The 56,046-nt window shown below is 61.6% G+C and carries 53 protein-coding genes, 5 tRNA genes and 1 pseudogene (1 of these 59 cut by a window edge); 25 read left to right on the plus strand and 34 right to left on the minus strand.

Annotated elements, in window-relative coordinates:
• Positions 1-56 precede the first annotated feature (56 nt).
• Positions 57-1,601: an arylsulfatase gene (locus Q3Y64_RS06480; RefSeq protein ID WP_303560532.1), complete on the minus strand. Its 1,545-nt coding sequence runs from the start codon at positions 1,599-1,601 to the stop codon at positions 57-59.
• Between the two features lie 590 nt (positions 1,602-2,191).
• Between Q3Y64_RS06480 and Q3Y64_RS06485 the strand changes: the two genes are divergently transcribed.
• Positions 2,192-3,304 carry a branched-chain amino acid ABC transporter substrate-binding protein gene (locus Q3Y64_RS06485; protein ID WP_101941682.1) on the plus strand — a complete coding sequence of 371 codons (1,113 nt, stop codon included), beginning with the start codon at positions 2,192-2,194 and terminating at the stop codon, positions 3,302-3,304.
• Between the two features lie 66 nt (positions 3,305-3,370).
• On the opposite strand, the gene Q3Y64_RS06490 is transcribed toward Q3Y64_RS06485, so the two are convergent.
• Complete coding sequence (locus tag Q3Y64_RS06490) at positions 3,371-3,574, minus strand: hypothetical protein (protein ID WP_101941445.1); 204 nt, start codon at positions 3,572-3,574, stop codon at positions 3,371-3,373.
• Between the two features lie 159 nt (positions 3,575-3,733).
• On the opposite strand from Q3Y64_RS06490, the gene Q3Y64_RS06495 reads away from it, so the two are divergent.
• Positions 3,734-4,906, plus strand: coding sequence for a radical SAM protein (locus Q3Y64_RS06495; RefSeq protein ID WP_303560533.1), 1,173 nt, complete (start codon positions 3,734-3,736; stop codon positions 4,904-4,906).
• 56 nt (positions 4,907-4,962) lie between these two features.
• Here the strand turns inward: Q3Y64_RS06495 and Q3Y64_RS06500 are convergent, their stop codons facing one another.
• The 8 genes from Q3Y64_RS06500 to Q3Y64_RS06535 form a co-directional block, all read right to left on the minus strand.
• Positions 4,963-5,748: a 3-hydroxybutyrate dehydrogenase gene (locus Q3Y64_RS06500; RefSeq protein WP_303560534.1), complete on the minus strand. Its 786-nt coding sequence runs from the start codon at positions 5,746-5,748 to the stop codon at positions 4,963-4,965.
• Between the two features lie 180 nt (positions 5,749-5,928).
• Positions 5,929-7,554 carry an NAD(P)-binding protein gene (locus Q3Y64_RS06505; protein WP_303560535.1) on the minus strand — a complete coding sequence of 542 codons (1,626 nt, stop codon included), beginning with the start codon at positions 7,552-7,554 and terminating at the stop codon, positions 5,929-5,931.
• A gap of 21 nt (positions 7,555-7,575) precedes the next feature.
• Positions 7,576-8,625 carry a thiamine pyrophosphate-dependent enzyme gene (locus Q3Y64_RS06510; protein WP_170020618.1) on the minus strand — a complete coding sequence of 350 codons (1,050 nt, stop codon included), beginning with the start codon at positions 8,623-8,625 and terminating at the stop codon, positions 7,576-7,578.
• Positions 8,626-8,636: 11 nt separating this feature from the next.
• Positions 8,637-9,890, minus strand: a complete 1,254-nt coding sequence (locus Q3Y64_RS06515) for a transketolase C-terminal domain-containing protein (protein WP_101941449.1) — start codon at positions 9,888-9,890, stop codon at positions 8,637-8,639.
• Positions 9,883-10,461: a 2-oxoacid:acceptor oxidoreductase family protein gene (locus Q3Y64_RS06520; protein WP_101941450.1), complete on the minus strand. Its 579-nt coding sequence runs from the start codon at positions 10,459-10,461 to the stop codon at positions 9,883-9,885. Before Q3Y64_RS06520 ends, Q3Y64_RS06515 begins: the two co-directional genes overlap by 8 nt.
• A gap of 331 nt (positions 10,462-10,792) precedes the next feature.
• A complete protein-coding gene (gene bamC, locus Q3Y64_RS06525) occupies positions 10,793-11,950 on the minus strand; it encodes an outer membrane protein assembly factor BamC (protein ID WP_303560536.1) in 1,158 nt (385 codons plus the stop codon).
• 14 nt (positions 11,951-11,964) lie between these two features.
• Positions 11,965-12,843: a 4-hydroxy-tetrahydrodipicolinate synthase gene (gene dapA, locus Q3Y64_RS06530; protein WP_303560537.1), complete on the minus strand. Its 879-nt coding sequence runs from the start codon at positions 12,841-12,843 to the stop codon at positions 11,965-11,967.
• A gap of 110 nt (positions 12,844-12,953) precedes the next feature.
• A complete protein-coding gene (locus Q3Y64_RS06535) occupies positions 12,954-13,883 on the minus strand; it encodes a histone deacetylase family protein (RefSeq protein ID WP_101941453.1) in 930 nt (309 codons plus the stop codon).
• 147 nt (positions 13,884-14,030) lie between these two features.
• Between Q3Y64_RS06535 and Q3Y64_RS06540 the strand changes: the two genes are divergently transcribed.
• The 4 genes from Q3Y64_RS06540 to mltB are packed head-to-tail and all read left to right on the plus strand — an operon-like array spanning position 14,031 to position 18,953.
• The gene (locus Q3Y64_RS06540) at positions 14,031-14,957 is read left to right on the plus strand and encodes a MoxR family ATPase (protein ID WP_303560538.1); all 927 of its coding nucleotides are present in this window, start codon (positions 14,031-14,033) and stop codon (positions 14,955-14,957) included.
• A complete protein-coding gene (locus Q3Y64_RS06545) occupies positions 14,954-15,925 on the plus strand; it encodes a DUF58 domain-containing protein (protein WP_303560539.1) in 972 nt (323 codons plus the stop codon). The genes Q3Y64_RS06540 and Q3Y64_RS06545 overlap by 4 nt, the downstream gene beginning before the upstream one ends.
• The gene (locus tag Q3Y64_RS06550; RefSeq protein ID WP_303560540.1) at positions 15,922-17,865 is read left to right on the plus strand and encodes a DUF3488 and transglutaminase-like domain-containing protein; all 1,944 of its coding nucleotides are present in this window, start codon (positions 15,922-15,924) and stop codon (positions 17,863-17,865) included. Before Q3Y64_RS06545 ends, Q3Y64_RS06550 begins: the two co-directional genes overlap by 4 nt.
• Entirely contained in the window at positions 17,862-18,953 is a 1,092-nt protein-coding gene (gene mltB, locus Q3Y64_RS06555; RefSeq protein WP_303560541.1) for a lytic murein transglycosylase B, read from the plus strand. The genes Q3Y64_RS06550 and mltB overlap by 4 nt, the downstream gene beginning before the upstream one ends.
• Here the strand turns inward: mltB and rpoS are convergent.
• The 10 genes and pseudogenes from rpoS to Q3Y64_RS19500 all read right to left on the minus strand — a co-directional run.
• Positions 18,916-19,860 (minus strand): RNA polymerase sigma factor RpoS, encoded by a 945-nt coding sequence (rpoS, locus tag Q3Y64_RS06560; RefSeq protein ID WP_101941458.1) that lies wholly within the window; start codon positions 19,858-19,860, stop codon positions 18,916-18,918. The two genes, mltB and rpoS, sit on opposite strands and share 38 nt — an antisense overlap.
• 10 nt (positions 19,861-19,870) lie before the next feature.
• Positions 19,871-20,869 carry a peptidoglycan DD-metalloendopeptidase family protein gene (locus tag Q3Y64_RS06565; RefSeq protein WP_254048196.1) on the minus strand — a complete coding sequence of 333 codons (999 nt, stop codon included), beginning with the start codon at positions 20,867-20,869 and terminating at the stop codon, positions 19,871-19,873.
• Positions 20,829-21,488, minus strand: a complete 660-nt coding sequence (locus Q3Y64_RS06570; protein ID WP_101941685.1) for a protein-L-isoaspartate(D-aspartate) O-methyltransferase — start codon at positions 21,486-21,488, stop codon at positions 20,829-20,831. The genes Q3Y64_RS06565 and Q3Y64_RS06570 overlap by 41 nt, the downstream gene beginning before the upstream one ends.
• A gap of 5 nt (positions 21,489-21,493) precedes the next feature.
• Positions 21,494-22,237 carry a 5'/3'-nucleotidase SurE gene (gene surE / locus Q3Y64_RS06575; protein ID WP_101941459.1) on the minus strand — a complete coding sequence of 248 codons (744 nt, stop codon included), beginning with the start codon at positions 22,235-22,237 and terminating at the stop codon, positions 21,494-21,496.
• 59 nt (positions 22,238-22,296) lie between these two features.
• Positions 22,297-23,358 carry an HD domain-containing phosphohydrolase gene (locus Q3Y64_RS06580; RefSeq protein WP_158239157.1) on the minus strand — a complete coding sequence of 354 codons (1,062 nt, stop codon included), beginning with the start codon at positions 23,356-23,358 and terminating at the stop codon, positions 22,297-22,299.
• 184 nt (positions 23,359-23,542) lie between these two features.
• The gene (locus Q3Y64_RS06585) at positions 23,543-24,118 is read right to left on the minus strand and encodes a hypothetical protein (RefSeq protein WP_303560542.1); all 576 of its coding nucleotides are present in this window, start codon (positions 24,116-24,118) and stop codon (positions 23,543-23,545) included.
• Positions 24,119-24,139: 21 nt separating this feature from the next.
• Positions 24,140-24,215: transfer RNA gene (locus tag Q3Y64_RS06590), tRNA-His, on the minus strand.
• A gap of 30 nt (positions 24,216-24,245) precedes the next feature.
• Positions 24,246-24,322: transfer RNA gene (locus Q3Y64_RS06595), tRNA-Arg, on the minus strand.
• Between the two features lie 56 nt (positions 24,323-24,378).
• A tRNA-Pro gene (locus Q3Y64_RS06600) sits at positions 24,379-24,455 on the minus strand.
• A gap of 141 nt (positions 24,456-24,596) precedes the next feature.
• A pseudogene (locus Q3Y64_RS19500) lies at positions 24,597-24,806 on the minus strand (DUF2892 domain-containing protein); the annotation flags it as partial.
• 210 nt (positions 24,807-25,016) lie between these two features.
• Between Q3Y64_RS19500 and Q3Y64_RS06605 the strand changes: the two are divergent.
• Positions 25,017-25,370, plus strand: a complete 354-nt coding sequence (locus Q3Y64_RS06605) for a helix-turn-helix transcriptional regulator (RefSeq protein WP_101941467.1) — start codon at positions 25,017-25,019, stop codon at positions 25,368-25,370.
• On the opposite strand, the gene Q3Y64_RS06610 is transcribed toward Q3Y64_RS06605, so the two are convergent.
• From Q3Y64_RS06610 to uvrB, 3 genes are all read right to left on the minus strand, one after another.
• Entirely contained in the window at positions 25,367-26,659 is a 1,293-nt protein-coding gene (locus Q3Y64_RS06610) for a DUF4010 domain-containing protein (protein ID WP_303560543.1), read from the minus strand. The two genes, Q3Y64_RS06605 and Q3Y64_RS06610, sit on opposite strands and share 4 nt — an antisense overlap.
• Before the next feature lie 89 nt (positions 26,660-26,748).
• Positions 26,749-27,210: a low molecular weight protein-tyrosine-phosphatase gene (locus tag Q3Y64_RS06615; RefSeq protein ID WP_303560544.1), complete on the minus strand. Its 462-nt coding sequence runs from the start codon at positions 27,208-27,210 to the stop codon at positions 26,749-26,751.
• A gap of 54 nt (positions 27,211-27,264) precedes the next feature.
• Complete coding sequence (gene uvrB, locus Q3Y64_RS06620) at positions 27,265-29,319, minus strand: excinuclease ABC subunit UvrB (protein ID WP_101941469.1); 2,055 nt, start codon at positions 29,317-29,319, stop codon at positions 27,265-27,267.
• Between the two features lie 124 nt (positions 29,320-29,443).
• On the opposite strand from uvrB, the gene Q3Y64_RS06625 reads away from it, so the two are divergent.
• Positions 29,444-30,649 carry an amino acid aminotransferase gene (locus tag Q3Y64_RS06625; RefSeq protein ID WP_101941470.1) on the plus strand — a complete coding sequence of 402 codons (1,206 nt, stop codon included), beginning with the start codon at positions 29,444-29,446 and terminating at the stop codon, positions 30,647-30,649.
• A 62-nt stretch (positions 30,650-30,711) separates the two neighbouring features.
• On the opposite strand, the gene Q3Y64_RS06630 is transcribed toward Q3Y64_RS06625, so the two are convergent.
• Entirely contained in the window at positions 30,712-31,059 is a 348-nt protein-coding gene (locus Q3Y64_RS06630; protein ID WP_303560545.1) for a thioredoxin family protein, read from the minus strand.
• Positions 31,060-31,157: 98 nt separating this feature from the next.
• Positions 31,158-32,357 carry a hypothetical protein gene (locus Q3Y64_RS06635; protein WP_101941472.1) on the minus strand — a complete coding sequence of 400 codons (1,200 nt, stop codon included), beginning with the start codon at positions 32,355-32,357 and terminating at the stop codon, positions 31,158-31,160.
• Positions 32,358-32,487: 130 nt separating this feature from the next.
• Between Q3Y64_RS06635 and Q3Y64_RS06640 the strand changes: the two genes are divergently transcribed.
• Positions 32,488-32,563, plus strand: a tRNA-Asn gene (locus Q3Y64_RS06640).
• A gap of 123 nt (positions 32,564-32,686) precedes the next feature.
• Here Q3Y64_RS06640 and guaD read toward each other — a convergent pair.
• Genes guaD through Q3Y64_RS06660 form a run of 4 tightly spaced genes read right to left on the minus strand, consistent with a single transcriptional unit; the run spans position 32,687 to position 37,576 of the window.
• Positions 32,687-34,039, minus strand: coding sequence for a guanine deaminase (guaD, locus tag Q3Y64_RS06645; RefSeq protein WP_303560546.1), 1,353 nt, complete (start codon positions 34,037-34,039; stop codon positions 32,687-32,689).
• A 22-nt stretch (positions 34,040-34,061) separates the two neighbouring features.
• A complete protein-coding gene (locus Q3Y64_RS06650) occupies positions 34,062-34,979 on the minus strand; it encodes an ABC transporter permease (RefSeq protein WP_101941474.1) in 918 nt (305 codons plus the stop codon).
• A complete protein-coding gene (locus Q3Y64_RS06655; protein ID WP_101941475.1) occupies positions 34,976-36,043 on the minus strand; it encodes an ABC transporter permease in 1,068 nt (355 codons plus the stop codon). The genes Q3Y64_RS06650 and Q3Y64_RS06655 overlap by 4 nt, the downstream gene beginning before the upstream one ends.
• A 3-nt stretch (positions 36,044-36,046) precedes the next feature.
• Positions 36,047-37,576, minus strand: coding sequence for an ABC transporter ATP-binding protein (locus Q3Y64_RS06660; protein WP_303560547.1), 1,530 nt, complete (start codon positions 37,574-37,576; stop codon positions 36,047-36,049).
• A gap of 181 nt (positions 37,577-37,757) precedes the next feature.
• Here Q3Y64_RS06660 and Q3Y64_RS06665 point away from each other — a divergent pair, with 181 nt between their 5' ends.
• Positions 37,758-38,840: a BMP family ABC transporter substrate-binding protein gene (locus tag Q3Y64_RS06665; protein ID WP_101941477.1), complete on the plus strand. Its 1,083-nt coding sequence runs from the start codon at positions 37,758-37,760 to the stop codon at positions 38,838-38,840.
• Between the two features lie 72 nt (positions 38,841-38,912).
• On the opposite strand, the gene Q3Y64_RS06670 is transcribed toward Q3Y64_RS06665, so the two are convergent.
• Entirely contained in the window at positions 38,913-39,440 is a 528-nt protein-coding gene (locus tag Q3Y64_RS06670; protein ID WP_143707361.1) for a hypothetical protein, read from the minus strand.
• A gap of 622 nt (positions 39,441-40,062) precedes the next feature.
• On the opposite strand from Q3Y64_RS06670, the gene moaA reads away from it, so the two are divergent.
• From moaA to Q3Y64_RS06685, 3 genes are all read left to right on the plus strand, one after another.
• Positions 40,063-41,133, plus strand: a complete 1,071-nt coding sequence (gene moaA, locus Q3Y64_RS06675; protein WP_303560612.1) for a GTP 3',8-cyclase MoaA — start codon at positions 40,063-40,065, stop codon at positions 41,131-41,133.
• On the plus strand, positions 41,130-41,732 hold the full coding sequence (gene mobA / locus Q3Y64_RS06680) for a molybdenum cofactor guanylyltransferase MobA (protein WP_303560549.1): 603 nt from the start codon (positions 41,130-41,132) through the stop codon (positions 41,730-41,732). Before moaA ends, mobA begins: the two co-directional genes overlap by 4 nt.
• 69 nt (positions 41,733-41,801) lie before the next feature.
• Positions 41,802-43,421: a mechanosensitive ion channel family protein gene (locus Q3Y64_RS06685; RefSeq protein ID WP_303560550.1), complete on the plus strand. Its 1,620-nt coding sequence runs from the start codon at positions 41,802-41,804 to the stop codon at positions 43,419-43,421.
• A 7-nt stretch (positions 43,422-43,428) separates the two neighbouring features.
• Here the strand turns inward: Q3Y64_RS06685 and Q3Y64_RS06690 are convergent, their stop codons facing one another.
• Positions 43,429-44,652, minus strand: a complete 1,224-nt coding sequence (locus Q3Y64_RS06690) for an MFS transporter (protein ID WP_303560551.1) — start codon at positions 44,650-44,652, stop codon at positions 43,429-43,431.
• Positions 44,653-44,817: 165 nt separating this feature from the next.
• Between Q3Y64_RS06690 and Q3Y64_RS06695 the strand changes: the two genes are divergently transcribed.
• Genes Q3Y64_RS06695 through xerD form a run of 4 tightly spaced genes read left to right on the plus strand, consistent with a single transcriptional unit; the run spans position 44,818 to position 48,036 of the window.
• Positions 44,818-46,095: a glutamate-5-semialdehyde dehydrogenase gene (locus tag Q3Y64_RS06695; RefSeq protein ID WP_303560552.1), complete on the plus strand. Its 1,278-nt coding sequence runs from the start codon at positions 44,818-44,820 to the stop codon at positions 46,093-46,095.
• On the plus strand, positions 46,092-46,667 hold the full coding sequence (locus Q3Y64_RS06700) for a chalcone isomerase family protein (protein WP_303560553.1): 576 nt from the start codon (positions 46,092-46,094) through the stop codon (positions 46,665-46,667). Before Q3Y64_RS06695 ends, Q3Y64_RS06700 begins: the two co-directional genes overlap by 4 nt.
• Position 46,668: 1 nt before the next feature.
• Positions 46,669-47,139, plus strand: coding sequence for a methylated-DNA--[protein]-cysteine S-methyltransferase (locus tag Q3Y64_RS06705; protein ID WP_303560554.1), 471 nt, complete (start codon positions 46,669-46,671; stop codon positions 47,137-47,139).
• Positions 47,140-48,036 (plus strand): site-specific tyrosine recombinase XerD, encoded by an 897-nt coding sequence (gene xerD, locus Q3Y64_RS06710; RefSeq protein ID WP_303560555.1) that lies wholly within the window; start codon positions 47,140-47,142, stop codon positions 48,034-48,036. It abuts the gene before it with no gap.
• Here the strand turns inward: xerD and Q3Y64_RS06715 are convergent.
• Positions 48,021-48,242, minus strand: coding sequence for a hypothetical protein (locus Q3Y64_RS06715; protein WP_303560556.1), 222 nt, complete (start codon positions 48,240-48,242; stop codon positions 48,021-48,023). The two genes, xerD and Q3Y64_RS06715, sit on opposite strands and share 16 nt — an antisense overlap.
• Positions 48,243-48,246: 4 nt before the next feature.
• Here Q3Y64_RS06715 and Q3Y64_RS06720 point away from each other — a divergent pair, with 4 nt between their 5' ends.
• Positions 48,247-48,621 (plus strand): H-NS family nucleoid-associated regulatory protein, encoded by a 375-nt coding sequence (locus tag Q3Y64_RS06720; RefSeq protein WP_101941487.1) that lies wholly within the window; start codon positions 48,247-48,249, stop codon positions 48,619-48,621.
• Between the two features lie 66 nt (positions 48,622-48,687).
• On the opposite strand, the gene Q3Y64_RS06725 is transcribed toward Q3Y64_RS06720, so the two are convergent.
• Positions 48,688-49,092: a dihydroneopterin aldolase gene (locus Q3Y64_RS06725; protein ID WP_101941488.1), complete on the minus strand. Its 405-nt coding sequence runs from the start codon at positions 49,090-49,092 to the stop codon at positions 48,688-48,690.
• Between the two features lie 36 nt (positions 49,093-49,128).
• Between Q3Y64_RS06725 and plsY the strand changes: the two genes are divergently transcribed.
• Positions 49,129-49,746 carry a glycerol-3-phosphate 1-O-acyltransferase PlsY gene (gene plsY / locus Q3Y64_RS06730; protein WP_216821687.1) on the plus strand — a complete coding sequence of 206 codons (618 nt, stop codon included), beginning with the start codon at positions 49,129-49,131 and terminating at the stop codon, positions 49,744-49,746.
• On the opposite strand, the gene tsaD is transcribed toward plsY, so the two are convergent.
• Complete coding sequence (gene tsaD / locus Q3Y64_RS06735; protein WP_303560557.1) at positions 49,739-50,767, minus strand: tRNA (adenosine(37)-N6)-threonylcarbamoyltransferase complex transferase subunit TsaD; 1,029 nt, start codon at positions 50,765-50,767, stop codon at positions 49,739-49,741. The two genes, plsY and tsaD, sit on opposite strands and share 8 nt — an antisense overlap.
• Before the next feature lie 115 nt (positions 50,768-50,882).
• Between tsaD and rpsU the strand changes: the two genes are divergently transcribed.
• The 6 genes from rpsU to Q3Y64_RS06765 form a co-directional block, all read left to right on the plus strand.
• A complete protein-coding gene (rpsU, locus tag Q3Y64_RS06740; protein WP_018607882.1) occupies positions 50,883-51,095 on the plus strand; it encodes a 30S ribosomal protein S21 in 213 nt (70 codons plus the stop codon).
• A 114-nt stretch (positions 51,096-51,209) separates the two neighbouring features.
• Complete coding sequence (locus tag Q3Y64_RS06745) at positions 51,210-51,656, plus strand: GatB/YqeY domain-containing protein (protein ID WP_101941490.1); 447 nt, start codon at positions 51,210-51,212, stop codon at positions 51,654-51,656.
• Between the two features lie 56 nt (positions 51,657-51,712).
• The gene (gene dnaG, locus Q3Y64_RS06750) at positions 51,713-53,506 is read left to right on the plus strand and encodes a DNA primase (RefSeq protein WP_303560558.1); all 1,794 of its coding nucleotides are present in this window, start codon (positions 51,713-51,715) and stop codon (positions 53,504-53,506) included.
• Positions 53,507-53,560: 54 nt separating this feature from the next.
• Positions 53,561-55,528 carry an RNA polymerase sigma factor RpoD gene (gene rpoD / locus Q3Y64_RS06755; RefSeq protein ID WP_303560559.1) on the plus strand — a complete coding sequence of 656 codons (1,968 nt, stop codon included), beginning with the start codon at positions 53,561-53,563 and terminating at the stop codon, positions 55,526-55,528.
• 55 nt (positions 55,529-55,583) lie between these two features.
• Positions 55,584-55,662: transfer RNA gene (locus Q3Y64_RS06760), tRNA-Ile, on the plus strand.
• 207 nt (positions 55,663-55,869) lie between these two features.
• A protein-coding gene (locus tag Q3Y64_RS06765; RefSeq protein WP_303560560.1) for a polysaccharide lyase family 1 protein crosses the window boundary here: on the plus strand, positions 55,870-56,046 show its beginning. Its footprint extends 1,464 nt past the window's final position; 177 of the gene's 1,641 nt are visible here — the first part of the coding sequence; the start codon lies at positions 55,870-55,872; its stop codon lies beyond the right edge, outside the window.

The following is a 56,046-nucleotide window of genomic DNA, read 5'->3' on the forward strand; positions in this document are numbered from 1 at the left end:
ATAGACGTAAAAAAGGGTGCTGTCTTTGCAGACAGCACCCCGGACACGCGACTTGATTACCTGCCGGAGGAAGTCATGCTATTGATCTGACGTTCCAGCGACTCCAGGCTCCAGTCACCCGGCTTCTGGCTGGGCGGATAGTCCTTCAGCGTCACCAGGAACTGACTGGCGACAGTCTGCAGCGGGATGAGCACGAAGGCACGGTCAATCATCCAGTCGTGGTAGGTGTTCGAGTTGTGCTGGGACTTCTCGAACGGATCGCGGCGCAGGTTGAACAGAAGCGGCAGACGCAGGTGGACCTGGGGCTCGCGCCACACGTTCAGCTGTTCAGCGCGGTTCTCTTGATAGACCGCCTTCCAGTCACCCACACGAATGGCCATCACAGCACCATCATCACCGACATAGATGAACTGATTGCGCGGAGACTCCGTGACCTTGCCGCTCAGGTAGTCGACGAGGTTGTAGCCATCGATATGGTTTTTGTAGCTACGGCCATTGATTGACGTGCCCTTGAGCAGCTTTTCCTTGATGTCCGGTGCGCCAGCGATCGCTGCAAAGGTCGGCAGCCAGTCTTCGTGCGACACGATGCCGTTGAGCGTGACACCGGCAGGGAAGTGGCCGGGCCAGCGAACAAAAGCAGGTACGCGGAAGGCGCCTTCCCAGTTGGAGTTCTTCTCGCCACGGAAAGGCGTGGTGCCGGCATCGGGCCAGGTGTTGTAGTGCGGGCCGTTATCGGTTGAGTACTGAACGATGGTGTCGTTGGCAATACCCAGGTCGTCAACCAACTTGAGCAGTTCGCCCACCATCCGGTCATGTTCGACCATACCGTCGCTGTATTCGTCCTGGCCAGAGATACCACGGTTGGCTTCTTTCACATGCGTGCGGAAGTGCATGCGGGTGGCGTTCCACCAGGTGAAGAAGGGCTTGCCGGCCTTGACCTGACGGGTAATGAACTCCTTGGCGGCCTCCAGCGATTCTTCATCGATGGTTTCCATGCGCTTCTTGGTCAGCGGACCAAGGTTTTCGATGGTTTGACCACCCTTGCCGTCCGCCTTCGACTTGATCACGCCGCGCGGGCCGAACTGCTGCAGGAAAGTCTTGCCGTTGGGGAGCTTCATGTCCCGCGGGTAATCGCGGTTCTCCGGCTCTTCTTCAGCGTTCAGGTGGTAGAGGCTACCCATGAACTCATCAAAACCGTGCATCGTCGGCAGGTGTTCGTCACGATCGCCCTGGTGGTTCTTGCCGAACTGGCCCGTGGCATAACCCTGGCTTTTCAGGATGGTCGCCATCGTCACGTCGGTCTTCTGCCAGCCTTCGGCGGCACCAGGCATCCCGACCTTGGTCATGCCCGAGCGTACCGGCACCGAGCCGCTGATGAAGGCCGCGCGGCCTGCAGTACAGCTTTGCTGCGCGTAGTAATCAGTGAAGGCCACGCCTTCCTTGGCGACGCGGTCGATGTTGGGCGTCTTGTAACCCATCATGCCGCGGTTGTTGTGGCTGATGTTCCATGTGCCGATGTCATCACCCCAGATGACCAGGATGTTTGGCTTCTTTTCCGCAGCCTGAACCCCCCCTATAGCGAAACTCAGGAGACATGTCACCAGAGTCCATCGATACGCGGCACTTCTGCCGCTAGCACCCGTTAAAACGGCCCGTCGATTCATGGCGAAACTCCTTGTATTTTGTCTCTGTAGGTCTGCAGGGGCTGAAACGTAAACAAGCCAAAGTCAAGATTTAGGCAGGCGCATTTACGTCGACGGATCTTACCCATTCCAGATACCGTCAAAACTATGATTTTGTGTTTTACGTAACCAACTGCCCTTTTGAACAACTCAGACACAAACAAAGCCTTGCAAGAGCTTTTTGCACAAAAGGCCGGACAGCCATCGCGTAGCCGATAGACTTGCAGGATGAGCGAGCCCCTAAAGCCGAAGTGCCGAGCCTCCAACTGCTCTGCCTAAAACAAACCCATGCGTCAGCGTGGTTCGCTGATGCTCTGGATCGACAAGGGCTTGAAAACGCGCCCGGACTGATTTCGCAACAAAGCCGCGACAGACCCTAAGCTTGGTCAACAAGCCTGCAGGCGAGTGAAAACACGGATGGCACAGCGCTACGCCGGAGTTCATAATTGTGGTCTTTCCGTACCAAGGGGTACGGACCAGAACCGCAAGCACCGGAGAACATCTTGAACCTGCAACGCACCGCTATTGCCCTCGCACTTCTGGCGCTGGCTGGCACTGCCAGCGCCGATATCACCGTCAAGCTCGGCGCCGCCGGCCCGCTCACCGGCCCGATCTCGCACATCGGCAAGGATGGCGAAAACGGCATCCGCCTCGCCATCGAAGACGCCAACGCCAAGGGCATCACCATCGGCGGCCAAAAGGCCAAGTTCGAGCTGGTCAGCGAAGATGACCAGGCCGACCCGCGCACCGCCACCACGGTTGCCCAACGCCTGGCAGATGCCGGCGTGAAGGGCGTGATCGGCCACGTCACCTCTGGTGCCTCTATCCCCGCCTCGCGTGTCTATGAACAGGCTGGCATCCCGGTGATCACTCCGTCTTCCACTAGCCCGGCACTGACCAATCAGGGTTTCAAGGTGACCTACCGCGTGATCGCCAACGATCTGCAGCAGGCGGATGCAATGGCCAACTATGCGGTGAAGAAACTCGGCGTGAAGCGCATTGCCGTGATCGACGACCGTACCGCCTACGGCCAGGGCCTGGCTGACGCGCTGGTCGCCAGCATGAAGAAGCTCGGCGTACAGGTGGTGGGCCGTGAATTCACCAACGACAAGGCCACGGACTTCATGTCCATCCTCACCAAGATCAAGGGCCAGAATCCGGACGCGATCTTCTACGGCGGCATGGATGCCCAGGGCAGCCCGCTGCTGCGCCAGGTGCGCCAGCTTGGCTTGAAGTCCGTGTTCCTCTCCGGCGACGGCCTCTGCACCGCCGAGATGCTCAAGCTCTCCGCCAAGGATCTGGATAACCGGGTGTTCTGCACCCAGGCGGGCATCCCAATGGAAAAGATGCCGGGCGGCGCCAAGTTCAAGGAACGCTTCAAGCAGCGCTTCAATGCCGAGGTACAGCTCTACGCACCTTACAACTACGATGCAGCCACCGCCCTGATCGAGGCCATGAAGGCGGCCAACTCGGCTGAACCGGCCAAGTACCTGCCGGCGCTGAAGGCACTGAACATCAAGGGCATCACCGGCAACATCAGCTTCGACGCCAAGGGTGACATCAAGGAAGGCGGCGTGACCTTCTACTCCTACAAGGATGGCAAGTGGGCTGCGGCCGACTGATCCTCACTCGAAGACGCACGTAAAAAGAGGCCCCGCAAGGGGCCTCTGTGTTTGGGGCCGTCGCACTCAGCCCCCCTTCCCTGCTTCCCTGATCTGCTCCAGCTGGACATGCGCCTGATGCAGCGATGCATTGAATGCCTGCACGCCGGAATAGGCTGAACCGTGGGATTCGTTTGCTAGGCGCTGCCCCATTTCTCGCAGCACGGCAAGCAGGTCCCCCAGCTCCGCAATCGTCTCGAGCCGTTCGGCCTCTCTTGAATCATCACGCATGATCAAGCTCCTTTCGCTCTGACGAGCATGCTTACGCTTTGCCCCATGCTTCTTTATAGCCGGCGAAATGCGCCCGGCAGCTCGCCCGACTGAGCCACCGCAAAGCCTTGCATTAATTCCCTACTAAAATCCCGGGCTTTCAGAATTTCCCGGTAATTCATGAACAGCGTCCAGCCGATCACCCTGCTCCGCCCCACTCCCAGCAGCCCCGACAAGCAAGCGGCCATTCCCGGTCACCGCGTCGAGCTGCAACTGCTCACCACCCTCAAGTGCAACCTGAAATGCACCTATTGCTCATTGGGCGTGGGAGAAGTGCTTGGGTCACAGCAGCATGTGGACTACTCGCTGGATCAGCTGAGCGCTTTTGTCGACAGCCAACTCACTGGCCTCGAAACCTATGTCACCTTCTATGGCGGCGAACCCACGCTGAACCGCCCCTACATGGAAGAAGTGATCGCGCGCTTCCCGAACTTCCGCTACCAGTTGCAGACCAACGGGACGCTCCTCGACGGTCTGCCGGACGCAGTGCTGGCGCGCATGTCCAACTTCCTGATCTCCATCGACGGTGGCGAAGGCACCACCGACGGCTATCGCGGCCGCGGTATCTATCGCCAGGTGATGAAGAACCTCGCAGCGATCCGCCCCAAGACCAGCGGCTCAATCACCGCGCGCATGACCTGGAGCCACCCGGAGATCAGCTTCGAGGAAATCGATCATCTCACCGAAGTCTTCGATTACCTGTACTTCCAGTTCGTAGCCGACCGTGGCGCCTATCCGGCCGAGGGCATGGCCAAGCGCAAGGCCATCATCACGCAGATGGTTGCCAAGTTCTTCCAGCACCCGGATCGCCTCTACCCGATCATTCCAATCATGGGTATGGTGCGCAACAAGGTAATGCCCTCGAAGGCGCAGGAGCTGTATCAGGGCAAGACACAGTGTCGTGCCTCCACCCACATCCTGAATGTGATGCCGGACGGCCGCATCTTCCCCTGCCCCGACCTGCTCTACCTGCCCGAAATGCAGCAGGGTTCGGTGGTCGACAACTGGCTGCGCGCCAGCCCCCTGCAGCCGGACCCGGCCATGCCATGCGCGAGCTGCGAGGCCTACAGCTTCTGCCGTGGCAACTGCATGAAGAATCTGTATCTGGCCTACGTGAAGCAGGACGAGGATTACCGTCGCGAAGTCGTCGAGCCGATCTGCGAGCTGGTGCGTTTCATGGGCGAAGAGATCGACCGCCACGATCCGCAGGCCTGGTTTGCCCGCGCCAGCCTGCCGGTAAGAAAGCTCATCACCGACTGCGAAGTCTACGAATACGTCGAGATCATGCCCTGAGCATCGCGCCAGGCCGGCGCAGCAAGAGCGTGCTGCGGCCGGCCAGTACTGCCGACTCAGTGGGCCGTCCAGGCCCCGTCAACCGGCAATGCCGTGCCGGTCATCGATCGGGCGCCGTCGCTACAGAGGAACACGGCAAGTGCACCCAGCTCGTCCACCTCGACGAATTTCTTGGTTGCCTGCGCGGCCAGCAGCACATCGCGGATCACCTGCTCTTCCGTCATGCCACGAGCCTTGGCGGTGTCCGGAATCTGCTTCTCGACCAACGGCGTCAGCACATAGCCCGGACAGATGGCATTCACGGTAACACCGCATTCGGCCACTTCCAGCGCCACAGTCTTGGTCAGCCCCAGCACCGCATGCTTGGTAGCGACGTAGGCCGACTTGAAGGGTGAAGCCACCAGTGCATGCGCCGAAGCGATATTGATGATGCGGCCCCAACCACGCTTCTTCATGCCCGGCACGGCGAGGCGGATGGCATGGAAAGTCGCCGAGAGATTAAGCGCTACGATGAGATCGTACTTTTCCGGCGGAAAATCCTCGATCGGGCTCACATGCTGCATACCCGCGTTATTCACCAGGATGTCCAGGCTGCCATGCGCCCGCTCCACGCTGCGGATCATGGCCTCGACAGCTTCGGTCTTCGTCAAGTCTCCCCCTACGAAGCTCACACTCACGCCAAACTCGGTGGCCAATTCGCTGCGGATCTTCTCGATTGCAACGGGCTCGCCCAGACCATTGAGGGCAATCGTGGCTCCTTGCGCCGCCAGCGCCCGGGCGATCCCGAGGCCGATACCACTAGTGGAACCCGTAACAAGTGCTACCTTGCCCTTGAGTGTCATGATCGACTCCTGTTGATGTGGCGGACGCAAGCCGGTTGATTGTGCGGCGCAAAACAGTGGCCTGTCAAAACCAGAAATGATTTTGGCATTTCATGGCATAGCGCCTCAGGCCCTAGGGCGGAACGAAAAAACGCCCGCTGGCGCAAGCGCGAGCGGGCGTCTGGCCGAGCCGGAAAAGGATCAGCTGGCTTCAGCTTCCATCTTGATCGCGCCGCAGGGGCACTCTTCCACACACACGCCACAACCCTTGCAATAGTCGTAGTTGAACTCGAACTTCTTGCCGGGGCCAAGCTTGATGACGGCGTTATCCGGACACACCCCATAGCAGTTGTCGCACTCGAAGCAGTTGCCACACGACAGGCAGCGGCGCGCTTCGAACAGGGCATTGTCTTCGTTCAGGCCACCCTGCACTTCATCGAAGGTGCTCTGACGACGGATGATGTCCAGCATCGGACGCACCGTCTTGTCAGCATCGGTGTAGTACCAGGTGTTCAGCTTCTCGAAAGTCGCCAGCTCCTTCTTCGGCGGCTTGACGTAAGTCGTGCCCGCCAGCCATGCACTGATATGGCGCGCGGCCAGCTTGCCATGGCCAACCCCGACAGTCACGGTACGGTCGGACGGCACCATGTCGCCGCCAGCGAAGATGCCCGGGTAGCCGGTCATCATGTTGTCGCCCACCTTGACCACGCCATCTTCAAAGCTCAGATCCGGCACGCCGTTGAGCAGGCCCAGATCCACATCCTGGCCGAGCGCCAGAATCACCGAATCGGCTTCCAGGGTGTCGAACTCGCCAGTCGGTACGGGCTTGCCGTTTTCGTCCAGCTCCATCTTCTCGACCTGGATGGCGCCCTCGCCCACCTGCTTGATGGTGGACAGCCAGCGCATCATCACGCCTTCCTGCAGCGCTTCTTCCACTTCGAAGTCGTGCGCCGGCATCTTGTCGCGGGTGCGGCGGTACACGATGATGGCTTCTTCAGCACCGAGACGCTTGGCGGTGCGGGCCACGTCGATGGCGGTGTTGCCGCCGCCATACACGACTACGCGGCGACCCAGCATCGGCTTGTCTTCACCTTCCATGCTGCGCAACACCGATACGGCATCCAGAATCTTGGCCGATTCGGCTGCCGGAATGGCCGTGCGCTTGGCAATGTGAGCCCCCACGGCGAGGAAGGCGGCGTCAAACTTCTCGTCCTTCATCGTCTTGAGCAGATCCTCGACCTTGGTGTTGAGGCGCATTTCCACGCCCATGTCGAGGATGCGCTGCACTTCAGCGTCCAGCACTTCGCGTGGCAAACGGTACTTCGGAATACCGAAGCGCATCATGCCGCCAGCCAACGGGCCGGCTTCAAAGATCACCACCTGGTGACCCATGCGGCGCAACTGATAGGCGGCGGACAGGCCCGATGGGCCGGCACCGACCACCAGAATGCGCTTGCCCGTTTCAGCGGCCGGGGCAGCGAACTTCCAGCCCTGCTTGATGGCCTCATCGCCAAGGAAACGCTCCACCGAGTTGATGCCTACGGCCGAATCCAGCTGGCCACGGTTACAAGCGCCTTCACACGGGTGGTAGCAGACGCGACCCATCACAGCCGGCATCGGATTGGCTTCGGTGAGGTGACGCCAGGCGGCCTCGTAATCACCAGACTCGGCGTGAAACAGCCAGCCCTGGGTGTCTTCACCCGCAGGACAGGCGTTGTTGCACGGAGGCAGGCGATTGACATAGACCGGGCGGAAACTGCGCCAGGAACCCGTCTTGTTGGCCAGAGAAGAGCCCACATTAAGGGTGATTGCAAACGGTTTGTTCATTGTTTCAAACTCCCTTTCGCCTTACTTGTGCTCGCTGCCGGGGAAACCGACAGTGGCCTTGTCTTCGCCGAGCAGACCGAACTTGCGGATGTTCTGGTCAGCCATCGCCTGGAAGCGGGCAATCAGCTCCAGTTGCGGGGTCTTGCCGAAAAGGTGGGCAAAACGACGCTGCAGGCGCAGATAGGCTTCAACCGGCTGCTTCTGGCGGATCTTCGAGACATTCGTGACTTCGCCATACTCGGCTTCAAAAACCGGGAACAGGCCGGTTTCCTTGGCCAGACGGGCGAGCTTGATGGTGTCGCACGAAGCCGAACCCCAGCCCAGCGGACACGGCACGAAGATGTGGATGTAGCGTGCGCCGCGCATGTTCATGGCCTTGGTGACCTTGTATTCCAGGTCGCGCAGGTCAGACACCGAGGCGGTAGCCACATAGGGAATGCCGTGGGCCATGGCGATCAGCGGCACATTCTTGCCCTGACCCCATTCATTGCCCGGATGCTCACCCACCGGCATGGTGGTGGCGGTACGGGCGGCCGGCGGGGTGGCGGAAGAACGCTGCACACCAGTGTTCATGTAGGCCTGGTTGTCGTAACAGATGTAGAGCACATCGTCATTACGCTCAAACATGCCGGAGAGGCAGCCAAAACCGATGTCGGTGGTGCCACCGTCACCGCCCTGGGCGATCACGCGGGTTTCGGCCAGCGGCTTGCCGGCTTTCTGTGCGCGGATCTTGGCGGCTGCAGCAACCCCCGTCGCCACGGCGGCGGCATTGCCGAACAGCGAGTGGATCCATGGAATCTGCCAGGAGGTTTCCGGATAGGGCGTGGAAAACACTTCCAGACAGCCCGTGGCATTCACGGCGATGAGTTGGTTGCCCGTGGCGCGCATGGCCGCATCGATCGCATAACGCGCGCCGAGTGCTTCGCCACAGCCCTGACAGGCGCGGTGACCGGAGTTCAGCGAGTTGGTGCGTTCAATCTCGGACTGCACCGAACGTTGCTCGGGCGGCAGCAGGCGGTTGCCGACGGTGAAGGTGCCGGTCTGATAAAACTTGACGTCTTGATGTCCCATGTCTGCTCTCCTCAGCCCACGTTCGACTTGGTCTGACCCAGGTCGCGCAGGATGTTTTCGGCAATCGGGCCGGAGCGACGGGTGGTGCGCTCACGATCCACTTCCTTGTTGACGATGTTCCAGTCCAGATCAAGGAAATGCAGGGCTTCGAGCTGATCGTGCATGGCCATGCGGAACACGCGGTGCAGCGAAGAGCGGGTGATGTTGCGTCCGCCCAGACCGGCCACGACCGTGTAGATACGCTTGTCCAGACCATCGAGGGCCATGCGCACGTCGGTGGCGACGATGCCGCCAATGCCGACTGCCAGGCTCTTCTCTAGCACCACGATGCGCTTGGCATGCGACAGCGCACGACGGATCGCCGAGACCGGGAAGGGACGGAAGGAGTTGATGCCGAGCACGCCAATGGAAATGCCATCGGCACGCATCTCGTCGATGGTGTCCTTGATCGTGCCAAGCACCGAACCCAGCGCAATGACCACGGTTTCAGCGTCTTCGAGCATGTAGGGGCGGACCAGACCACCGGAATTACGGCCGAAGATCTCCTCGAACTCCTTGGAAATTTTCGGGATCAATTCCAGTGCCTGCATCTGCTTGGCATGCGCCAGGTAGCGCACTTCAGAGAAGGCTTCCGGACCGACCATGGCGCCGATCGACACCGGCGCAGCGGGATCGAGAATCTGGCGCGGCGAGTACGGCGGCAGGAACTTGTCGACCTGCTCCTGCGTCGGGATATCGACGCGCTCGTAAGCGTGAGTCAGGATGAAACCGTCCATGCAGACCATCACCGGCAGGCTCAGCTCTTCAGCCAGCTTGAAAGCCTGGATGTGCAGATCGGCCGCTTCCTGGTTGGTTTCGGCAAAGATCTGGATCCAGCCACAATCGCGCTGGCTCATTGAGTCGGAGTGATCGTTCCAGATATTGATCGGCGCACCGATGGCGCGGTTGGCCACGGTCATCACGATCGGCAGGCCCAGGCCGGAAGCGTTGTACACGGCTTCGACCATGAACAGCAGGCCTTGCGAAGCGGTCGCGGTGTAAGTGCGGGCACCGGCCGCCGAAGAGCCGATGGCCACCGACATGGCAGCAAACTCGGATTCGACGTTGATGTATTCACAGTCCTTGATCTCACCGGCTTTGACCATTTCGCCAAGGCCTTCGACGATGTGGGTTTGCGGGGAAATCGGGTAGGCACAGATCACTTCCGGGCGCGACAGCGCAACAGCTTCCGCAACGGCGTGCGAACCTTCACATTGCTTAAGCATGGGCGGCCTCCTTGGCAGCGAGGGCGATGTTGTAGGCCTCGGTAGCGGCGGCGATATTGCCCTCGGCGACCTTGCCGGAGAACTTTTCACGAATCGCAGCTTCAACGGATTTCAAGGAAATCAGGCCGGAGGCGGCGGCAAAAGCACCAAGCATCGGCACGTTAGGTGCGTTGCGATTGACGTACTTGAAAGAGAGATCGGTCGCCGAGACGGTGATCAGACGCTCCGGACGGAAGCGCTTGAAGAGCTCACCGAGACCCAGCTCCTCGAAGCTGCGATTCGTGTTGAGCACCACATAGCCATTCGGCGAAAGGCCCGCGAAAACGTCGATCTGATGCAGCAGGGTGGCATCCTGGATGATCAGCGCATCCGGCTCCATGACCGGCTCGCGCAACCGGATTTCCTTGTCTGCAATACGGCAGAAAGCCACCACCGGGGCGCCTGTCCGTTCCGAGCCGAAGCTCGGGAATGCCTGTGCATGACGGCCTTCAAGGAAGGCTGCGATCGACAGCATTTCTGCCCCCGTCACCACCCCTTGACCGCCGCGACCGTGAATCCTCACCTGGAACATCCATATCTCCCTGATGTGAGACTAGCTTCGGTATCCGGAGACAAGCTGCGCACCTCATCGGGGCGGTGCGGCCGGCCTCCTGCTGGTCGCCAGGAAGGCCTTCAATGAAAGCCGCCAAGGCGATGTACGGAAACTATTGCATGTAGCGAGATTTCTCTATGCGCCATATCAAGTTTTGAGGCTTGTCAGCCCGGCAAAAGCCAGTCATTACGTGGCAGCACCTCAGAAAAGCACTGTGCAGGGGCACATCGAAGCTTGGCTGGAGCAGCAATAAAAAACGGCAGCCAGGTTGCCCTGACTGCCGTTTCCTGCCAGCTGATGCCGGAGGGGCTTACTTGAGTTCCTTGTGCAACAGGCCAAGAATCTGGCGACTGGCTTCAGTCGAAGCCGGCTTGCCTTCCTTGTCCTGCAACTGGACCACAGTCTGTTCGCCTGCGGCGCTTACAGCCACGCGGAACTGGTCGGTACCAGACTCCTTCTTGCCGCCGCCAAACCAGCCGGAGAACCAGCCGCCGCTTTCCTTCTTCTGACCCGTCAGGTCTTCAGCAGAAACATAGCGCACGAAATACAGACCCTTGGCGCGGTCGCGGTCTTCCACCACCACACCGATCCGGTCGAGCGCCAGCCCCACCTGGCGCCAGCTGCGATCCAGGCCATCCTTCACTGTCAGTTGCTGGCTGCCATCGGCGGCAGCGCCAAGCGTGGCACGTTCAGACACGGGCTTGGCAACTTCAGCCACCACTTCGCGGGCAGAGGTTTCATCACGCCCCAGACGAATCATCAGACGAGTCAGCATCTCGGCTTCCATCTCGGGATTCGAAGGCTGCAGCTCGAAATAGGTACCGGTCTGGTTACCCATGTTCGGGTTGTACATCTTCTCTTCAAGGCCACGATGGGTGATGTAGATCTCGACCTCACCCGGACGAGCGCCTTGCTCAATGCGGGTACGGTAGCGATCACGCTCGCCGTTGCTGACCATCGAACCGAGCACATAGCTCAAGGCATTGCGGACGGGATCGGAATAGACCTTGGCGCGGTTCTCGGCCCAGTCAGTTTCCATGATCAGCAACTGCTGATCGTCCTTGACCAGAACGAAACCCAGTTCCTTCCAGAAGTCACGCAGCTTCGGCCACAACTGCTCGCTGTTGCCTTGCAGCACCAGCCAACGCGTATTGCCAAAGCGCTCCATGCGGACCTTGTCCGCCGCAACCGGCACTGCCGCCGCCGGCTTGGCCGCCGCCGCACCCGGCGCGGCCGTAGCGGCCGTGTAACCGGAGTAAGTGGCTGAACCAGGCGTATCCGGCACCACGAAACGTTCATCGCGGCGTGGTGTCACCAGATCTGGCGGCACGATCAGGGAATCGGTCTTCACGCTGGTGTCAGCACCAGGCGTCTTGTAATCAATTTTTTCGTTCCGGTTGCCGCCACAAGCTGCCACAGCCAGGCTCAGCACGGAGGCAGACAACACTACACGCAGGGATGAACGCATCAGGTCAGGACCTCTCAGAACTGGATATCGGCGGCACGCATCGCAGTGCGCACGCGCTCGTGGAAAACTTCGGAAAGCGGAGTCAGGGGCAGGCGCAACTCGCCCTGCAACAACCCCATCTGTTGGGCAGCCCACTTCACCGGAATCGGATTGGCCTCGACAAAGAGGTCACGATTGAGCAGGTAAAGCTTGCGGTTGATCTCGTTGGCGCGCACCACATCACCGGCCCGTGCGGCCACGCACAGCTCGTGCATCAGGCGCGGTGCCACGTTGGCGGACACCGAAATCACGCCATGGCCGCCGAGCAGCATGAAGCACATGGCGGTCAAATCGTCGCCGGAGTAAAGCGCAAAATCGACCGGGGCACGCATGGCGAGATCGGTAATGCGGTCGATGTTGCCGGTAGCGTCCTTGATGCCAACGATACCCGGCACATGGGCCAGACGCAGCACCGTGTCGTTGTTCATGTCGGCCACTGTGCGGCCCGGCACGTTGTAGAGAATCACCGGCAGTTCAACCGCCTCGGCAATCGTCTTGAAGTGGCGATACATGCCTTCCTGGGTCGGACGGTTGTAGTAAGGCACCACTGAGAGCTGGGCTTCAGCGCCGACCTTCTTGGCAAAGCGAGCCAGTTCGACGGCTTCAGCCGTGGAGTTGGCGCCAGTGCCGGCAATGATCGGCAGGCGACCGGCGGAATGTTCGACCGCGACGCGGATCAGCTCGCATTGCTCGTCGACACTCACCGTCGGCGATTCGCCCGTTGTCCCGACGATCACCAGACCATCGGTGCCTTCACGTGCATGAAAATCAATGAGGGCCCTGAACGCGGGCAGATCAATCTGCCCGTCTGCCGTCATCGGCGTGAGCAGGGCGACAAGGGAACCGGTGATCATGGTGGTCCGCAAGACGAATGGGAAAGCGGGGATTGTAGACCAAGGACCGCGCGCTGAGTGCTGGCCGCCGAGTAAAAGGCTTGCAGCAGCCTTGCATTCGGGCTGGGCCCTCAGATATCCGCCAGTGCCCTGACGTGGGCAATCACGCTGCGCCCCAGCGCCGGCAGCACATACCCCCCTTCAAGCATCGACACCAGGCGCCCGCCGCAATGTGCATCAGCCCACTGCCGCAGCTCGCGGCTGATCCAGTCAAAATCCTTGTCGAGCAGACCCATCGAGGCCATGTCGTCCTCGTAGTGGGCATCGAAGCCGGCCGAGATGAACAGCATCTGCGGTTGATGGCGCGTCAGCGCCGGCAGCCACACATGCGCCAGCAGCTCGCGCACAGCATCCCCCCGGGTGCCGGCAGGGAAAGGGCTATTGAGCATGTGCGGCACCTGCACCTGGGTACCGCAGTAGGGATAAAGCGGATGCTGGAAAAAACTGAGCATTTGCACGCGCGGATCGGCGATGAAAATATTCTCCGTGCCGTTACCGTGATGCACATCGAAATCGATGATGCTGACCCGCTCCAGCCCATGTACCTCCAGCACATGGCGTGCGGCCACCGCCACATTATTGAAGAAGCAGAAACCCATCGCCCGCAGCCGCTCAGCATGATGGCCAGGCGGGCGGACCGCACAGAACGCGTTATGAACGCGACCGGCCAGCACCAACTCGGAGGCCAGGATGCCGGACCCCGCCGCCCGCAGCGCCGCCTTGAGGGTATGACGGGTCATCGCCGTATCCGGATCAAGATGACGCAAGCCGCTTTCCGGCGCGATCTCGAACAACTCTTCGACATAAGCAGGCGAATGCGCCCGGTAGAGCTGCTCCAGCGTGGCGGTGGGCGCATCCTCACGCATGTCGAGAAAGCCGTCCAGGCCCTCGCCGCGGATGCGATCAAGGATCTCGGTCAGGCGTTCAGGCGACTCCGGATGCTGCGCACCCATGGTGTGCAGCCAGCAATCGGGATGGGTAATGAAAGCCGTACGGCTCATCTCATCGGGTCTCCTGTCGGGCTGCGGCTGTTTCGCTGCAGTTCTTATGGGGTCTGCCGTTTAAACTAGCGCGGGCCTGATCCATGCGCCAGAGAACGATTGGCCAGAATACGGGTCTGCCAACCAAGAACCCATCCGGAGATTCCCATGTCTGCCCCCATCCCGCACCCCTTGTGCGCCAGTCTCCTCGCCGGCCTCGGCCAGATCCTGCTCGGCAAACCCGAGGCACTGCGCCTGTCGCTGGCCTGCCTGCTGGCGCGCGGTCATCTGCTGATCGAGGACCAGCCGGGCGTGGGCAAGACGACCCTGGCCCACGCCCTGGCAGTGTCACTGGGGCTGGCCTTTCAGCGCGTGCAATTCACCAGCGATCTGCTGCCGGCAGATCTCATCGGCGTAAGCATTTTCGATGCGGCCCAACAATGTTTCGTGTTTCATCCCGGCCCCGTGTTCACCCAGGTGCTGCTGGCCGATGAAATCAACCGCACTACCCCAAAGACCCAGAGTGCGCTGCTCGAAGCCATGGAAGAGCATCAGGTTTCGATCGACGGCAAGACCCACGCCCTGCCCTCGCCCTTCTTCGTCATTGCCACCCAAAATCCCTCGCAGCAGCTAGGCACTTTCCCGCTGCCCGAGTCACAGCTGGACCGCTTCCTGATGCGCCTGTCACTGGGCCTGCCGGATGCTGCGGCCGAACGCGCCCTGCTCGCCGGCGACGACCGCCGCGCCCTGATCGGCCAGATCCGCCCGCAAATCGACCCGGCAGGCCTGCAGGCATTGCAGCAGGAAGCTGCCGCGCTCCATGTCGGCGAGCGCCTGCTCGATTATGTGCAGGCCTTGCTGGCCAAAAGCCGTCAGTTGCCCGGTGGCGCCAGCGGACTCAGTCCTCGCGCCGGTCTCGGCCTGCTCGCTGCCGCGCGGGCCTGGGCGCTGATCGCCGGGCGCGACCATGTCCGCCCTGAAGATGTTCAGGCGGTATTGCCCGCAGTCGCCGGGCACCGCATCAATGCGCTGGATGCCCGCGCCAGCGGCGAAGCATTGGTACGCGGCCTGATCGAGACCGTACCCCTGCCGTGAGCGCCGCCACTTTGCGCCAGCGCTTCCGGCGCTGGGCCACGCGCACCCGCACGCCCGAAACACAGCCGATCCAGCTGCCGCAGCGGCGCGTTTACGTACTTCCCACGCGCGCCGGCCTGGCGCTGCTGGCCACGCTGCTGGCCATGCTGCTGGCCTCGATCAACTACAACCTGTCGCTCGGCTACGGCCTGGTCTTCCTGCTCGGCAGCGTCTTCATCGTGCACATCCTGCATAGTTGGCGCACCCTCACCGGCCTGCAACTGAGCCTCTCCCCCAGCGGCGAAGCTTTTGCCGGCGGCATGGCACAGTGGCGAGTGGAGCTCGTCAATGAAGCCAGCCACGAGCGGCCCGCCGTACGTCTGCGCGACAGCCAAGGACGTGAGCTGATGCTCACGGACGTCCCCGCCGGCCAGCACAGTGAGGCCTTCATCGCCCTGCCCTGCCCACAGCGTGGCGTGCTTCAGCCGGGTCAGCTCAGCGTCGAGAGCACCCAGCCGCTAGGCTGGATCAGGGCCTGGAGCTATATCGAACCGGATGCCCCGGCCGTGATCTACCCCGCCCCCGACGGCGAGCGCCCACTACCCGAAGGCTGGGGTGACAACGGCGAAGGGCGCAGTCGCGAGCGCCCAGGCCAGGATGATTTCGCTGGCCTGCGGGGTTTCCAGCCCGGCGACTCACCCCGCCAGATAGCCTGGAAGCAACTGGCGCAAGGGCGCGGCCTGCTCACCAAACAGTTCGCCAGCGCCGGTAGCCCGGCCTGCGTGCTGGACTGGAACATGCTGCCCGCCACGCTGCCGCTGGAGGAACGCCTCTCACAACTGGCCCGCTGGGTGCTGCAAACCCGCCACAGCGGCGCCCGCACCACCCTTCTGCTGCCGGACAGCCAGACCGGTCCAGGCGAAGACGCAGCCCATCATCAGGCCTGCCTGCTGCGCCTGGCCCTGTTCGGTCTGGAGCGGTCACGATGAGCGCCCGCAACGCATTACCGCGTGGCACCTGCTACGCCCTGCTGGCTACCGCCACGCTCTCGCTGACGCCTTTCCTGCCGCACATCCCCTGGGGAATGGGGCTGCTGGCAGTGCTCCTGCTCGCCTGGCGGGCTTGGCTCGCCCACCAGGAAGCCGAGCGCCCCGCCCTCACGGTATTGATCCTGCTGGCCGTGCTGGGCTGCCTGCTGTGTGTTGCCGAATACCGCACCGTGCTCGGTCGTGAAGCCGGTCTCGCGATGCTGAGCCTGTTGCTGCCGCTCAAGCTGCTCGAAGGGCGTAGCCCACGAGACGGGCGTGCCGCCCTGTTGCTGTGTTGCTTCCTGATGACCGGACAATTTCTCAACGAACAGAGTCTGCCGGTCGCGGCCATGGTGCTGGCCTGCGCCATCGCCATCCTCGCCACCTCGGCTCGCCTCGAGCGCCCCAGTCTGGCGCTGAAACCAGCCTTGCGCGGCAGCCTGCGCCTGCTGGGTGGCGCCGTGCCCCTGATGCTGATGCTTTTCGTGTTCTTCCCGCGTATCGATGGCCCACTCTGGCGCCTGCCCGGTGATGCACATGCCGGCAAGACCGGCCTCTCGGACAGCATGCAGCCCGGCTCAATTTCGGAACTGATCCAGTCCGGCGAGATCGCCTTCCGTGCCGAATTCGAAGGCGAGCTGCCACCGCCCCGCGAGCGCTACTGGCGCGGCCCGGTGCTGACCGACTTTGACGGCCAGCGCTGGCGCGAACGCCCGACCCAGTCCACCCCGCAGCCCGACTATGAAACCAGCGGCCCGGGCTATCGCTACACCCTGACCCTGGAACCACATGATCGCCCCTGGCTGCTGGCACTGGACTATCCAGCCGAAGGAGCCAGCGACGCCACCTACTCAAGTAACTTCAGCCTGCTCGCCCGGCGCCCGGTCAGCACCCGTCTGCGCATCAGCCTGCATTCCTTTCCGGCCAGCCAGGTCGGCCTGGAAGAGCGCCCGGGACGCCTGCGCGCCGCCCTCAGCCTGCCGGAAGGCAGCAATCCACGCACGATTGCTGCGGGCCAGGCACTGGCCGCCGCACATGCAGACCCGGGAGCACGCGTCGACGCCGCCATCGCCTTCATGCAGGCCGCACGTCTAAGCTATACCCTTAGCCCACCGCTCGCCAATACGCATGCTGCCGACGAGTTCCTCTTCGACAGCAAGCAGGGCTTCTGCGAGCACTTTTCCAGCGCCTTCGTGATTCTGATGCGCGCCGCCGGTGTCCCGGCCCGGGTCGTTACCGGCTATCAGGGCGGCGAGCGCAATCCGGTCGATGGCATCCTCGTCATACGTCAGTCCGACGCTCATGCTTGGGCAGAAGTATGGCTGACAGGACGCGGCTGGGTTCGTGTCGACCCCACCGCCGCCAGCGCCCCGGCCCGGATTGACGATGGCATCGCGCAGGCCCTGCCGGACGCAGACTTGCCGATGATGATGCGTGTCGACTCGGATTTCCTGCGCGGCCTGCGCCACCGCTGGGAAGCGGTGTCGAATGGCTGGAACCAGTGGGTGCTGGGCTACAACGCCAGCCGCCAGCTGGAACTGATGCGCCGCCTGGGACTGCCTGCGGCCGACTGGCGTCTCCTCACCGCCCTGCTGGGCGCCGGCGCCAGCCTGTGGCTGGGCTGGCTCGCCTGGCGCCTATGGCCTCGCCGGGCAAAACTCGACGCGCTGGATCGCCTATGGCAGCGAGCCTGCCGCAAGCTCGCCCGGCGCGGTCTGCAGCGGGCTGAATGGGAAGCGCCGACTGACTTCGCCCGGCGTGCCGCCTTGGCGCTACCGGCACATGCCGATACCATCACGGACATTGCCGAACATTACGCCAGCCTGCGTTTCGGCCCGACCCCACCCACCGCTACCGCGCTCGCCGCCCTGCGTCGCGCAGTGCAAGACTTCAAACCATGACCCTGAACCGCCTGCTGAGTCTCGCCCTTGCCACCTTCGCCTGCAGCCTGCAGGCCCATGCGGCCTACTTCACCGAACGACCGGAAGTTCAGCTCTTTATCGAAGAGATCGCTGCCCGCAACAATCTGGATGCCATCCAGATCCGTAATGCGCTGGAAGGCGCCACTCCGCTGCCCAAGGTCATCGAACTGGTCAAACCGCCCGCCAACCCCGGAGTACGCTCCTGGCAGCGCTACCGTGCCCGCTTCATCGATACCACCCGCATTAAAGGCGGGCTCAGCTTCTGGCAAGAGAACGAAGCCACCCTGCATGCAGCCGAGGCTCGCAGCGGCGTGCCGGCCGAGATCATTGTCAGCCTGATCGGGGTCGAAACGGTGTATGGTCGCAACACCGGAAACTTCAGCGCGCTCTCAGCCCTGGCCACCCTGGCCTTCGATTACCCGCCGCGCGCCGAGCTGTTCCGCCGCGAACTCGAAGCCCTCTTCATGCTGGCTCGTGAGCAAAGCCGTGACGTGACCAGCTACCGCGGCTCCTATGCCGGTGCGCTGGGCCTGCCGCAATTTCTCCCCAGCAGCGTGCGCAACTTCGCCGTGGACGGTGACAACAGCGGTCAGATCGATCTGGCCGCCAGCACCGCCGACGCCATCTTCAGCGTCGCGAACTTCCTTGCTCAGCATGGCTGGCAACGTGACGGCAAAATCGTCATGCCAGCCCGGATCAGCGACGAAAACAAAGCCCGGGAACTGGTCGAGGCGGGCATCCTGCCGACACTGGATGTTGCACGACTGGCGGCGGGTGGTGTACGCAGCGCGCTGCCGGCAGACAGCCGTGAGCTCACCACCCTGGTCGACCTGATCACCCCCGAGGTGGGAACCGAATACTGGCTGGGTTTCCAGAATTTCTACGTCATCACGCGCTACAACCGCAGCAGCTTCTACGCCATGATCGTGCACGATCTGGCGCAAGTGCTGAAAGCAGAAAGAGCCCAGCTTGGCAGCGCACAGCCGGCCCAGGCGGGCGCGGCGTCACCCCCGAAAAAAAGCACCAAGGCTAAAACAGCACCTCGCGAGAAACACCGCGGCGCTTGAGGATGCGGCGCAGTTGCGCCAACGCCTCAAGCTGGATCTGGCGTACCCGCTCGCGAGTCAGCCCCAGCTGGGCGGCCAGATCTTCGAGGGTCAGCACCTCGACATCATCCAACCCGTAGCGGTACTGGATCACGAGACGCTGCTTCTCCGAGAGCTGGCCGATCCACTCACGAATCAGCGCCTCGACCTCGGCGGTATGAATGTTCAACTCCGGGCTGACCGCCTGCTCGTCGGCCAGGGACTCACCGATGGATAGGTTCGGATCGATATCCAGCGGCGCATCGAGTGAAGCCGTATGCTCGGAGAGGGCAAGAATGTCACGCACATCCTTGAGCGGCCGATCAAGTTTCTGAGCCACCTCTTCCAGGCGCGAAGAGTTGCCGTTGGCCGCATCCACTTGGCGCTGCGCACGCAGCACCTGATTGAGCTCCTTCACCACATGCACCGGCAAACGGATGGTGCGCGACTGGTTCATGATCGCGCGCTCGATGTTCTGGCGGATCCACCAGGTGGCGTAGGTGGAGAAACGGAAACCACGCTCCGGATCAAACTTCTCCAGCGCGTGCATCAGGCCGAGATTGCCTTCCTCGACCAGATCCAGCAGAGGAATGCCGCGATTCAGATAGTGTTTGGCGATGTTGACCACGAGGCGCAGGTTGCGCTCAATCATGGTCTGACGAGCTTCAAAATCCCCCAGGCGCACCCGGCGCGCCAGCGCAGCCTCTTCCTCGGCGGTCAGCAGCGGGTTGAGGCCAATTTCGTTCAGATAAATCTGGGTAACGTCGCTGAGAAATTCGTTCTCGGGCTGGACGACCGGCTGGGGCTCCGGCTCTGCGAAAGCCTCCAGCTCTGCGGGCAGATCCGTTTCCTTTTCTTCTGCGTCATCGAGGAATTCCGGATCGTACATGGGGCACCCTTTATCTGGTCGGCAGTAACTTCAAAGGATCGACAGGTTTGCCCTGGCGACGGATTTCGAAATGCAGTTTCGGACGATCAGCATCAGATTTGCCCAAGGTAGCAATCTTCTGCCCTTTCTTCACCTGCTGGCCTTCTTTGACAAGGATTTCCTGATTGTGTGCATACACGCTCGAGAAATCGTTGTTGTGCTTGATGATCACCAGATTGCCATAACCGCGCAGACTGGACCCTACGTATTTAACCTCACCCGTCCCTGCGGCCAGAACCGGATCGCCCAGCTTGCCATCGAGGTCGACACCCTTGTTGCTGCTCTCGTTGAAGCTGCCGATGACTTTGCCACTTACCGGCCAACTCCAGCTGCCATCGTCAGCCACTACCGGCGCCTTGCTCTCGACCGGCGCGCTCTGCGCCGCCGGCGCTGAAGCACTGGTCACAGGAGCTTTATCGGCAGGCTGCGTCAAATCTTTCCATGCCTGAGGGGTGTAGGCGATGCGCCCGCCCTTTGGTTCAGTTTTAAGCTCCCCCGTTGCTGCGGGAGTCGAAACGCTTGCAGGCGGAAGACTGGAGCTGGCACTGGAAGCCACCGTCGAGCCAATCACTGCGGGCGGCGGTACCGGGCGCGATTCGATGCTGGAGGCTGGCGCCACGGGCTTGGCAGCAAGCACATCGGCCTGCGGCGCTACGCGCAACTCCTGCCCAACTTCGATCAGATTCGGATCGGTAAGATTGTTCCAGGCCGCCAGCTCACGGTAATCACGCTTGTGCAGATTAGCGATGCTGTAGAGCGTGTCACCTTTCTTCACTATGTAGTGGCCAGGCTTGGCCACGGCAGGTCCTTCCTGCGGACGCGCTGGAGCACGCACTTCGACAGGGGCCGGGGCGTTCGAGCTACAGGCCGCGAGAGCCAGGATCAGCCCCGCGAGCGGCAGCACCTTGTATTTCAGCATGCGTTCAACCTCATTCAGTTCCGGCCAGCAAAGGCACGAATCGTACTGCATCAAGCTTGGTCTCCTTGAGACTGCCATTGGCCTGGCGCTCGATGAGCACCATGATCTGATCTGCGCCGGCCTGGCCGAGCGGAAAGACCATGCGCCCACCCGGCGCAAGTTGTTCAACCAGCACGCGCGGCGTGGTGGTCGCAGCCGCCGCCAGAATGATCGAATCGAAAGGCGCGACTTCGGGCAGCCCCAGGTTGCCGTCGCCATGTTTCAGACGCACGTTGGGCAAGCGCAGAGGCCGCAAGTTCGCACGCGCCTTGTCCAGCAGCTTGCCGATGCGCTCAATGGCATAAACGTCGCTAGCCAGCTGCGACAACACTGCGGCCTGGTAACCACAACCGGCGCCCACTTCCAGGGTCTTGCCCATTGCCCGTCCGCCAGCGACCAGCACTTCGGCCATGCGTGCCACTACATAAGGCTGCGAGATGGTCTGCTGGAAACCCAACGGCAAGGCCGTGTCTTCATAAGCACGACTGGCCAGCGCCTCTTCCACAAAGGCATGGCGCGGCACACTCCCGATCGCCCCCAAGACACGCTCATCGCTAATGCCTTCAGTGCGCAAACGCTCGACCATTCGGGCCCGAGCCCGCGTCGCCGTCTGCAAGGTTGCCGGATTCATGGCCATCATTGCCCCAGCCAGTCCTGTACGCCGGCAATCTGACCGGTATGGGTGAGATCGATCTGGAGCGGCGTCATCGAGACAAAACCATTGGCGACGGCATGAAAATCCGTGCCCTCGCCCGCATCTGCGGCCTCGCCCACCGGGCCGATCCAGAAAATCTGCTCACCGCGCGGATTGGTGCTGCGAATCGCCGGCTCGGCGCGGTGGCGCTTACCCAGGCGCGTGACACGGGTGCCTTGCAAGGCTTCATAAGGCAAATCCGGCACGTTCATATTGAGCAGCACCGGCTCAGTGAAGGGACTGCGCTGCACACGCTCGACCACTTCACGCGCGAGACGCGCTGCAGTGTCGAACTGCGTCGGGGAACGCCCGACCAGTGACACGGCAAGGGACGGCACGCCGAGCAGGAAGCCCTCGGTCGCAGCCGCCACCGTGCCGGAATACACAGTGTCATCCCCCATGTTGGCACCGTGATTGATGCCCGAGATCACCATGTCCGGCTGCATGTCCAGCATGCCAGTCACCGCCAGATGTACACAGTCAGTCGGCGTGCCATTGACGTAATAGAAACCACTGGGCGCACGGCGCAGTTGCAGCGGCCGATCCAGCGTCAGAGAGTTGCTCGCGCCACTGCGATCCCGCTCAGGCGCCACTACCGTGATTTCTGCCACTTTGGCCAGCTCCCGCGCCAGCGCCTGCAGACCGGGCGAAAAATAGCCATCATCATTGCTGAGAAGAATGCGCATGCTGCGTCACCGACTGATCAAGTCGATGATTATAGAGGCGGGATGCACAGCGCAGCGACTCAGCTCTGATTGAGGCGGAAAATCTCGTCGAAACGCAGTGAATTACGCTCGAAAACCTGTAGCAACCGCGGATCCATCTGCTCCGGCCGAGTCCGTGCATCGCCACGCAGCATTACATCAAGAGCCTCGGCATGCGAATAAGCGCGTTTGTAGGGCCGAGCAGCCCGCAAAGCGTCATACCGGTCACACACGGCCATGATGCGTGCCGCGAGCGGGATACGCTCCCCTATCACCCCACTCGGATAACCCGAGCCATCCCAGTTTTCGTGATGACCCAGCGCGATTTCTGCCGCCATCTTCAGATAGGCGGAGCTTCCGCCACTAAGGAGCTGAAACCCCATTTCACAGTGCTTGCGCATGACAAGCCACTCATCTTGGTCCAACGGACCCGGTTTGAGCAGAATCTCATCCGGCACTCCAACCTTGCCGATGTCATGCATCGGAGAAGCCTGGGTAATGCACTCAACAAAGGCCTCATCCTGACCGATGCAGTCGGCCAGCAGACAACAATACTGGCTGACGCGCTGGATATGCCCCCCGGTGTTCACATCCTTGAACTCCATCGCCCTACTCAGCGCAAAGATGGTTTCCAGATTGGCGCCACGCAGGGCATCCGCGCTCTGCCGAAGCTCTCGCGCAAGGATGCGATTAGCATCCTCCACACGAACAACGTAGTCATGCATGCGCAGATAGTTTCCGATGCGGGTTGCCAGCTCGGTCTCATCCACGGGCTTGGCTACAAAATCCTCTGCCCCAGCTTCCAGCGCCCGCATGCGCGCAGTGCGATCACTCAGCGCAGTCATCACAACCACCGGAATGTGAGCGAGCGCCGGATCAGTCTTCAGGCGTGTCACCAGCTCGAAACCATCCATACGGGGCATTACTACGTCCGTCAGCACAACCTCCGGCCAACCCAGGCGCGCCACGATCATGGCCTCCTCGCCGTTGCAGGCCAAGCTTACAGTATGGCCGCGCGACTCCAGAATCGCCGCCACGACCCGCCGCACCGTCTCGTCATCATCGACCACCAGGACCTTGCCCTTCAACGGCACTAGCATCATCAGCTCCGATAACTCTCTTCGGGGCATATCGACTCGACCTCCCAAAACTGAAGTGGCCGTGCGGGCGAACAATTTTGCGGCCCAGATTGAGACAAGCGCAGCCCCGTCCTTCCGAAGCTTGAAGCTCAGCACTCCAGAACAAAAGCGATGCCTCACAAGTTGCCAAGCGAAAAATCCCAAGGGCTTAGCGTCTACTGCACTTATGCCGGGCGTATCGCCGATAAGCCCCTTGCCAGTCATCAACAAGCTCCCTTTGGGCCTGCGCCAATGGCATATCCCCCGTACAAACAAGACACAGTAGTTTCACTTCGATACGCGACTTTCGCCCATTGGCCTTCGAACTCAGCAGTTGAAAGTTGGATAACTGCCGTGGATGCCCGCCCAGCGCGATTGCAATCCGATGGTCCAGCGCCCAGTCGGATGCTTCCTGCAGCGGGATGCCGGACTCACCCATGAATCGGTATTTGATCGGGTTGGTAAAGGATGTGGATGGCCGTACCGTCGCAGAGTAGCCCTTCCGGCAAATCGTCTGCTGAAGGGTGTTCTGACGAACGTCGGGATTTAGCGCCGGAAAACCTGACGCAATGGCCATGGCCGGCAAGGCCAAAACCGAGATGAGTAAGAACTTCATTGCTGAAATGGCGTACGACCCTTTTCTGGTCCGCGTGGAAGCGGAAGTCGCCGCGCGAAGAATAACGAGATGCGTGCTGACATAAAACCAGAAGCCGATACTCAGAAAGGAAAACGGCCCTGTGATCACTCACAGGGCCGTTCGTATTCTTGGGGCGACATACCGGGTTCGAACCGGTGACCACTGGAATCACAATCCAGTGCTCTACCAACTGAGCTAATGCCGCCACTGGCACTTCTGATTTTACATCTACTGCTGGCCTGCCCGAAGGGAATCGAACCCCTAACCTACGGCTTAGAAGGCCGTTGCTCTATCCAGTTGAGCTACGGGCAGTTCCATGTCGAGCAGGACCCCGGGCAATACCGTCCAAGTGATCACTTCAGGAACCTTGGTCGGGGCGAGAGGATTCGAACCTCCGACATCTTGCTCCCAAAGCAAGCGCGCTACCGGACTGCGCTACGCCCCGAGGGATCGAAATTATATGCGGAGCAAGGCCGCAGAGTAAACACCGAAATCGAATTTTTCTACTCTTTCGTTTCGTTCCGGAAACTCTCCGGCAGTTGTCGTGAAAATGCGGAGGCTCTACGCGCTCATCCGGACAACTGCGGAAGCCGAATAGCGGGTACACCGGACAGTAACGAATCACTCCGGTTGCCAGAGGCACGACACCTATCCACCCCCAAGCACCGATGTAGCCTGTTGCGGCCAGAATGATGAGGGCCAAGCCAAAGATCACACGGATGGCGCGATCCGTACTGCCTACGTTCGGGTTCATGCTGTCTCTCCTTCTGGTTATACGCAGTGGCTGACGAACCATAACAACCAGCCGCAACGCTCTAAGCGGAGCCCCTGACTGCGTGTGTTCTTCCCCTGCCTCGCTGCAGGCTGCAAAGCCACGGCCTCATAACCTGCATACTTGAAGGATAGAAGCCCCTGGCGCAGGCTACCGGGGAATCACCACGAATGCCTTCATGCACAAACAGTAATACAATCAATCACATCAGCTTTTCACGAGGCAGGCCCCACCATGCAGGCGCTCGACGACTCCGCACTCAATCATGTCGCCACGTACTTCCGCGCACTCTCCGAACCGACCCGCCTGCGCATCCTTAATGCGCTGCGCGACGGAGGCAAGAACGTAAGCCAGATTACCGCCCTGACTAGTTGTGGTCAGGCCAATGTATCCAAGCATCTCGCCCTCCTCTTCGAGGCGGGGCTTGTGACGCGCAGCGCTCAAGGAACTGCGGTGTTCTACGCCATCGCCGACTCAGCGACCTTCGAGTTGTGTGACATCGTGTGCGGCAATGTGGCGCGCATCGTGGAACGCCAGTTCTCCAACGCCAGTGCGGTCAAGCGCCAGCTGGGCAAAGTGGCTCGTTAGACGAGCAGCACAGCTCCGCCAAGCACCAGCATGACGACCGTAGCGAAGCACACGCGCCTGGCCATCCCACGACTTCCCAGCACCAGGGTAAGCGCAGCTTTGGCCAGGGTATTCGCCCACACAGCGGCCACCACAGCATAAGCGGCCAACTGCAGCTGTTCGGGGGCGCGAGCGAAATCAACCATCGACAAGGTAATCGCATCGACATCTGTCATGCCTGCGAGCACCGCAACATAGATCAGGCCACTGGCCGAGAAGCTACGCCGGGCAAGCTCCACCAGTAGCAGTACAACGGCAAACAACAGACCGAACTTGGTCGCCGCCCACAAACTGAACGGATTTTTCAGCGGCACCACACCCACACGCTCGATCTGATGCGCCATATCCCGCAGACTCTGGTGGTAATACCAGCCAGCCAGAGCGGCATTCACCAGTAGCATGGCCGTGAAAGGCGCCAACAGCGGTCTCAATAGAGCGACATTAAGGAGCGTCACCATGACCAGTACCCGCACAAACATCACGCTCCAGGCAATCAGTACCCCTGCCGCATAGGCATCATCCAGTTGCCGGGCCGGATCGGCCGCGCTACGGCTCTCACGCGCCAACGACAAGGTGACCGCAGTCGAGGACACCAGGCCGCCGGTAAGCCCAGTCACCGCCACGCCACGCGCACTCCCCAGCCAGCGCATGGCCACGTAGCCCACCAGCGAGAGTGCCGAAATCAGCACCACCAGCAGCCAGAGTTTGTAGGGGTTCAGCGCCGCCCACGGATCCACCGCTTGTTGTGGCAGCAGTGGCAGCACGATGAAGCTGGCAATCAGCAACTTGAGGCCGGCAAAGATGTCGTCCTTGCCAAGCTTCTGGATCGCACCGTGCAAGGGATCCTTCAAGGCCAGCAAGGCGGTATTGATGACTGCCAGACCGACTGCAATCGCCACCTGACCAAGCATGACCGCAGCACCCAGCAAGAACACACTGAGACCGGCCAATTCGGTCGTAATGCCGATCGAGGCCGCATCGGCCCGTTTTTCGAGCAGGTAGGCGGCGGCGATCAGGATCAACAGCCCGATCAGCGTAGTCACGAAAATTGCCGGCATGGCGTTCTGCACAGACAGCCAGGCCGCCAGCGCCCCGGTTTCAGACAACAGCATGAAAGTACGGATGCCCGCGAAGGAGGGCTTCTGGGTATCCGTCTTTTTCTTTTCGCGCTCAACTCCGAGCAAGGCTCCGATCAGCAGCGCAATTCCGAAGAGCTGGACGGTTTCAAGATCAGGCGTTGGCAAAGCCACGGCAGGCTCTCCGCATGAAGGCGTTCAGTGCACTAACGGCGCACCGGCAAGAAGCTGAATCATGCGCCGCAGCACACCTGCTTCAGAACTCAGGCGTTACGCGACAGCAACTCACGAATGGCTTCCTCGCACAGGTCTAGCACCTGTTCGAATCCATCCGGACCTCCATAGTAGGGATCGGGAACGTCATGACCAGGACAGGTGGCCGAGTAATCCAGAAACATCTGGATGCGCTCGTGAAGATGCCGCGGACACTCCCGTTTGAGCCACACGTAATGCCCCTTGTCCATGGCCAGGATCAGATCGAAATGCTCGAAGTCCTCAGCCACCACCGGCCTGGCACGCAAATCGGCAAGCTCATAGCCGCGTTTGCGCGCGGCATTCTGGGCGCGAGGGTCCGGCGCCTCGCCTGCGTGATAGGCATGCGTGCCAGCGGAGTCAAACTCGAAGCGCTTGGCCAGCCCCTGCTCAGCCGCAAGATGGCGAGCAATGCCATCCGCTGTCGGGGAGCGACAGATATTGCCGGTACACACGAAAAGGATGCGTTTCATTCGGGGTTAGGGAGTCCGGGGTTTGAAAAAGATCGCGATTGCCCACAGCCGACATCAATGGTGATCCGCCCCAAAAGCACGCTGGCGCAGCCTGAAAAGTTCGTCACGGGCGGCGGCGGCTTTCTCGAAATCAAGATTCTTCGCATGCTCCTGCATCTCCTTCTCGAGCTGCTTGATGGCTTTGGCGAGCCCCTTCTCGTCAAGCAAAGCGTAATCCTTGCGTGGTTCTGCCGCCATGCGGCCGGTACGCGGATTGGTTTCATCATCCTGATACACGCCGTCGATGATGTCCTTGATGCGTTTGTTGACCGATTTCGGCGTGATGCCATGCGCTTCGTTGTGGGCGATCTGCTTGGTACGCCGACGCTCGGTTTCGCCGATGGCGGCGCGCATCGAATCGGTCATCCGATCTGCATACAGGATGGCGGTACCGTGCAGATGGCGGGCGGCGCGGCCGATGGTCTGGATCAGCGAGCGTACCGAACGCAGGAAGCCTTCCTTGTCCGCATCCAGAATCGCGACCAGCGACACCTCGGGGATATCGATGCCTTCGCGCAGAAGGTTGATGCCGATGAGCACATCAAACTCGCCCAGACGCAGATCGCGCAGGATTTCGACCCGTTCCACGGTATCGATATCACTGTGCAGGTAGCGCACGCGCACGCCATTCTCGGCCAGGTAGTCGGTGAGATCCTCGGCCATGCGCTTGGTGAGCACCGTGATCAGCACCCGCTCGTCCACCGCCACGCGCTTACGGATTTCCATCAGTACATCATCCACCTGGCTGATAGCCGGGCGCACTTCAACAATCGGGTCCACCAGGCCGGTCGGGCGCACGACCTGCTCAACCACCTGCCCCTGATGCTCCTCCTCGTATTTCGCCGGCGTGGCCGAGACGAAAACCGTTTGCGGCATCAGCTGTTCGAACTCGTCGAACTTGAGCGGACGGTTGTCCGCCGCCGAAGGCAGGCGAAAACCGTACTCAACCAGATTCAGCTTGCGCGCCTGATCGCCCTTGAACATCGCGCCCACCTGCGGAATAGCCACGTGGGACTCATCGACGAACATCAGCCCATCGCTGGGCAGATAGTCAATCAGGGTTGGCGGCGGATCGCCCGGCATGCGCCCGGACATATGCCGTGAGTAGTTTTCAATCCCCTTGCAGAAACCCAGCTCAGTGAGCATTTCGAGATCGAAACGGGTACGCTGCTCGATGCGCTGCGCCTCCACGAGCTTGCCGCCGCGATGGTAGAACTCGATGCGCTGACGCAGCTCTTCCTTGATGTTCTCAATGGCCTTGACCACCGTGCTGCGCGGCGTGACGTAGTGACTGGACGGAAACACCGTAAATCGGGTGAGTTTCTGCTTCATGTGTCCGGTGAGCGGATCGAAGAGCGTGAGATGTTCGATCTCATCGTCAAAAAGCTCGATCCGCACGGCAAGCTCAGCGCTTTCAGCCGGAAAGACATCGATCACGTCCCCACGTACGCGGAAGCAGCCGCGCTGGAAATCCACATCGTTGCGGTCGTACTGCATGGCCACCAAGCGCTGCAGCACATCGCGCTGGGGCATTTTCTCACCCTCGCGCAGATGCAGGATCATGCTGTGGTAATCGACCGGATCACCGATACCGTAGATGCATGACACGGTCGCCACGATCACCACATCGCGCCGCTCCAGCAGGCTTTTGGTAGCCGACAGGCGCATCTGCTCGATGTGCTCGTTGATCGAACTGTCTTTCTCGATGAACAGGTCACGCGAAGGCACGTAGGCCTCGGGCTGGTAGTAGTCGTAATACGAAACGAAATACTCGACCGCATTCTCGGGAAAAAACTCGCGGAACTCGGCGTAGAGCTGCGCGGCCAGGGTCTTGTTCGGCGCCAACACCAGCGCCGGGCGGCCACAACGCGCGATCACGTTGGCCATGGTGTAGGTCTTGCCGGAGCCAGTCACCCCCAGCAGGGTCTGAAACATCAGCCCGTCGCCAATGCCTTCGGTCAGCGCAGCAATGGCTGCCGGCTGGTCACCCGCAGGCGGAAAAGGCTGGTGCAGCCGGAACGGGCTGCCTTCAAAGCTCACAATTGTTGGGGAAGCCGGCTGCTCAGCCATGATAAAATCCTGCGTTTTCAGCCTCTTGCCGGTCAACCCGGCGCGCAGGCAAGCCGTTGATTATTCCGCAATTCGCCCGCCGGCGCGAACCTGCCGGCCACTTTCTTTTGACGCTGGAGAATCCATGAGTTCCTCGATCTTTGCCGCCGTTGAAATGGCACCCCGTGACCCGATTCTGGGCCTGAACGAAGCCTTCAACGCCGACACCCGTGCCACCAAGGTCAACCTCGGGGTGGGTGTGTACTTCACCGACGAAGGCAAGATCCCGCTGCTGGGCGCTGTGAAAGCGGCTGAAAAAGCCCGTCTCGAAGCGGCTCCGGCCCGTGGTTACCAGCCGATCGAAGGCCTGGCTGCCTATAACAAGGCTGTAGCCGAGCTGCTCTTCAGCAAGGAATCCCCGCTCCTGACCGAAGGCAAGACGATCACCATCGAAGCCCTCGGCGGCACCGGCGCCCTCAAAGTAGGCGCCGACTATCTGAAGCGCCTGAACCCGGCCGCCAAGGTCTATATCTCCGACCCGAGCTGGGAAAACCATCGCGCCCTGTTTGAATCGGCCGGTTTCGTGGTCGAAAACTACCCCTATTACGATGCCACCACCCGTGGCGTGAACTTCGCTGGCATGAAGGCCTGCCTGGAATCACTGCCTGCCGGCTCGGTGATCGTGCTGCACGCCTGCTGCCACAACCCGACGGGTGCCGACATGACGGATGCGCAGTGGGCCGAGGTTGTGGCTGTGTGCCAGGCGCGCGGCCTGGTGCCCTTCCTCGACATGGCCTATCAAGGCTTTGCCGACGGCATCGACGCTGACGCAGTCGCCGTGCGCGCCTTCGCCGGCTCGGGCCTGCAGTTCTTCATCTCGAGCTCCTTCTCGAAATCCTTCTCGCTCTACGGCGAGCGCGTTGGTGCGCTGACCGTGGTGTGCGACTCCAAGGAAGAGGCCGGCCGCGTGATGAGCCAGGTGAAGCGCGTGGTGCGCACCAACTACTCCAACCCGCCGACCCACGGTGGCGCCATCGTCGCGGCCGTACTAGCCTCTCCCGAGCTGCGCAAACAATGGGAAGACGAGCTGGCCGGCATGCGCGTGCGGATCCGCGAAATGCGTAGCGCCCTGGTTGAAAAGCTTGCTGCGCGCAAGGTGGCTCAGGACTTCAGCTTTGTGCTCAAGCAGCGCGGCATGTTCTCCTACACCGGCCTGACGGCCGAGCAGGTGGAACGCATGAAGACCGAGTTCGGCATCTACGCTGTCTCCACCGGCCGCATCTGCATCGCCGCACTCAACAGCAAGAACATCGACGCCGTCGCAGACGCCATCGCTGCCGTGCTGAAGTAAGTTCCGCACAAACAAAAACAAAGGGCCGCTCGCGGCCCTTTGGCGCTTCTGGTGCAACCAGATTAGTCCGGCAAGCGCGAACGCACGTTCGCCACCGTCTGCCAGGCGGCCCGCTCCGCATTCCCCAGCGCATAGTGCAACGCTTCCTCCGCGCTCTGCGCCATGAACGTCTCGATCAGACGCTCCAGCAAATGCAGCTGCGGCAACATCGGCCCACAGAACAGCACCCGTTCATCACGCTGGATCACCAGGGTCGGGAAATTCTCGACGTCGATATCATCCGCCACCTCCGGCTCATCCTCGACATCCACCCACACAAACCCCGCCTGCGGAAATTTCTGCGCCAGCGCCTGGAACCCTGGCTGGTACTCGCGACACGTCCCGCACCAGCCCGCACACAGGCAGGCCACGAGAAACTCCGCCTCTTTCGCACTTGCCGCCATCTCACTCCATCCGCACAAAAAGAAACCGGCCCTCAGGCCGGTTTCGATGATAGGGCGAAAGGCCGTCAGCGCGCGATCAGCGAGGGCGCACTGGCTTTGCCGCTCAGCTCGAAATTGCGCGAGATGACTTCCCCTCCCGGCAGAGCAAGCGTACCACTGACCGAACCCTTCAAACGCCCATCCGGATCAATCACGAAGTTGCTCGAGCCACGCAATGCGCCGGAGGACAGCCCCTGGAAATTGGCCTGCGCCGGCGCGCCGGTGCGGCCACCAAACTTGCCTGATATCTGCTCGAAACGCAGCAAACCACCGCCGACCACACCAGTACCGCTACGGCGCATCCCCTCAAGCAGACCAAAGCGATCGATGGAGCCAGACTTCAGCACATAGCTACCCTCTACCACCACGGATTTTCCGAGCTCGGCCAGGGTGTCAGCGGAGGAACTGATCTTGAAGTTGCCACTGAGAATCCCGTCCACCACCGCGCGCGGATAGAGACGATCAATCACATCCCTAGCCCGCACGCTTTCCATCTTGAGCTCGCCTTCGAGCAAGAATTTGCCCGCTGACACCAGACGCAGCACGCCGCTCAATGAGCCACCGTCACCATTGGCGCCGATGCGGTCCAGCAGCACGTAATCGTCAGCCATCTCCCCCTGGGCTACCACACTGTCAAAGCGGAACGCCGACAGCAGTTGCGGTTTGAAGTTGCCAGTCTGGACCAGCACCCCCAGTCGCCCCCCCTCGCGGGGGCTCAGATCAAGACTGATGCCGCCTTCAAGCTGAACCCGGATGCGGCTCATTGCACCGTCATCACCAAACTGCATCTCTCCGGCCGGCAGCGACAGGGGGGTATCACCAAACATCAGCTTCAGCGACGAAAACTCGATGCGTGTCACAAACCGGGTGGAAGGGCCATCCACAACCCCCAGACGTGCCAGCGAGCTGGGTTTGGCGACGATTTCGCCCGCAACCACCCGCACCTTGCGCGTTTTGAACTCGGTGATCCAATCTGCCCAATCCGGCATCATCCAGGCGCGACTGATCTCGATCGGGGTCGCCGTCATCACCTTGAGCTTGTCGAGCTCGATCGCAGGCCCCTTCTTGAAAGCATATGACTGCGCAGCAAATTCCACTGGCAGCCCGAGCCAGGTCTGCTTCTCGGGCGCAGCCGAAGCCTGGGCCCCGGAAAAGCTCAAATTGAGCAGCAAGGCAGTCTTGAGGAGCGTCGGCAGAATGCCGCGCAGGGCTCGATGAGCAATCACTTTTTGTTCTCCTGAAACGGGTCACGCGCGGCAAGGGTATCTGCCCCTAGCAAGAATCGCCAGCCAATCACGTATTTTCTAAAAAAACTTGACACCCCGTATAGGGATGTCTATTATTCGGCCTCTCGATTCCCCGATAGCTCAGTCGGTAGAGCGCCGGACTGTTAATCCGTAGGTCCCTGGTTCGAGCCCAGGTCGGGGAGCCAAATTCCAGAAAGCCCAGCAGAAATGCTGGGCTTTCTGCATTTCTGCGCCAGATTCCTCGCCGGGAAGCCCCGTCTTGGAATCGAGCGATCAATGATAAGCGTTCAGGCCGCAAGCGGCCTGATTCAACGGACTGCCGGCACGGCCTGTGGTTCTGAACGGCAGAAGGCCCGCTCACCCAGAATGTGGGTAGCTCGCACACAGCGCTCATCGCCCATCATCATCAGCGCAAACAGGCGCTCGCCAAGCGCTTCAACCCCCTCCAGCCGCCAGGCCAGCTCCGGCGTCGCGGCCAGGTCCAGAACCACGAAATCGGCCTCGCGCCCGCGCTGGAAGCTGCCAATCTGTGCCTCCAGCCCCAAAGCCTGTGCACCGCCCAGAGTCGCCAGATACCAAGTTCGCCAGGGCGAAAGGACTTGTCCGGCCGCCTGACTGACTTCATATGCGGAAGCCATGGACTGCAGCATGGACAAACTCGCACAGCCCCCTACGTCCGTTGCCAGCCCTAGACGAACGCCAGACGCGCTGAGTTCGCCCTGCGGGCAGAAACCGCTGCCAAGAAACAGATTGGAGCCAGGGCAGAAAGCGATCGCCGTACCACTAGCGGCCAGGCGCGTACGCTCCGATGCGCTCAGGTGGATGCCGTGACCGTAGATCGCTCGAGGCCCGAGCAAGCCGTAATGTTCATAAACATCAAGGTAGTCACGTCGCCCCGGAAACAGCTCGGCCACCCAAGCCAGTTCCTGCGGATTTTCGGAAAGATGGGACTGCAGATGCAGCCCCGGCCGGCTATGCCACAACTCGCTGGCCACCGCGAGCTGCTCGGGTGAAGAGGTCGGAGCAAACCGCGGTGTTACGCTGTAACCCAGACGGCCCTGACCATGCCAACGCTCGATCAGCGCCATGCCATCGTCGAGTGCAGACGCAGGCGTATCACGCAGGGCCGGCGGGCAGTTGCTGTCCATCATCACCTTGCCGCAGAGCATGCGCAGATTGCGACGTGCAGCGGCACTGAAAAATGCATCCACGGAGTGCGCATGCACGGTTGCGAAAACCGAGGCGGTGGTGGTGCCATGAGCCAGCAGGCGCTCAACGAAGAAGCTTGCCGTGCGCTGCGCCAAGGCCTCATCAGCCAGTGCCGTCTCAGCCGGGAAGGTGTAGTCCTCCAGCCAGTCCAGCAACTTGCGACCCCAGGAACCCATCACCCGCAGCTGCGGGTAATGGGTGTGGGTATCGACGAACCCCGGCACGATCAGCTGGCCGCGATAATCAAAATAGCGCGCAGCATCGCTGATGTGCTGCGGCACACCATCCAGCACGCTGCCCCAGGGGCCACAGGCGAGGACCAGACCATCCTCGACAAGAAGACCGCCATCTTCGAAATACTGCCAAGCCGAGGAATCGTCCGCGGGCCCCGGGTCAGCCAGGAAATGCAGGATGCTGCCCCGCACGAGAATGGCTGTCGGCAAAGGATTCATGCGCCCTCCTTGGCGAACGGGTTTAGTTGCTGATCCAGGGCTTGCCCAGGGAGGCGGGCAAATTGAGCTGGAGAAGCTTGCGGTCACGTGAAATCAGCACCAGCACCACGATGGTCGCGACATAGGGCACCGCGGCGAGCAGTTGCGAGGGCAGCTCGACGCCCAGCCCTTGCGCGTGCAGTTGCAGGATGGTCATGCCGCCAAAGAGATAGGCACCCAGCATCAGACGGCCCGGCTTCCAGGTGGCGAACACGACCAGCGCCACGGCAATCCAGCCTCGTCCAGCCGTCATGTTCTGCACCCATAGCGGGGTGTAGACCGTGGACAGATAGGCGCCGCCGATGCCGGCCATGGCTCCGCCAAAACAGGTTGCGGCATAGCGGATGGCGGTCACCGGATAACCAATCGCATGTGCTGCCTCCGGGCTTTCGCCCACGGCGCGCAGGATCAGCCCCCAACGCGTGCGCGCCAGCATCCAGGCCAGCCAGGCGAAAGCCAACCAGGACAGATAGACCACCCAGCTCTGGCTGAAAAAGACCGGCCCGAGCAACGGGATCTCCGCCAGCCCAGGAATGATCAGTGGCTGCAGGCCCGGCAGGCTCTGACTGACGAAATACTGCCCGACGAAGGCCGACAGGCCGATGCCGAAGATGGTCAGGGCCAGCCCGGTAGCAGGCTGATTAGTACCCAGCGACAAAGTCAGGAAAGCAAACGGCAAGGCCGCCAGCGCTCCGGCCAGGGCACCGCACAACAGCCCGCCCGCCACACCCCAGTGCAGGCCGCCGGCAAAACCGGCCACCGCACCGATCAGCATCATGCCTTCGACCCCCAGATTGATCACCCCGCTCTTCTCGGTGACCAGTTCGCCCAGCCCGGCAAAGACCAGTGGCGTAGCAGCAGCGAGTGTGGTGGCGAGCACCGGAACCAGATATTCGATCATGCCGCCACCTCCTTGCGCCGGCGCAGGCGGAAATCCACGAAGGCATCCGCCCCTAGCAGGAAGAACAGCAACATGCCCTGAAACAACCAGCTGATGGCCGCCGGCAACTGCATCGAGACTTGCGCCGCCTCCCCCCCCAGATAGATCAGCGCCATCAGCAGGCCGGCCAGCACGATGCCCAGCGGGTGCAGGCGTCCGACCCAGGCCACGATGATCGCGGCGTAGCCATAGCCGGGCGAGAGCGACAAGGTGAGCTGGCCAACCGGCCCCGCGGCCTCGGCCGCTCCGGCGATGCCGGCGGCTGCGCCGGAAATCACCAGGCTGACCCACACCGTCCGGTTCGCGGAGAAACCCGCATAGCGTGCTGCGGCAGGCGCCTCACCGCCCACCGCGAGCTGGTAGGCCATGAAACTCTTGGCCACGAAAAGCCAGAACACGGGCACCAGCGCGGCGGTGATGTAGACCGAGGCATTGATGCGCAGGCCCTCGAAGATCGGCACGAACATGGCCGGCTCCGAGAACAGGATGGATTGCGGGAAATTGGTACCGCCCGGATCCCGCCAGGGGCCACTGACCAGCCAGGACAGCAGATAGGTAGCGACGTAAGCCAGCATCAGGGTGGTCAGGGTTTCCTGAGCCTGAAAGCGCGTACGCAGCCAGGCCGGAATCGCACCCCACAGACCTCCGCCAACCGCCCCTGCCAGCACCATGGCGGGCAGAATCCAGGCCCCCTCCATGCCGTCTGTGTAGATCGCCACGCCGCTGGCGCAGATCGCCCCGAGCAGGAGCTGGCCTTCGGCACCGATGTTGTAGATGCGGGCGCGAAAACCCAGCGCCAGCCCCTGGGCGATCAGGATCAGGGGAGAGGCCTTGAGCAGCAATTCGCTCCAGCCATTGGACGTCTCCAGCGGCTCGATGAAGAACACGTAGAAGGCCTGCAGTGGCGGTTTGCCCAGCAAGGCAAAGATGCCGGCGGCGACCAGTAGGGTCAGCAGAATAGCCAGCGGCGGGGCCAGCCAGCGCATGGTGCGGGACGGATTGGCACGAGGTTCGATAAGTTGCATTACTCAGGCAGCCTGTTGTTGGGTTCCGGCCATCAGCAGGCCGATTTTTTCCGCGTCCGTATCTTCCTTGGGGACCGGCAGCGAGAGGCGGCCAGCGGCCAGCACCGCAATCCGGTCGCAGATCTCGAAGAGTTCCTCCAGCTCCTCGGAGATCACCAGCACCGCCACGCCACTACGCGCAAGGTCCAGCAGGGTCTGGCGCAGGAAGGCCGCAGCCCCTACATCTACCCCCCAGGTCGGCTGGGCCACGATCATGACTTTCGGGGCCTGCATGATTTCGCGACCAACGATAAATTTCTGCAGGTTGCCACCCGAAAGGCTGCGCGCAGCCGCCTGTGGCCCTGCGCAGCGCACGTCAAAACGCTCGATGCAGCGCGCTGCCCACTGGCGCGCGCCGGCAAGATTGATCAGACCGTGGCGGCGCAGCTCGCGCTGGCGATGCGCCGTGAGGGTGAAATTCTGAGCCAGGCTCATGGCCGGCACCGCGCCACGCCCGAGGCGCTCCTCCGGCACGAAGGCCAGACCGCGATCACGACGCTCACCAGCGTGCAGATGGCCCACCGCCTGCCCGTCGATCAGCACACTACTTGCTGAACTCGGCACTTCACCCGACAAAGCCGCCAGCAACTCAGCCTGCCCGTTGCCGGAAATGCCGGCAATCCCCACTACCTCACCACGATCCACGCTCAGGTCGATCTCATGCAGCGAGGCGCCGAAGGGGTCGTCATTGACATAGCTGAGGCCGCGCAGTTCCAACACCGGAATCCGCTCGCCTTCATAGGGCGTGGCCGAGCACACCGGGAGCTCCCGGCCAATCATCATGCGTGCCAGCGAAGCGGTACTTTCCTGGCGCGGATCCGCCTCACCGGTCACCCGCCCACCCTGCATCACGGTGGCGCGCTCGCACAACTCCTGAATCTCGTGCAGTTTGTGGCTGATATAGAGGATCGAAACCCCCTCGCTGGACAGCTGGCGCAGGGTAGCAAACAGGCTGCGCACGGCCTGCGGCGTCAGCACTGAGGTCGGTTCGTCGAGAATCAGCAACTGCGGACTCTGCAACAGGCAACGAACAATCTCGACGCGCTGCCGCTCTCCCACGGACAGGCTATGCACCAGTCGCTCCGGTTCCAGCGGCAGGCCATACTTCGCCGATACTTCACGCACGCGGCTCGCCAAGGCACGCAGATCGAACTTGCCTTCCAGCGCCAGAGCGATGTTCTCCACCACGCTGAGGGTTTCGAAGAGCTGGAAGTGCTGGAATACCATACCGATGCCAAGCTGCCGCGCGGCAGCCGGATTGCCGATCTGAACCTGGCGGCCATTCCACAGGATCTCGCCCTGATCGGCCTGCACCGCACCATAGATGATCTTCATCAGGGTGCTCTTGCCGGCTCCGTTTTCGCCCAGCACGGCGTGAATTTCACCGGGCCGCACGAGCAGACTCACATCATCGTTGGCAAGCACGCCCGGATAGCGCTTGCTGATATGCAGCAGCTCAAGACGCGGCGCTGGGTCGGGGCGGAAGGAAGTCATGCGTGGCCTGCGGGCAGAAGAGGAAAAGCGGCGTGCAAAGTCTAGCAGCCCTGCCCCGCAGACAGCACAGCAATACGCCATCGAATGCTGATAAGCATCATAATCGCTGGCTGATTGACGCTACCTTGCGCCGAATCCATGCTGTGACCTCCCGCTCGCCTCTCAAATCAGGAGTTTTCCAATGCGCTTCCTGCCCCTCCTCGGCCGCTTGGCCGCCCTCGCCCTGACTGCCTGCACGCTCGCCGGCGCCGCACACGCCGAAGAACCACTCAAGGCTGGTTTCATATACATCGGCCCGACCGGTGACCATGGCTGGACCTACGCCCACGACGAAGGTCGCAAGGCGATGGAAGCCAAGTTCGCCGGCAAGGTAAAGACCACCTTCGTCGAGAACGTGCCGGAAACAGCCGACGCCGAACGCGTGATCCGCGATCTGGCCAGCAAGGGTCACAAGGTGATCTTCGCCACCTCCTTCGGCTACATGAACGCGATGGACAAGGTCGCGCGCCAGTTCCCGAAAACCGTGTTCATGCACGCCACCGGCTACAAGAGCGGCAAGAACCTCGGCATCTACGACGTGCGCACCTATGAAGGTGCTTACATGCTGGGCGTGGTGGCCGGAAAAATGAGCAAGTCCGGCAAGCTCGGCGTGGTCGGCTCGATCGCCATTCCGGAAGTGGTGCGCAACATCAATGCCTTCACCCTCGGCGCACGCAGCGTGAATCCGAAGGCCACCACTCGCGTCATTTGGGTTAACAGCTGGTTCGACCCGGGCAAGGAACGTGAAGCCGCCCTCGCCCTGATCTCGCAAGGCGCGGATGTGCTGATGCAGAACACCGACTCCCCGGCTGTGGTTCAGACCGCGCAGGAAAAGGGCGTGTTCGCCTTTGGCTGGGATTCGGATATGAGCAAGTTCGGCGGCAAGGCACAGTTGGCCGCCTCGGTCCTGAACTGGGAGGTGATCTACAGTCAGGAAGTGGACAAGGTACTCAAGGGCACCTGGAAGACCACCGATCTCTGGTATGGCGTGAAGGAAGGCGCCGTGACGATCGACAACTTCGGTCCGGCCGTACCGGCTGACGTGAAGAAGCTTGCCGAAGAGCGTCGCGATGCGCTCAAGGCCGGCAAGCTGCATCCCTTCACCGGCCCGCTGAAAGACAACGCAGGCAAGGAAATGGTTGCCGCTGGCCAGACCATGGCTGATGCGGACCTGCGCAAGATGAACGCCTACGTTGAAGGCGTTGAAGGCTCGATTCCGAAGTAAGTCCGTACCGTTTTAAAAACAATCGGGGCGCCCATGGGCGCCCCGATTGTTTTTACGCACCCCGCGGCAGGCTCAGAAGGCGATTCGCAACTGCCCGGCCAGCGTGGCCGGCGTCTTGGATGCGGAAGGAATGTAGATCAAGGCCGCTTCCAGATAAGGCATGCGCAACACCAGCTCGGGTAGGACCGCCAAGTGGATACCGTGCTCCACCCCACCAATCTGGATACCATCCTCATACCCCGAAACGCCGCCCAGCACCACGCCGGCATGCAGACGCATCCAGTCCGGCCCGAACAGACGCCACTGGTACTCGCGCCCGGCATACACCGAGTAGCGCCGGATGCTGTTGTAATACCCGCCAGCAGTCCAGCCACCCGGCGTGCGGAAACCTATCCCCTTGTTGTTTTCGTTGTACTCGTAGCTCGGGTCATCCACCATGTGCTTGGATTGGAAACCACTGGCAATAGCCCAGTCCAGCGGCTCCTTGGAGCGATTCAGATCCGAGAAGAAACCCAGGATTGCGTTGTCTTCGGCATGCAGACTGCCGGAGAAGGAAAGAGCGATCAAAACCGTTGCGACAAGCTTCAGTATGTTTTTCATGTCAGCCACCACTATCTTTATCTGGGCTGACCTGAACACCTCCATCGGTCAGCCTCCAGTACCGTGCAGCGCACGGTGCTTGCCCTGACAACAGAAACCAGTCGGGCGTGAGTAGGCTTACGGATCACGAAACTTTTTTTTTAGAAGCGTGTGCCCTAGTGAAAACTAGCTGCGGCAAGCAAAGGTAAATATTTCCTACATAAACTTTCGGCATAAGAGAAAACCCCTAAAAGCCGGAAGTCCCCCTGAAAAGCACAGCTATTCCACACACCTGCAAGGCAATCCACGCACGGACCTCAGGCTGAGTGGGCTACATGACGAAAAGCCAGTTTTTTGCAGGGGCCCTCGGATAGCACTAAAGTCGTAGCTGTATATCCGGCGCAAGCTGCCAGCCTGAAAATCCGGAGCCGACAAACTACCGACCTAGCGATACAACACACTCACCCGGCAAGGTGCTTACACGTGTCGACCGGGATCATCTGCACTCAAGGGTTTCACCCTGCCAAGATGGCGACGACAGCTCCTTCTTGGAGTACCGCCAAGCAGCCGCTTATCCCGGATCAAGGCAGCCCTGTTACAGGCGCGGTTTATTACAGGCCTCACGGCAGCCATAATGCACACCATGCCCCTGGCCGAAACCCGCCTTCCCCTCAGCAGCCTGCTTCGCCCCACTGCCCCCGCTCCGGGGCTACGGCTGCTTGATCAACTCGGCCGCCCCTTGCGCGACTTGCGCATCTCGGTGACGGATCGCTGCAACTTCCGCTGCACCTACTGCATGCCGCGCGACAAGTTCGGCCGCGAGCACGCCTTCCTCGCTCACGACGACATCCTGCGCTACGAGGAAATCGCCCGGCTGGCCCGCATCTTCAGGGGGCTGGGCGTCGAGAAAATCCGCCTCACCGGCGGCGAGCCGCTGATGCGCAAGCACCTGGATCGTCTGGTCGAAATGCTCGCTGAAATCCCCGGGCTGGATCTCACCTTGACCACCAACGGCGCGCTCCTCGCTCGCCACGCCGGCGCACTCAAGGCAGCCGGGCTGCGGCGCGTCACCGTGAGTCTGGATGCGCTGGACGATGCTGTGTTCCGTCACATGAGTGACGCCGAATGCAGCGTCAGCGAAGTGCTGACCGGTATCGATGCGGCCGCCGCAGCCGGTCTGGGGCCTCTGAAGGTGAACATGGTGGTGCGACGCGGCGTGAATGATCACCAGATCCTGCCGATGGCACGCCACTTCCACGGCAGCGGCCACACCCTGCGCTTCATCGAATACATGGATGTAGGCGCCAGCAACGGCTGGCGCATGGACGACGTGCTGCCGGCGCGCGAGATCCTCGCCCGCATCGGTGCCGAATTCCCGCTTGAGGCGATCGACCGCGACTACCCCGGCGAGGTCGCTGAGCGCTGGCGCTACGCTGACGGCGGCGGCGAGATCGGCGTGATTGCGTCCGTCACCCAGGCCTTCTGCCACGATTGCACGCGTCTGCGCCTGTCGCCCGAAGGCAAGCTGTTCACCTGCCTGTTCGCCAGCACCGGTCACGATCTGCGCGCGCTGATGCGCGAAGAGCGCAGTGACATGGAGTTGGCCGCCTGGATCGGTGCGGTATGGCAGGCGCGCGGTGATCGCTACTCAGAATTGCGCGGCCAAGCTGGTGTACGCGCCCAGAAAATCGAAATGAGCTACATCGGCGGATGAAACCCGCACAGCCACTCACTGGCGTGATTCTGGCCGGCGGCGCGGCACGGCGCATGGGCGGACAGGACAAGGGCCTCGTCGACTTCCGTGGCCGCCCGCTGGTGGCGTGGGTCATCGAAGCGCTGGCCCCGCAAGTCGATGAACTCATCATCGTCGCCAATCGCAATCTGGACTGCTATCGCGCCTTTGGCCACCGCGTGGTCAGCGATCTGCGCCCGGACTTCGCCGGCCCGCTGGCCGGCTTCGAAGCCGCCCTCAGCGCTGCGCGCCATGACTGGGTACTCACCTGCCCGGTCGATACGCCCCTGCTGCCGCCGGACTATGCCCGTCTGCTCTGCCCCACCCGCCCGCAGTGCGCCGCCGTGGGCTGCCTCGACAGCCATTGGGAGCCGCTCTTCAGCCTGCTGCCCAAAGCAGCCCTGCCTGGCCTTAGCTCGATGCTGGATGCCGGAGAGCGCACCGCCCGGCGCTGGCTGGCCAGTCTTAATCCTGTCCTGATCGCGCTCGACGCTCAGGCAGCCAGCCTGCGGGATGCAGACGATGCCGTTGCGCTGCGCGCGCTGGCCGGCACGCTGCCGCCCCTCACCCGGCAGTCATAAGGCCTCTGAACGGCAGCCTCCATGCTGCAGACATGCTAGATTCGGTGCCACGCCCACCCGGAGCCTGCCATGCTGCCCCTCCTGCACCGCCTCGCCCGCCCTGCACTCACTCCTTTGCTGGCCCTCGGCATACTGCTGACCTGCGCACCGGGCTTCGCTGCCGACACACCGGCCAGCGCCACCCTGTCGATCATGAACCGCGAGGTCGTTCAGTTTCGCGCCCCTTTGCTCGGCGCCAGCCCGCAACAGCGCGTCGCCCGCAGCGAGCAAGCCTTGAAGGAAGCCGTCGCGCGTGGAGGAAAACTCGAACTTTCCGTCCAGCCGACGCCGGCCGGCAACAGCATCCTGCTCGACAAGCTCCTGCTGTTCACCCTGCAACCCGATGACGTCGACAAGCTCAGCGGCGAAACCCTCGAAACCCTCACTACCGAAACACTGCGCCGCCTCGAGCAGATCCGCGAAGAAAACCGCGAGAGCCGCAACCTAGAACTCCTCCTGCGCGGCCTCGCCTGGGTGCTGGGTGAAACCGCGATCTACGCACTGATCCTGTGGTTCTTGCTGCGCTCGCGGCGCTGGGTAAGCACTCGTCTGATGCGCGCGGCAGCGCGCCAGAGCGAACATCTGAAAATTATCCCGGGCGAACTGCTGCAACCCCGCAGGCTGCTTGATCTGCTGGGCAAGGCACTGGCGGTTCCGTACTGGGGCGCCATCGCACTGCTCGCCTACACCTGGCTCAGCACCGTGCTGGCGCAGTTTCCCTACACCCGCGCCTGGGGCGAGCGCCTCAGCGATTTCCTCATTGGCATCGTGATTACGCTGAGCCAGGGCATTCTGCGCGCGATACCAGACCTCGTGATCGCGGCCTGCATGTTCCTGATCGCTCACGCAGTGGTACGCATCCTGCGCCCCTTCTTCGATCGCATCGCGGCAGGCAGTGACAGCTACAGCTGGCTGGATGCCGAAACCGTACGCCCCACGAGAAACATCGTCACCGGCATCATCTGGATCTTTGCGCTGGTGATGGCCTACCCCTACCTGCCGGGCTCCAACTCGGAAGCCTTCAAGGGCGTATCGGTATTGCTGGGCCTGATGATTTCGCTGGGCGCTTCCAGCGTGGTCGGGCAAGCGGCCAGCGGCCTGATCCTGATGTACACCCGCACCCTAAGGCGTGGCGAATATGTACGCATCGGCGAGCACGAGGGCACCATCGTCGAGATGGGCATCTTCAACACCCGCCTGCGCACCGGGCGCGGCTCCGAAATCACCCTGCCGAATTCATTGATCGTCGGTCACTCCACGACCAACTATTCACGCACGGTCAAGGGCACCGGCTTCGTCATCGACACCGCCGTCACCATCGGTTACGACACGCCCTGGCGTCAGGTGGAAGCCATGCTCATCGAAGCGGCCACACGCACCAACGGCATCCTCACCGAACCGCGTCCGGCGGTTTTCCAGACGGCCTTGTCAGACTTCTATCCGGAATACACGCTGGTCTGCCAGGCCGTTCCCAGCGCGCCGCGCCCTCGCGCCGAAGTGCTCAGCGAACTACATGCCAACATTCAGGATGTGTTCAACGAATACGGCGTACAGATCATGTCGCCGCATTATCTGGGCGATCCGGCCAGCGACAAGCTCGTGCCACCCGCCCGCTGGTACGCAGCGCCGGCCCGCCAGCCCGAAGCCTGATCGATGATCAGCGCCGCGGCAGCCAGCGCGCCGCGCACAGGGCCATGGCCAGGCAGCTCAGGCCAATGCCAAGGAAGACTGGCGGCAGGCCGAAGCGGTCGGCCGCCAGCCCTATGCCGATGGTGCCGAGCGGGCCGGGCAGGATGGTCGCGAAGCGCATCGAAGTCACCATCCGGCCAAGCAGCGCATCGGGCGTCACCGCCAGGCGCAGGCTCAGGTAATTCACTACATACAGCGTGCTGCCGGCATTGAACACGAACAGCGCGATGCCGGCCGCCAGCGCCGTGGCCGGCCAGTCCGCTTGCGGCAGCACGTACAGCAGATAGCCCACTGCCGCCAGCGCCACGCCCGCCACCAGCGCGTTGCGCATGCCGAAACGCCGCTCCACGAAATGCGCCAACGGCGCCCCGGCCAGTCCCCCCAGCGCGCCCAGCGTATTGATCACGCCGATGCCACCTTCGCCCAAGCCCAGATTGCGCGCAGCGTGCAGCACATACAGCGCCTTGAAGGCGTCCGACAGCAGGATCCACACCGCCACCACACCGACCAGGCCGCGCAGCATCGGCGTGCGCCACACCAGCCACAAGCCTTCGCGGATCTGAGCAATGACGGAAGCTCCGCGATGCGGCTGTGGCACCTCATTCAGGCGAATGCTGGCGATCAACGCCCCCGCGATCACGAAGCTCGCTGCATCCACGCTCACCGCCAGCGGCGCCCCCACTGCCGCGATCAGCAGCGCGGCCAAGGCCGGGCCGCACACCTGCGCCAGCGAACTCGCAGCCGACAGCTTGCTGTTGGCAATCACCAGGCGCTCACGCCCGACCAGCAGAGTCACCAGTACCTGAGTGGCCGAGCCCCCGATGGCCTCGGTCGTCGACACCACGAAGCCCACCGCATACAGCACGCCCATGGAGAGGAAGCCCGCCTCGTAGCCCAGCGGCACCAGCGCCAGCCCGGCAGCCGCCACGAAATTGAACAGCACCGCCAGGCGCTGCTTGCGGCTGCGGTCAATCCACACCCCAGCCGGCAGGCCGATGGTGATGAAGGGCAGCAATTCACACGCGGCCAGAATCCCCATTTCGGTGGCACTCGCATCGAGCAGGCTCACCGCCGTCAGCGGCAGCGCCATCAGGGATACGGCGGTACCGAGCGCGGACAGCGTGCTGGCAATGAACAGGCGCAGAAAACCGGCATCGCGCCACAGCGAATCGGCAGGGAGGGAACGAAGCATGGAACTCTGGATGCGCTGCAACATGGGGCCGCGAGTGTGCGGGCCGCCCCACCCCGGGGTCAAGCCAGCCGGGCGGACCTGCGCGGTGCCTGCGCCGGATTTCACAGATCGGGGCCGGGATGTTCTAATCCCTGTTTGCACCTGCTTCATCCGGTTTTCTAGATCATGAACATCCAGACCTACATGCAGACCCTCGGCCGCGAGGCCCGTGCCGCCTCGCGCCTGATGGCCGCCGCCTCGACCGAAGCCAAGAACACCGCCCTCGCCGCCATCGCCGCAAAGATCCGCGCCCGCGCCGATGAGCTCCTCGCCGCCAATGCGCGCGACCTCGAACAGGCTCGCGCCGACGGCCTCGAGCCGGCCATGATCGACCGCCTCACGCTCACCGCCAAAGGCATCGAATCGATGGCGCAGGGTCTTGAGCAGATCGCCGCCCTGCCTGATCCGATCGGTGAAATCACCAACGTGAAACGTCGCCCGTCCGGCATCCAGGTCGGCCACATGCGCGTACCGCTGGGCGTGATCGGCATCATCTACGAAGCGCGGCCGAACGTGACGGCCGACGCCGCAGGCCTGTGCCTCAAGAGCGGCAATGCCGCCATCCTGCGTGGCGGCAAAGAGGCGCTGCATTGCAATCAGGCCATCGCCGCCTGCGTGCGCGAAGGCCTCGAGGAAGCCGGCCTGCCGGCGACCGGCGTACAAGTGGTGGAGACCACCGATCGCGCCGCCGTGGGCGAGCTGATCACCATGCCCGAATTCGTCGACGTGATCGTGCCGCGCGGTGGCAAGGGCCTGATCGAACGCATCAGCCGCGACGCACGCGTGCCGGTGATCAAGCATCTGGACGGAAACTGCCACGTCTATCTGGATGACGCAGCCGACGCCACCAAGGCCCTGCCGATTGTCGAGAACAGCAAGACCCAGCGCTACGGCACCTGTAACACCGCCGAATCGCTGCTGGTGGCGCGCTCGCGCGCCGCCGAGCTGCTGCCGGCCGTGGGCACCATGCTCGCCGCCAAGGGTGTCGAGATGCGCGCCTGCGCCGAATCGCTGAGCATCCTGCGCAGTGCCAGCATCGCCGGAGCCAAGCTGGTCGAAGCGCAGGAATCGGACTGGAGCGAGGAATACCTTGCCCCCATCATCGCCGTGAAGGTCGTCACTGGCCTTGATGAAGCCATCGCCCACATCAATCGCTACAGCTCACAGCACACCGACTCGATCGTCAGCGAAAACTACACGGCCGCCATGCGCTTCCTGCGCGAGGTGGATTCTGCCTCGGTCATGATCAATGCCTCGACGCGTTTCGCCGATGGCTTTGAATACGGCCTCGGCGCCGAAATCGGCATTTCCACCGATAAGATCCACGCCCGCGGCCCGGTCGGCCTCGAAGGCCTCACCTCGCAGAAATGGATCGTGTTCGGCAACGGCGAAGTCCGCAAATGATCTGGCGGGCGGCACTCATCTCGCTCCTGCTCGCCTGCTCGTTGCAGGCGGGAGCAGTCGAGATCGGCGGCGCCCACTTCGATGAACGGGCACTTCTTGGCGGCAGCGAACTGCAGCTCAATGGCGCCGGCCTGCGCACCAAGTTCATGCTCAAGGTTTACGCGGTAGGGCTCTACCTGCCAAACAAAGCCGCCACCCCGGCAGGGGTCTTTGCCAGCCGAGGCCCCCGCCGCATCCAGATCATCACCCTGCGCGAGCTGACTGCTGAGCAATTATCCGAAGCTCTGCTGGACTTCATGCGCCGCAACCAGAGTGATCTCGAATTGCAAAAGGTTCAGAGCCGTATCGACAGCCTGCAGCAAACCATGCTGGGCATCGGCAAAGTCCCCTCCAAAACCACTATCCGTCTCGATTACATTTCTGGCCAGGGCACGCGCGTGCTGGTGGGTGGTGAGCAAAAAGGAAACGATATTCCCGGTGAAGATTTCAATCAGGCTTTGCTGAAAATCTGGCTCGGCGAACACGTACCTCAAATCTCCGTACGTGAGGCGCTGCTCGGGCAGCCCCAGTGAAATGAATCCGCTGAACGCCATTGCCCGGATTCCGGGTTGCGTGCTCGGGCTACGTCAGACAGCGGACGGCACGATCGAGGAAATCGTGTTCATGCCGCCGGAAACACCCCTCGAGATCATCACAAATCCGGTCGCAGAATCCTTCTGTCTGCAATTGGAGCAATACCGCCAGAACCCGGCTCAGCTTTTCAATCTGCCGCTACTCGCGCGCGGCACGATTTTTCAGCAGCGCGTATGGCACAGCATCCGCACTATTCCTGCAGGCCAAACTCTCAATTACGGAGACATTGCGGACCGCCTCGGATCCGCACCACGCGCGATTGGCCAGGCTTGTGGTGCCAACCCCTTTCCGCTTGTGACCCCCTGTCACCGCGTACTCGGAAAATCCAGCATGGGTGGATTTTCTCATGCCACAGGCGGCTGGTTGCTCGATACCAAACGCTGGTTATTGCAGCATGAGGGCGCGCTGTAAATGACCAGCACCAATCACCCGGAGATTGACGCCTTCATTGATGATCTCTGGCTGCAGGACGGACTCGCCAAAAACACCCTCGAATCCTATCGCAGCGATATGAAGCTTTTTGCCCAATGGCTGCAACGGCACTCGCAGAGGGAACTCATTGATGCGCAGAGCAGCGACCTAGCCGCTTATTTCAGCGAAATTTCTGCACGCAGCAAACCTGCCACTCAGCGCCGGATCTTGTCCGTTCTGCGCCGTTTCTATCGCCTGCAATTGCAAAATCAGCGCATCGCCCGCGACCCCAGCCTCGATATCGGCACGCCCGCCGCCGCCGAACGCTTCCCGAAAACACTCAGCGAAACCCAGGTCGAAGCCCTGCTTGCCGCGCCGGAAATAGCCTCGCCTTTCGGCCTGCGTGACCGCGCCATGATCGAGACGCTTTACGCCAGCGGCCTGCGCGTTTCCGAGCTGGTAAATCTGAAGCTGTTTGAAATGGATTTACAGCAAGGCCTGGTCCGCATTACCGGCAAGGGCGCTAAGGAACGCCTGGTACCACTGGGCGAATGGGCCCTCGAATGGGTAAAGCGCTATCTCACCGAAGCGCGTCCGATGCTGCTGAAAACCCCTTGCGACGATGTTTTCCTGACCCGTTTTGGCAGTGCCATGAGCCGCCAGATGTTCTGGAACACCATCAAACAGCACGCCTTGAATGCCGCGATCGACACCCGCCTGATTTCTCCCCACACCCTGCGCCATGCCTTTGCTACCCATCTCCTCAATCATGGAGCCGACCTGCGCGTAGTTCAGCTATTACTGGGCCATGCCGATATTTCAACCACTCAGATTTACACCCACGTCGCGCGCGAGCGTCTGAAAAAGCTGCATTCCGAACATCATCCACGCGCCTGAAAATCACCCGGACTTCCGGGTGATTGCCCGGCTGAAAATAAGTTCAAACTGTAAACATATAAAAATGGATTTGCGCGAATAGAATTAATAGTGGCAAAATCTGCCGCATCCACAGGCAAGCAGCTTTTATTTTCGCTCTGCACATGCCTGTATTCAGAAGGCGCCCCGGCGCCAAAAATTCCAGGCCTTACCGCGACAAAGGACATCGATATGCTGCTGACCAAATCCCAGCTCAACAAAGCCACTGACAAAGACCTCAGCCAGGCTGCCGAAGCCATCAAGGCCGAAATCACCAAGCGCGCCAGCAACTCCAAAGAAAAGGCCATGAAAGAGCTGAAGGCTGTTGCCGCCAAGCACGGCATTTCGCTGGACGCCCTGCTCGGCGGCAAGCCGGCCAAGGCTGGCGCTGCCCCCAAGGCACCGCGCGCCAAGAAGGCCGGTAAGGTCCGCGCCAAGGTTGCCGCCAAATACGCCAATCCGGCCGATGCTTCGCAAACCTGGACCGGCCGTGGCCGCAAGCCGCTGTGGGTGGCCGATGCCCTCGCAGCGGGTCAAAGCCTCGAATCGCTGACCATCAAGGCCTGATTCCCCAAGGCTGAAAAAAAGGCGACCTGCCCGGGTCGCCTTTTTTGTTTCTGCCTGATCAATTGCTCAACTCCGCGGCACACCCAGCGGACCTAATCCCCCTCCGCGCGGCGGTTCATCGCCATTTCGACCGCGTTCGATATATACCCCTACCCGACGCACATTTTTCATGACGCCCGGCTTGGAAATCGAAACGCGAACCCACGGCGCATTGAACTCTTCGAACATCAGCGCCACAACAAACTCACCCAGCGTTTCAAGCAGATTGAACTGACGCTCGGCCAGCACGGCGCGAATTCTCTCCACGACCTGATCGTAACCAATGGTATCCGCGATATCATCGCGCAGCGCTGCCGCATCCGGCACGCCGAAGGTCATGTTGATTTCCAGCGGCTGCGAAGCTGAACGCTCGCGCGGGAAAATCCCGACATTGGCATCCACCAGCATGCCTTCGATGAAAATAAAATCCATGTCCGAATATCCGGCCGCAAGGCCCTGAAGAAAATGCTGCTGATTCTACTCTCGCTACTCGCCGCCTACCTGATTGGCTCCATCCCCTTTGCCGTTGTCGTCAGCAAACTGATGGGGCTGGACGACCCCCGCAGTTTCGGTTCGGGCAATCCCGGCGCCACCAATGTACTGCGCAGCGGCAACAAGAAGGCCGCGCTCTTCACCCTGATCGGCGATGCTGCCAAAGGCGGTCTGGTTGTCTGGGCCGCACGTTGCTTCGGCCCGACACTTGGCCTGGATATATCCAGTATCGTTCTGATCGCCGTCGCCGTCTTTCTCGGCCACGTATTCTCGATCTTCCTGCGCGGCAAGGGTGGCAAGGGTGTTGCGACCGCTGCCGGCGTGCTGCTGGGCATTGACCTGCTGCTGGGCGGTGCGGTACTTCTGGCCTGGATTGCCACCGCCGCCATTTCCCGCTACTCCTCGCTGGCTGCCGTCGTAGCGGCCATCGTCGCACCGGTGCTAACGCGCGCCATCACCGGCTCGGAAGAATGGACGGTCGGCGTAATGGCCATGGTTGTCGTACTTCTGTGGCGCCACAAGGCGAACATTGCCCGCCTGATCAAGGGCGAAGAAAGCAAGATCGGTAGCAAGAAAAAAGACGCGGCTAACTGATTTCGGCCAGTGGCCAGCGCGGGCGCACCGCAAACGCGCCCCCCGTTGCCGCAGCAGCCTTGCCGGTCTCGATGCGCATGGCACAGGCAAACGCAATCATCGCGCCATTGTCCGAGCAGTACTCCAATTCAGGGAAAAACACCTTACCGCCGCGCTTGCCGATTTCCCGCCGCAGGCGCTCACGCAGGCGCGCATTGGCCCCCACGCCGCCGGCCACCACCAGTTGCGCCAGGCCAGTCTGAGCGAGTGCAGCGCGCGCCTTGACACATAACACCTCCACCACCGCCTCCTGAAACTCGGCCGCCAGATCCGGGATCCGTTCCGGCGTGAAATCAGGCTTCTGGGTTGCCGTCAGCACCGCCGTCTTGAGTCCGCTGAAACTGAACATCAAATCACCTGAGTTTTTCATCGGGCGCGGCAACTTGAACTTGCCTGCCTCGCCCTGCCCGGCGAGTTTCGACAGAATCGGCCCGCCCGGGTAGGGCAAGCCCAGTAGTTTGGCCGTCTTGTCAAAGGCTTCACCGGCCGCGTCATCCACACTCTCGCCCAGCAAAGCGTAATCGCCGACTCCGCCCACGCGCATGAGCTGGGTATGCCCGCCCGACACCAGCAAAGCCACAAAAGGAAACATCGGCGGCTCGCTCGACAGCATCGGCGAAAGTAGATGCCCTTCCAGGTGATGAATCGGGATCGCCGGAATATCAAGCGCCAGCGCCAGCGACTCCGCCACACTGGCGCCCACGAGCAAAGCCCCTGCTAGGCCGGGCCCGGTCGTGTAGCCGATGGCGTCCAGCTCGCTCAACTCGCGCCCTGCCACCACCATCGTCTCGCGGATCAGCGGCACAATGCGCCGCACATGGTCACGCGAAGCCAGTTCCGGCACCACGCCGCCATAAGCCGCATGCATGTCGATCTGCGAAAAGACCCGGTGCGCCAGCAGGCCACGGCCGGTTTCAACCAGGCCGATACCGGTTTCGTCGCAGGAAGTTTCAATACCGAGAACGAGTTGAGGCTTCATCATGACGCCGATTTTATCGCATCGCCGTCCCCACCTCCGAACAAGGGGCTTGGAATTTTGCAAACTTGCAGATAGACTGGCGAGCTCTTCACATAGTCTGTCCAGCAAGGAACACAGAATGCCTGGTGTACGCGTCAAGGAAAACGAACCGTTTGAAGTCGCCATCCGCCGCTTCAAGCGCACCATCGAAAAGGCTGGCACGCTGACTGAACTGCGTGCTCGCGAGTCTTACGAAAAGCCCACGACTGAGCGCAAGCGCAAGAAGGCTGCGGCTGTCAAGCGTCTGCACAAGCGTCTGCGCAGCCAGACCCTGCCGCCGAAGCTCTACTGATCGGCATGCGTGCCGCTGCGGCACGCTCCAGCACGTCTGCATGAAGCAAAACCCGGAGCCCGCAAGGGTGGCCGGGTTTTTGTCTTGCCACCCAAGAATTCAGCGGAGTTTGAGATGAGCCTCAAGGAACGTATCTCGGAAGACATGAAGGGCGCCATGCGTGCCAAGGAAACAGCCAAGCTGGGTGCCATCCGCCTGCTCATGGCAGCCATGAAGCAGAAGGAAGTCGACGAGCGCATCACGCTGGACGACACCGCAATCATTGCGATCGCCGACAAGCTCATCAAGCAGCGCCGCGATTCGGTCGCCCAGTACGAAGCCGCCAAGCGCGAAGATCTGGCCGAAATCGAGCGCGCAGAAATCGCCGTCCTCGCCGCCTACATGCCTGCAGCCCTTTCTGACGCTGAAATAGATGCGGCCGTTGCAGCCGCGATCAGCCAGACCGGCGCAAGCGGCCCGGCCGACATGGGCAAGCTGATGGGCGTCCTCAAGCCGCAACTAGCCGGCCGCGCCGACATGACCGCCGTCTCGGCCAAGGTCAAGGCCGCACTGGCAAAATGACTCCCCGGGCGAAGCGAAACTTCGCCCACCCTCACCCCAAAGCCTGAGCACCGCGAGTGATCCCCGAGTCTTTCATTCAGGATGTATTGGCCCGCACCGACATCGTCGGCCTGATCGAGCGCTACGTGCCGCTCAAGAAGGGGGGCGCCAATTACATGGCTTGCTGTCCCTTCCACAACGAGAAGAGCCCCTCCTTCTCGGTCAGCCCGACCAAGCAGTTCTACCACTGCTTCGGCTGCGGCGCCCACGGCACGGCAGTCGGCTTCCTGATGGAATACTGCGGCATGTCCTTTCGCGATGCGATCAAGGACCTAGCCCAGCAATGTGGCCTGCAAGTCCCCGAGGAGGATGCTCCGCAACAGGATCGCGCCCAACTCAGCAGCCTGCTCGAAGCCACCACCCGCGCGGCGCGTTATTTTCGCGAACAACTGCGGCACGCTCCGCAAGCCATCGAATACCTCAAGCAACGCGGCCTCACCGGCGAAATCGCCAAGACCTTCGGCATCGGCTATGCGCCGGACGACTGGAACGGTCTGCGCGCCGCTTTCGGCAGCGATTACGACAGCCCCGCCCTGCTCGAAGCCGGCCTGGTAATCCAGAACGACGCCGGGCGCCGCTACGACCGTTTCCGTGACCGGGTGATGTTCCCCATCCTCGATCAGCGCGGCAACATCATCGGTTTTGGCGGTCGCGTACTCGGCCAGGGCGAGCCGAAATACCTCAACTCCCCTGAAACTCCGCTATTCGAGAAAGGGCGCGAACTCTACGGCCTCTTTCAGGCACGCCAGGCCATTCGCGAGAGCGGCGTAGTCGTGGTCACCGAAGGCTACATGGATGTCGTGGCGCTGGCGCAGTACGGCTTCGGCGCCGCCGTCGCGACCCTCGGCACAGCCACCACAGCCACCCACATCCAGAAACTGTTTCGCCAGTCCGAGAAGGTCGTGTTCTGCTTCGACGGCGACAAAGCCGGTCGCAAGGCTGCGCGCCGCGCGCTTGAGAACAGCCTCGACCAACTCGCCGACGACCGAGAAGTCCGCTTCCTGTTCCTGCCCACCGAACACGACCCCGACAGCTTCATCCGCGCCGAAGGCCTCGAAGCCTTCCACCGTGCCGTGCATGACGCGATGCCGCTCTCCGAATTCCTGCTACGCGAACTTCGCGGCGACCTGAACCTGGAAATCCCGGAAGAGCGCGCCAAGCTTGTCCACGAGGCCAAGGCGCTGATCCCGAAGATTTCAGCCCCCATTCTGCAACTGCAAACCATCCGCCTGCTAGCGGACGACGCCGGCATGAGCAGCGAGGAAGTCTCCCACGCCCTCGGCATCAAACCACCCCCACGCAACAAAGCCGCTGCACGCCCACGCGCCGGGCGCAGTGCGCCAATAGGCCCCCAACGCCAACTGCTACGCCTGCTCTCGCAAACCCCCGAGCTGCTCGACCGCCTGCCTGGCGATCTACCCGAATTGCTCGGAGACAGCGCCGAATGCGCCCTGATCCAGCTTTTCCGCGACGCACACGATCACGACCACTTCGGCCCGACTACCATTGCAGCCCTCTTCCAGAGCAGCCAGAACGACGCCCAACGCGCACTCTTGCGTGAACTGCTCAACGCTCCGGAAGAGGACACTCCACCTGCACGCGAAGATGCCACGCACAACTCCAGCAAAGCGGCGCAATCCGAACTGGACGGCCACATCGCCAACCTGCGTATCGCCATGATCGATCATGAATTCAACAGCCTGCGCCAGCGTTTGGCCGAAGGAGAAACTCTCGAAACGGCCGAAATGCGTCGTTACGCAGAGCTTCCCACGCTAAAACAGCAGCTTAGATCTGGACAGAAGACCTCCTGATCGCCTAGAATTTACGGTTCTTCAGAATTAACCTGCCTTGCACCGAGGACCCTGATGGCCAAGGAAAAAGCAACACCTACGAGCAAAGATCTCCCTAAAGCCAAAGCAGCCCGGGGCAAGGAAAAAAGCAAGAGCCTGCCGATCGACATTGCGCCTTCTGACAACACCGTAGACGCCGAAGTCCGCCGCACCCGCCTGAAAAACCTCATTGCCTTAGGCAAAGAGCGCGGCTATCTGACCTATGCCGAGATCAACGACCACCTGCCGGACGACCTTGTCGACGCCGAGCAGATCGAGTCGATCATCTCCACCTTCAACGACATGGGCATTCGCGTATTCGACGAAGCCCCTGCCGCAGAAGACCTGCTGCTGACCGATGGCGTGGCGCCGGCCTCCGTTGACGAAGCCGCCGAAGAAGAAGCCGAACAGGCGCTCTCCTCGGTCGACTCCGAATTCGGCCGCACTACCGACCCGGTGCGCATGTACATGCGCGAAATGGGCACCGTCGAGCTGCTCACCCGTGAAGGTGAAATCGAGATCGCCAAGCGCATTGAGGAAGGCCTCAAGCACATGGTGATCGCCATCTCGGCCTGCCCCTCGACCATGGCCGACATCCTCGGCATGGCCGACAAGGTCGCCAAGGACGAAATGCGCATCGACGAACTGGTCGATGGGCTGGTTGATCCGAACGCCACTGAAGCCGCGGCCGAAGCTCAGGAAGTCGAAGAAGACGAACTCGCTGAAGAAGAAGCCGACGACGAGGACGACGAAGACGCCGGCAACGCCGCCGCCAGCGCCTCCCTGCTGCAGCTCAAGACCGAAGCACTGGTGCGCTTCGAGACCATCCGCGGGCTCGTCGAGAAGATGATGCCAGTGCTGATCAAGAAGGGTCCGCACGAAAAGACCGTCATCAAGCTCCACGAGCAGATCAGCGCGGAGTTGATGAATATCCGCTTCACCGCACGCCAGATCGAAAATCTGTGCGACGGCGTGCGTCACATGGTGGAAAACGTGCGCAAGCACGAACGCAAGATCCTCGACCTGTGCGTCGAGCGTTCAGGCATGAGCCGCCAGCACTTCATCAAGGTCTTCCCGGGCAACGAAACCAATCTCGACTGGCTCAAGAGTGAGATCAGCTCCGGTGCGCCCTACGCCACCACGCTGATGCGCATGCAGCCGGCGATTCTGGAAGAGCAGCAGAAGCTGATCGATCTGCAGGATCACATCCAGATCCCGCTCAAGGACCTGAAGGAAATCAACAAACAGATGAGCACCGGCGAGGCCAAGATGCGCCGCGCCAAGCGCGAGATGACCGAAGCCAACCTGCGCCTCGTGATCTCCATCGCCAAGAAGTACACCAACCGCGGTCTGCAATTCCTCGATCTGATTCAGGAAGGCAACATCGGCCTGATGAAGGCGGTGGACAAGTTCGAATACCGCCGCGGCTACAAGTTCTCGACCTACGCTACCTGGTGGATCCGTCAGGCCATCACGCGTTCGATCGCCGATCAGGCCCGCACTATCCGTATCCCGGTGCACATGATCGAAACGATCAACAAGATGAACCGCATCTCGCGTCAGATCCTGCAGGAAACCGGTGCCGAGCCGGATCCCGCCACGCTGGCGATCAAGATGGAAATGCCGGAAGACAAGATCCGCAAGATCATGAAGATCGCGAAGGAACCGATCTCCATGGAAACGCCGATCGGTGACGACGACGACTCCCACCTGGGCGACTTCATCGAAGACACCGCCACCTTGGCTCCGGCCGAGGCTGCGCTGTACTCCTCGCTGAAGGACACCACCAAGGAAATCCTCGACTCGCTCACCCCGCGCGAAGCCAAGGTGCTGCGCATGCGCTTCGGCATCGAGATGAACACGGACCACACGCTGGAAGAAGTCGGCAAGCAATTCGACGTCACCCGCGAGCGCATCCGCCAGATCGAAGCCAAGGCCTTGCGCAAGCTGCGTCACCCGAGCCGCTCCGAGAAGCTGCGCAGCTTCCTCGACGGCGAAGGCTGATCCGGACACCCGTTTCACTGCTGCACGGCCGCCCACGGGTGGCCGTGTACGCATCGGGCCTCTAGCTCATGCCTGGTTAGAGCAGCGGACTCATAATCCGTTGGTGCCGAGTTCGACTCTCGGGGGGCCCACCACTCCATTCACAGAAACCCCGCCAGCGATGCCGGGGTTTCTGCTTTTGTGCGCTCGCCGCAACAGTTTTGTTCCCGAAAACATCAAACAATGTTACCGGTCAACAAATTTCCTCTGGTTCTGACTATATTTGGCGACAAGTTCGGTGGGAAGGTACTTCCCGTTACCGACGCATATAACCAAAGACGTAGAACCAAAGGAGTTGCAGCATGCTTGTTCAGAAAAAACCCGGAATAGCCCTTTTGCTGGCCACCGCAGCCGCCCTTGTTGCCTGCGGTGGTGGAGGCGGTGGTGGCAGCTCATCCACTACAACCACGAGTTCGACAAGCAGCACTTCCTCCAGCACAGCTGCATCCAGCGCATCAACAAGCAGCAATGCAAGCGCC

This window comes from Uliginosibacterium sp. 31-12 (assembly GCF_030548425.1).
Lineage (GTDB): Bacteria > Pseudomonadota > Gammaproteobacteria > Burkholderiales > Rhodocyclaceae > Uliginosibacterium > Uliginosibacterium aquaticum.

Excerpts from the sequence above, each read along its gene's own strand:
- Q3Y64_RS06615 (WP_303560544.1), bottom strand. The coding sequence starts at position 27,210 with ATGAAACGCATCCTTTTCGTGTGTACCGGCAATATCTGTCGCTCCCCG.
- Q3Y64_RS06535 (WP_101941453.1), bottom strand. The coding sequence starts at position 13,883 with ATGAGCCGTACGGCTTTCATTACCCATCCCGATTGCTGGCTGCACACC.
- Q3Y64_RS06625 (WP_101941470.1), top strand. The coding sequence starts at position 29,444 with ATGAGTTCCTCGATCTTTGCCGCCGTTGAAATGGCACCCCGTGACCCG.
- Q3Y64_RS06570 (WP_101941685.1), bottom strand. The coding sequence starts at position 21,488 with ATGAATCCGGCAACCTTGCAGACGGCGACGCGGGCTCGGGCCCGAATG.
- Q3Y64_RS06690 (WP_303560551.1), bottom strand. The coding sequence starts at position 44,652 with ATGCTTCGTTCCCTCCCTGCCGATTCGCTGTGGCGCGATGCCGGTTTT.
- mobA (WP_303560549.1), top strand. The coding sequence starts at position 41,130 with ATGAAACCCGCACAGCCACTCACTGGCGTGATTCTGGCCGGCGGCGCG.
- Q3Y64_RS06500 (WP_303560534.1), bottom strand. The coding sequence starts at position 5,748 with ATGACACTCAAGGGCAAGGTAGCACTTGTTACGGGTTCCACTAGTGGT.
- Q3Y64_RS06705 (WP_303560554.1), top strand. The coding sequence starts at position 46,669 with ATGAATCCGCTGAACGCCATTGCCCGGATTCCGGGTTGCGTGCTCGGG.
- Q3Y64_RS06565 (WP_254048196.1), bottom strand. The coding sequence starts at position 20,869 with ATGCAGTACGATTCGTGCCTTTGCTGGCCGGAACTGAATGAGGTTGAA.
- surE (WP_101941459.1), bottom strand. The coding sequence starts at position 22,237 with ATGCGCATTCTTCTCAGCAATGATGATGGCTATTTTTCGCCCGGTCTG.
- mltB (WP_303560541.1), top strand. The coding sequence starts at position 17,862 with ATGACCCTGAACCGCCTGCTGAGTCTCGCCCTTGCCACCTTCGCCTGC.
- Q3Y64_RS06745 (WP_101941490.1), top strand. The coding sequence starts at position 51,210 with ATGAGCCTCAAGGAACGTATCTCGGAAGACATGAAGGGCGCCATGCGT.
- Q3Y64_RS06490 (WP_101941445.1), bottom strand. The coding sequence starts at position 3,574 with ATGCGTGATGATTCAAGAGAGGCCGAACGGCTCGAGACGATTGCGGAG.
- Q3Y64_RS06665 (WP_101941477.1), top strand. The coding sequence starts at position 37,758 with ATGCGCTTCCTGCCCCTCCTCGGCCGCTTGGCCGCCCTCGCCCTGACT.
- Q3Y64_RS06605 (WP_101941467.1), top strand. The coding sequence starts at position 25,017 with ATGCAGGCGCTCGACGACTCCGCACTCAATCATGTCGCCACGTACTTC.
- bamC (WP_303560536.1), bottom strand. The coding sequence starts at position 11,950 with ATGCGTTCATCCCTGCGTGTAGTGTTGTCTGCCTCCGTGCTGAGCCTG.
- Q3Y64_RS06510 (WP_170020618.1), bottom strand. The coding sequence starts at position 8,625 with ATGGGACATCAAGACGTCAAGTTTTATCAGACCGGCACCTTCACCGTC.
- xerD (WP_303560555.1), top strand. The coding sequence starts at position 47,140 with ATGACCAGCACCAATCACCCGGAGATTGACGCCTTCATTGATGATCTC.
- Q3Y64_RS06715 (WP_303560556.1), bottom strand. The coding sequence starts at position 48,242 with ATGTCCTTTGTCGCGGTAAGGCCTGGAATTTTTGGCGCCGGGGCGCCT.
- moaA (WP_303560612.1), top strand. The coding sequence starts at position 40,063 with ATGCCCCTGGCCGAAACCCGCCTTCCCCTCAGCAGCCTGCTTCGCCCC.
- Q3Y64_RS06725 (WP_101941488.1), bottom strand. The coding sequence starts at position 49,092 with ATGGATTTTATTTTCATCGAAGGCATGCTGGTGGATGCCAATGTCGGG.
- rpsU (WP_018607882.1), top strand. The coding sequence starts at position 50,883 with ATGCCTGGTGTACGCGTCAAGGAAAACGAACCGTTTGAAGTCGCCATC.
- Q3Y64_RS06655 (WP_101941475.1), bottom strand. The coding sequence starts at position 36,043 with ATGCAACTTATCGAACCTCGTGCCAATCCGTCCCGCACCATGCGCTGG.
- Q3Y64_RS06670 (WP_143707361.1), bottom strand. The coding sequence starts at position 39,440 with ATGAAAAACATACTGAAGCTTGTCGCAACGGTTTTGATCGCTCTTTCC.
- Q3Y64_RS06505 (WP_303560535.1), bottom strand. The coding sequence starts at position 7,554 with ATGAACAAACCGTTTGCAATCACCCTTAATGTGGGCTCTTCTCTGGCC.
- Q3Y64_RS06660 (WP_303560547.1), bottom strand. The coding sequence starts at position 37,576 with ATGACTTCCTTCCGCCCCGACCCAGCGCCGCGTCTTGAGCTGCTGCAT.
- Q3Y64_RS06580 (WP_158239157.1), bottom strand. The coding sequence starts at position 23,358 with ATGATGCTAGTGCCGTTGAAGGGCAAGGTCCTGGTGGTCGATGATGAC.
- Q3Y64_RS06695 (WP_303560552.1), top strand. The coding sequence starts at position 44,818 with ATGAACATCCAGACCTACATGCAGACCCTCGGCCGCGAGGCCCGTGCC.
- dapA (WP_303560537.1), bottom strand. The coding sequence starts at position 12,843 with ATGATCACCGGTTCCCTTGTCGCCCTGCTCACGCCGATGACGGCAGAC.
- uvrB (WP_101941469.1), bottom strand. The coding sequence starts at position 29,319 with ATGGCTGAGCAGCCGGCTTCCCCAACAATTGTGAGCTTTGAAGGCAGC.
- Q3Y64_RS06540 (WP_303560538.1), top strand. The coding sequence starts at position 14,031 with ATGTCTGCCCCCATCCCGCACCCCTTGTGCGCCAGTCTCCTCGCCGGC.
- rpoS (WP_101941458.1), bottom strand. The coding sequence starts at position 19,860 with ATGTACGATCCGGAATTCCTCGATGACGCAGAAGAAAAGGAAACGGAT.
- tsaD (WP_303560557.1), bottom strand. The coding sequence starts at position 50,767 with ATGATGAAGCCTCAACTCGTTCTCGGTATTGAAACTTCCTGCGACGAA.
- Q3Y64_RS06685 (WP_303560550.1), top strand. The coding sequence starts at position 41,802 with ATGCTGCCCCTCCTGCACCGCCTCGCCCGCCCTGCACTCACTCCTTTG.
- Q3Y64_RS06700 (WP_303560553.1), top strand. The coding sequence starts at position 46,092 with ATGATCTGGCGGGCGGCACTCATCTCGCTCCTGCTCGCCTGCTCGTTG.
- rpoD (WP_303560559.1), top strand. The coding sequence starts at position 53,561 with ATGGCCAAGGAAAAAGCAACACCTACGAGCAAAGATCTCCCTAAAGCC.
- Q3Y64_RS06550 (WP_303560540.1), top strand. The coding sequence starts at position 15,922 with ATGAGCGCCCGCAACGCATTACCGCGTGGCACCTGCTACGCCCTGCTG.
- guaD (WP_303560546.1), bottom strand. The coding sequence starts at position 34,039 with ATGAATCCTTTGCCGACAGCCATTCTCGTGCGGGGCAGCATCCTGCAT.
- Q3Y64_RS06720 (WP_101941487.1), top strand. The coding sequence starts at position 48,247 with ATGCTGCTGACCAAATCCCAGCTCAACAAAGCCACTGACAAAGACCTC.
- Q3Y64_RS06515 (WP_101941449.1), bottom strand. The coding sequence starts at position 9,890 with ATGCTTAAGCAATGTGAAGGTTCGCACGCCGTTGCGGAAGCTGTTGCG.
- Q3Y64_RS06650 (WP_101941474.1), bottom strand. The coding sequence starts at position 34,979 with ATGATCGAATATCTGGTTCCGGTGCTCGCCACCACACTCGCTGCTGCT.
- Q3Y64_RS06520 (WP_101941450.1), bottom strand. The coding sequence starts at position 10,461 with ATGTTCCAGGTGAGGATTCACGGTCGCGGCGGTCAAGGGGTGGTGACG.
- Q3Y64_RS06495 (WP_303560533.1), top strand. The coding sequence starts at position 3,734 with ATGAACAGCGTCCAGCCGATCACCCTGCTCCGCCCCACTCCCAGCAGC.